This is a genomic window from Mycobacterium paraffinicum, from assembly GCF_001907675.1.
Classification (GTDB): domain Bacteria; phylum Actinomycetota; class Actinomycetes; order Mycobacteriales; family Mycobacteriaceae; genus Mycobacterium; species Mycobacterium paraffinicum_A.
The window spans coordinates 55,736-112,642 of sequence record NZ_MPNT01000017.1 but is presented as its reverse complement, the minus strand read 5'-3'; the positions used below and the strand labels follow the sequence as shown (position 1 = coordinate 112,642).

Below are 56,907 nucleotides of genomic sequence, written 5' to 3'. Positions count from 1 at the left end.
GGAGCGCCGCAGAACAGGCTGCAGATCCCGCTGATGGAGTCGGGGCTCATGGGTTGGCTGGTACGAACGCGGGTCGGCGGGGTGCTTTTCGGTGCCGCGCAATGCGGGAAAAACCCCTCGCCGGCAACCCCGACCTGCGGGCCGGTGAAGACGTCGAACAGTTGCAGGTCTTCCAGCAGGTCGCCGGCGCCCTCCCGGACGGCGTCGGCCACCGCCTGGGCCGGCACGTGCGCGGGCACCACCAGGCTGACGTCCTGGAAGACGGCCGGGAACGGCGACACCCTGGGTGCGGGCAACGCCTCGACGATCGGGATCGCGTCGAGGTTGAGCTCGACCGCACAGGTGCCCTTCGGCAGCCCGGAGCGCTCGATCACCGCCGGATGCAGCTGGCCGGCGTGGCCGACGACGGTCTCCCCCACGAGCACCTCGGCGCAGCGGCCCGGGTGCCACGGCAGGCGCTGGGCCGCCCGCAGGCTCACCTCGACCCCGCCGGCGCGGGCGATGATGCGGGCCGCCTCGAATGCGTCGGCGGCCTCGACCCGGCGGCCGGGCCCCCACGGGCCGCGGCGTTCGCGCAGCCCCGCCAGCACCGCCGCGACGTGCTGCGGCTGCCGGGGCAGCGAGGCGTCCAGCATCGCGATCTCGTCGTCGGTGGGCCGCCGGTGCACCGGGATCGGCTGCACGCCGCGGGTCTCCTCGGTCGGCTGCACCACCTGCGCCAGCGCGTACAACGCGACGTCCACCAGACCACGGGACACGTTGCGCACCAACGCTTCCAGCAGCGCGGGCAGCAGCGTGGTGGCCAGGTGCGGGCGGTCGGCCTCCAGCGGGTTGAGCACCCGGGTGGTCGAGCGCCGCGGATCGTCGGCCGGCAGGCCCCACAGGTCGAACACGCCCGCGGGCAGGAACGGCGTCGGCAGGATTTCGACGTAGCCGGACTGGGCGAGCGACCTGCCGATGGCGCGTCGACGCTTCTGGCTCGCGGTGAGACCCCGGCCGGCCGGAGCCGCGGGCAGCACCGACGGGATGGCCTCCAGGCCCTCCAGCCGCAGCACCTCCTCGACGAGGTCGGCGGGCTGCAGCAGGTCTGGGCGCCAGCTCGGCGGGGTCACGATCAGTGTCTCGCCGTCGCCGCCCACCGAAGCCCCGACCTGCGCCAGGCGCCGCGCGGTGGTGCCCGGCGGATAGGCGATCCCGGCGACGCGGTCAGGCAGGTCGGCGGGCATCCGGATCGGGGGCAGCGACCAGTCGTCGCTCGGCGGATCGCCGCGCCAATCCGTCAGCTCGTCCGACACCGCTCCCCCGGCGATGTCGACGAGCAGCGCGGCGCAGCGGTCCAGCGCGGCGACCGAGATCGCCGGGTCCACCCCGCGCTCGTAACGCCGGGCGGCCTCGCTGGGCAGGTGCAAACGCCGCTGGGTGCGGGAGACGGCGGCCGGGTCCCACACGGCGGCCTCCAGCAGCACGTCGGTGGAGTCGGCGCGAACCTCGGTGCTCGCCGCGCCCATCACGCCGCCGATCGCCGCGGTCGCCCGGTCGTCGACAATGAGGACGTCGGCCGGGTCGAGCCGGCGCTCGACGTCGTCGAGCGTGACGACCGTCTCGCCCGCCCGGGCGAACCGCACGCGCAGGCCCCCGGAGATCCGGTTGCAGTCGTGCGCGTGCATGGGATGGCCGAGCTCGAGCATCACGTAGTTGGTGACGTCCACCGCCGGGGAAGACGCGCGGATGCCGGCCAACAGCAGCCGGCGCTGCAACCACCACGGCGACACGGCGGCCGGGTCGATGCCGGTCACCGGGCGCAGGGCGAACCGGCGGACGCCGGTTTCGGGCTGTACGGTCAACGGCCAGGCCTCCCCCACGGCCGGCAAGGGTTTGACGTCCGCCGGGTCGACGAAGTCGAGGTCATAGGCGCAGGCGATCTCGCGGGCCAGGCCCCGCACCGACATGCCGTAGCCCCGGTCGGGGGTGATCGCCAGGTGGAAGACCACGTCGTCCAACCCCAGCACCGCGGCGCCGGCGGCGCCCGGTTCGGCGGTACCTGCCGGCAACACCAGGATGCCGGAATGGTCGGCGCCCAAACCCAATTCGGCCGCCGAGCAGATCATGCCGTCGGAGTCGCGGCCGTAGGTCTTGCGCGCCGTGATGGCGAACCCGCCGGGCAGCGTGGTGCCGGGCAGCGCCACGACCACCAGGTCGCCGACGACGAAGTTCGTTGCGCCGCAGACGATGTCGCGTGGCTCAGACTCGCCGACGTCCACCCGGCAGGCCCGGATCGGCTTCTTGAAACCGGTGAGCTCCTCGATGCCGGTCACCCGTCCCACGGTCAGCGGCCCGTCGACCGGGCCGAGCGTGACGACCTCCTCGACCTCGTGGCCGATGCGCACCAGCGTCTGCTCGAGATCGGCGGGGGTGACGTCCCAGTCCGGGGCGCCGGCCGCCACGACCTCCCGCAACCAGCTGTAGGGGATGCGCATCAGGCACCCACCCCGAAGGGCAACGAGAACCGGACGTCGCCCTCGACCATGTCGCGCATGTCGGGGATGCCGTTGCGGAACTGCAGGGTGCGTTCCAGGCCCATCCCGAACGCGAACCCGGAGTACTCCTCGGGGTCGATTCCCGCGGCCCGCAACACGTTCGGGTGCACCATGCCGCAGCCGCCCCACTCGACCCAGCCGGCCCCGCCCTTCTTGCCGACGAACCAGACGTCGACCTCGGCCGAGGGTTCGGTGAACGGGAAGAAGTGCGGCCGGATCCGGGTGCGGGCCTCGGGGCCGAACTCGGCGCGGGCGAACGCGTCGAGGGTGCCCCGCAGATGCGCCATGGACAGCCCGCGGTCCACCGCCAACCCCTCGACCTGATGGAAGACTGGCGTGTGGGTGGCGTCGAGCTCGTCGGTGCGGAAGGTGCGCCCGATCGAGATGATGTACACCGGCAGCTCGTGGGCCAGTAGGGTGCGCACCTGCACGGGCGAGGTGTGGGTGCGCAGCAACTGCCGGGAATCGTCGGGCGCGATGTAGAACGTGTCCTGTTCGCTGCGCGCCGGGTGGTCCGCCGGGAAGTTGAGCGCGTCGAAGTTGAACTGCTCGGTCTCGACTTCAGGCCCCTCCGCCAATTCCCAGCCCATCGCGACGAACGTGTCGGCGATGTGCTCGGCCAGCTGGGTGATCGGGTGCCGGGCGCCGGGCGGCTGCCGCGTCGACGGCAACGTGACGTCGATGCCCTCGGCGGCCAGCACCGCCGCGTCGCGCTCGGCGCGCAGCGTGGCCAGGCGTTCGTCGTAGAAGCGCTGGGCCTCGGCCCGTGCGGAGTTGACGCGCTTGCCGGCGTCGGCGCGCTCGTCCTTGGGGACGCCGCCGAGCGCCTGCCGGGCCAGCGCCAGCGGCGAACGGTCACCGAGGTGGTCGATCTTCACGCGGGCCAGCGCGTCGAGATCGCCGGCGCGCGCGATCGCCTCCCGGGCGGTGTGCACCGCGTTGGCCAAGGCGTCCGGTGACAGGTCGACGGGCTGAGCACCCACGCGGCGACACTCTCCTTGTGATGGGGGCTGGGGAGGAAATCGCCCAGCGGCAAGTGCCGATCATAAGTGATCTGAGCACGACGCTTCGCGCGTGCGTAAGGCGACGACCGACGGGCCGGCTAGCCCACCGTAACCGGCTGCGGGCCGGCCAGCGCCTCGTCGTTCAGCGCCCCGCCGCGCGCGGTCGCGAACTGCACGATCTTGTGGGCCGCCAGGGCGCCCAGGAGGCCGAACGCCGGCGCCCCGGCCATGGTCCCCCAGTGGTGGGCCAGCAGCAGGAAGCCGAAGCCCGACGAGGCGGCCAGCATCAGGATGCGCACCGGCGTCCAATGGATGGGCTGGCGGAGCCGGGCGGACACCAGCACGCCCAGGACCACGGCGACGGTGTGACCGGCGTCGGTGAAATCGCCGCCGATGATCGCCGAGGCGATGCCGGCCGACACCCACCAGCCGACCCAGGCGGGCCGCCAGCGCTGGGGAATCACCGCCGTCATCGCCCCGAGCACCGCCAGGGCGCCGTAGCTCATCCCGACATCGCTGGCCCGGGTGATGGACACCGGCATCCACTCGAACTCGACCGCCGCCGCCAGGGCGGCGGCCACCAGCAGCGTCGCGCCGATGTGCCCGATCAGGAACGCGACCGCCAGCCGGATGCTGCGCAGGTGCAGCTCACCCAGCGCGAGCAGGCAGGTCAGGAAGGGCAACCAGAAGTAGAGCGGGCCCGCGTCGACCACCAGCGCGCTGCCCAGCAGCGTGCCCACGTGGCCATGGGCCAGGTTGTGCAGGTTGGTGCTGGCCCGCTCGACCAGCACGTCGTGCGCATGCGGGCCAAGCGCCAAGATGGCACCGCTGACGGCAAGCAGCGCCGCCACGTACCCCACCGTGAATTGGACCCGGGCGAGCCGGGAGAAGATGCCCCCAAACATTGCATCCAGTATGTCGGCTAATTTGTTTCGGAAGTGTGATCCGGCGCTGTCAACTCCCTATGAGTCCGCAGACGATATATCGCCAAGTCGGCCGGGACGCCAGGCGTCTTCCCCGCAAACACCGGTTTACGTGCGCGTTTGGCGACGACACCCATCGCGTCCAGTTCGCTCTGGGCGATCAGGTCGAGTGTCGAACCTGACACCATCACCCCGCCCTTGGTGGCCCGTTCCATCACCCGCGCGGCGATGTTGACGTCGACCCCGAGCCAGTCGGAGGCCATCCGCTGGGGCCGGCCGGTGTGGATCCCGACGCGCATCCGCGGCGTGTAGCCCGCCACCTCGACCGACCTCAACGCCTCTTTGGCGGCCAGCACCGCGCGCACGGCGACCGTCGGATCGCCGAACACGGCCATCAGGCCGTCGCCCATCCGTTTGACGATGTGGCCGCCGGCGTCCAGCAGCGGCGGCTCGACGGCGCGCGCTACGTGTCGCAGCAGGGTGAGCGCCGCCTCGTCGCCGGCTTGCAAGGACCACGACGAGAAGCCAACGAGGTCGGTGAAGACCAGGGTGACCTCCGGGTTGGCCGGCCGTCGGGACACCGACTCGGTCAGCGCCTGCCACACCTGCAAGAGCCCGAGGCCGACCTCACGGGACACCGCGTCGCGGTCCCCCAGCAGCCGGTCGGCGGCGCGCGCCGCGGCGCGCGGCCCACCGTCGCCGGCCGTGGAGAGTGGGTCGCCGAACTCGGGATCGCCGGGCAACAGTCGTCGTGCCCGGCGGATGAAGGCGACCGCGCCCGGGCTGCGGTTCCGGTTGTGCAGCCACTGCGTCGCGTTGTGCACCGAGACCGAAGAACCCCGCGGCGGATCGGATGCCGTCACGGTCGGTTCTTCGGGCCCGCCCGAATCCGAATCGCGACGCGCGAGTTCCACCTGGCCAGGTTATTTCCTTCCACGGGACGCGGGCAATTAAGGGTCGCGCGAGCGTGGCACAGCCCGCAACGTATCGCCTGATCACGACGGTGGCACGCCGCTGTCGACGGTCGATAACACCCGCGGGCACGCGCGGCCGAAATCGTAGACAACGTCCGTTGTCAAAGTTATCGTGAGCGCAGGAGGCCGAGATGACTGCCATTCCAACGACATCCGACGATCCTCTGGGACCGGATTCGCTCACCTGGAAGTACTTCGGCGATCTCCGCACGGGAATGATGGGCGTGTGGATCGGCGCGATCCAGAACATGTATCCGGAGCTGGGCGCCGGCGTCGAGGAGCACTCGATCCTGCTGCGCGAGCCCCTGCAGCGGGTGGCCCGCTCGGTGTACCCCATCATGGGCGTCGTCTACGACGGTGAGCGCGCCGCCGCGACCGGGCGGCAGATCACGAGCTACCACCACACCATCAAGGGCGTCGACGCGTCCGGGCGCCGGTATCACGCGCTGAACCCCGAAACGTTCTACTGGGCGCACGCGACCTTCTTCATGCTGGTGATCAAGGTGGCCGAATACTTCTGCGGCGGCCTGACGGAGGCCGAGAAAAGGCAGCTGTTCGACGAGCATGTGCGGTGGTACCGGATGTACGGGGTGAGCATGCGCCCCGTGCCCGGCTCCTGGGAGGAATTCTGCGAGTACTGGGATCGGGTCTGCCGCGAGGAACTCGAGATCAACCGGGCGACGCTGGACATCTTCCAAATCCGGATCCCGAAGCCGAAGTTCGTGCTGATGCCCACGCCGATCTGGGACCAGATGTTCAAGCCGCTGGTGGCCGGCCAGCGCTGGATCGCGGCCGGCCTGTTCGAGCCGGCCGTTCGCGAGAAGGCGGGCATGCGCTGGACCCCGGGCGACGAGGTGCTGTTGCGCCTGTTCGGCAAGCTGGTCGAGCTGGCCTTCCTGGCGGTGCCAGACGAGATCCGGCTGCACCCGCGCGCGCTGGCCGCCTACCGCCGGGCGGAGGGCCGGCTGCCCAGCAACGCGCCGTTGGTGGAGGCGCCGACGTTCATGGCGCCGCCCCGCGACCGCCGCGGGCTGCCGATGCACTACTTCCCCCCGAAGCCCCGCTCGCCCCTCGACCCGGCCAAGGCGCTGATGGAGCGCGCCGGCTCGCTGGTGCACGGGACGCTGTCGCTGGCGGGTCTGCGGCCCGCCCGAGGGCGCGTCAGGGCCGCCTGAAGACGCCCAGCGCCTGCGCGCTCTGGTAGAGGCAGATCGCCGCGGCGGAGGCCACGTTCAGGCTCTCCGCCCCGCCTGCCATCGGGATGCGCATGCGGTGATCGGCCGCCGCCGCGACTTCGCTTGGCAGGCCCTGTGATTCGGGGCCGAACAGCCACGCCGTGGGCCGGCCGAGCAGGTCGGCGGCCTCGTCGAGCCGCGTCTCGCCGTCGACCGTGGTGGCCAGCACCTGCAGCCCCGCCCCGCGCAGGGCGCCCAGCGCCGCGGGGGCGTCGGGCGCCACGACGACCGGGATCGAGAAGATGCTGCCGGCCGAGGCGCGCAGGCACTTGCCGTTGTACGGGTCGACGCTGTGCCCGCCGAGGATCACGCCGTCGGCGCCCATGGCGTCGGCGATGCGGATGACCGTGCCGGCATTGCCGGGCTCGCCGATCTCGACGGCGACCGCGACCAGCCGGGGCGATCCGGCCAGCACGTCCGCCAGCCGGGTGGACGGCATGTCGCACACCGCCACCAGCCCGGTGGGGGTGACGGTGTCCGACAGCGCCTTTGCGGCCCGCTCGGTGACCAGGTGGACCGAATCACGCTGCACGGCAAGCAAAGACGCATACCGTTGTGCGGCGGCTTCGGTGGCGAAGACATCACGGACCAGGCCGCGGGCGGCCGCGGCCTCGACCAGGTTGGGGCCCTCGGCCAGGAATCGGCCCGCCCGCCGCCGGCCGACGTGCCGATGCAGTTTGACCGCCGCGGCGACGCGGGCCGAACGTTCGGTCAGCAGGGGCTAGGCGGCCTCTCCGGAATCCGACGGGGCGTTGACGTCCTCGGGCAGCGCAGCCCGGGCGACGTCGACCAGCGCGGTGAACGCCGCGGGGTCGGTGATCGCGATGTCGGCGAGGTTCTTGCGGTCCACTTCCACACCGGCGGCCTTCAGACCCTGGATCAGCCGGTTGTAGGTGATGTCGTTGGCGCGCGCCGCCGCATTGATCCTCGAGATCCACAGTTTCCGGAACTCGCCCTTGCGCGCGCGGCGGTCGCGGTAGGCGTAGTTCAGCGAATGCAGTTGCTGCTCTTTGGCTTTGCGGTAGAGCCGCGAGCGCTGGCCGCGATAGCCCTTCGAGGCCTTGAGAATGCTGCGCCTCTTCTTTTGGGCGTTGACCGCCCGCTTCACGCGTGCCATGGGTGTTCCTACTCTCTAAGTAAATGGTCGGGTGCCGGCAGCGGCGCCGGCGCTCGGCTAGTTGACGGTCAGCCGTTCAGCAGCTTGTTGACCCGCTTGGTGTCGTTGGCCGACACGGTGGTGCGGCCTTCCAGACGACGAGTACGGGTGGACGGCTTGTGCTCGAACAGGTGCCGGCGGTTCGCTTTCTCGCGCAGGATCTTGCCGGTTCCGGTGCGCCGGAACCGCTTCGAAGCCCCGCTGTGGGTCTTGGCCTTGGGCATTTTTCCTCTGATTCTTCGTTTCGTGCCGGGTCAGTTGGGTGAAGGGTTGGTGTCGGCGCCCGCATCGGCGTCCGATGCCGCGCCTTCCCCGGGTACTTCGGGGTGCCGCGCCCTGGCGCGGGTTTTCGCGCCGCGGTGCGGGGCCAGCACCATCGTCATGTTGCGGCCGTCCTGCTTGGCGGAGGTCTCGACGAAGCCGTATTCGGCGACGTCCGCGCCCAGCCGCTGCAGCAAGCGGTAGCCCAGTTCAGGCCGCGACTGCTCACGTCCGCGGAACATGATGGTGACCTTCACCTTCGAACCCGCCTCCAGAAAGCGGATCACGTGACCCTTTTTGGTCTCGTAATCGTGATCGTCGATCTTGGGTCGGAGCTTCTGCTCTTTGACGACGGTCTGCTGCTGGTTCCGGCGGGATTCGCGCGCCTTTTGCGCCGCCTCGTATTTGAACTTGCCGTAGTCCATGATCTTGCAGACCGGGGGCCTGGCGTTGGGGGCGACTTCGACGAGGTCGAGATCGGCGTCCGCAGCGACGCGCAGTGCGTCTTCGATGCGCACTATGCCTACCTGCTCTCCCCCGGGGCCGATCAATCTGACTTCAGGTACGCGGATGCGCTCGTTGACGCGGGTCTCAGTGCTGATGGGGCCTCCCTTGTTGGGCTTATAGGTGTCCTGCGATCCACGGCCAGGCCTGGTCCGGATCCAGCGGCGGAAACACCACACCACCAGCAGAAAAGCCCTGCAATAGCAGGGCCCAATGCCGACCGATCGAGGCTTGCCGATGGGCAAGCCGCCCGCGTCGCTCGCGGAACAGACATGCGCGATGCCTGTGACCGGACCGCCAAGCCTTGAAGAAATCTCGTGGCTCGCGGTGGGAGTGGGACTCCACTTACTGTTTCCTGGCCTTCGCCGGGATGGTCGCGATCGCCAGTTTAGCAGCCACGGGGCGGCTTTCCGCACTTCGCCCCCGACCCCCGTCCGGCGGCCTTCGGCACCCGGACTAACTATTGCCGGCCACTCTTAGCGCTTCGCCAAGCTTTTCACGGATTGAGGGCATATCCTCGCGGTCTGTGACACTCGCTTCATCTCGTTCGGGGCGCCGTTCGGGGCCCCGCGGTCGGTCGCAGTCCCGGTATCGCTGGGTGCCGGCGGCGGCCGGGTGGATCGTGGGCGTCATCGCCACCGTGTCGTTGCTGGCCAGCGTGTCCCCGGCGCTCCGGTGGGTGATCAAAGTCCCGCGCGAGTTCATCAACGACTACCTGTTCAACTTCCCCGACACCAGCATCGCGTGGTCGTTCGTGCTGGCGCTGCTGGCGGCGGCCCTGACCGCGCGGAAACGGATCGCCTGGCTGGTGCTGCTCGGCCAGATGATCCTCGCCGCCGCGCTGAACGCCGCCGACATCGCCGCGGGCGACAACACTCCCGCCGAAACCTTCGGGGAGAACCTCGGGTTCGCGGTGCACATCGTCGCGATCGTCCTGCTGGTGCTGGCCTACCGAGAGTTCTGGGCCAAGGTCAGAAAGGGCGCGCTGGTCAAGGCCGCCGCGGTGCTCGTCGCCGGGGACGTGATCGGGATCCTGGTGTCCTGGGGCCTGGTCGAGTTGTGGCCCGGAACGCTGGCGCGCCAAGACCGCCTGCCCTACGTCGCCAACCGGGTGGTCGGCTTCGCCCTGGCCGACCCGGACCTGTTCACCGGCAAGCCGCACGTGTTCCTCAACGCCATCTTCGGACTGTTCGGCGCGCTGGCGCTGATCATGGCGACCATCGTGCTGTTCCAGTCCCAGCGGGCCGACAACGCGCTGACGGGTGAGGACGAGTCGGCCATCCGCGGGCTCCTCGAGCTGTACGGCAAGAACGACTCGCTGGGCTACTTCGCGACCCGCCGCGACAAGTCGGTGGTATTCGCGCCCAGCGGCCGCGCCGCCATCACCTACCGCGTCGAGGTCGGCGTGTGCCTGGCCAGCGGCGACCCGATCGGCGAACCCCGGGCCTGGCCGCAGGCCATCGACGCCTGGCTGGGGCTGTGCCAGGCCTACGGCTGGGCGCCGGGCGTCATGGGCGCCAGCACGCAGGGGGCCCGGGTGTACCGGGAGGCCGGGCTGAACGCGCTCGAGTTGGGCGACGAGGCGATTCTGCGGACCGCCGACTTCCGGCTGTCGGGCCCCGACATGCGCGGGGTGCGCCAGGCCGTGACGCGGGCCCGCCGGGCCGGGCTGACCGTGCGCATCCGGCGGCACCGGGACATCTCGGCCGAGGAGATGGCCCAGACCATCACCCGCGCCGACGCCTGGCGTGACACCCAGACCGAGCGCGGCTTCTCCATGGCGCTGGGCCGGCTCGGCGATCCGGCCGACGGGGATTGCCTCCTGGTCGAGGCCCTGGACCGGGACGGCGCCGTCGTGGCGATGCTGTCACTGGTCCCGTGGGGAACCACGGGTGTCTCCCTGGACCTGATGCGCCGTTCCCCGCAATCGCCCAACGGCACCATCGAGCTGATGGTCAGCGAGCTCGCCCTGACCGCCGAAACCCTTGGTATCAGCCGGATTTCGCTGAACTTCGCAATGTTCCGCTCGGCGTTCGAGCAAGGCGCCCAACTCGGCGCCGGCCCGGTCGCCCGGTTGTGGCGGGGGTTGCTGCTGTTCTTCTCGCGGTGGTGGCAGCTGGAGACGCTGTATCGCTCGAACATGAAGTACCAACCCGACTGGGTTCCGCGCTACGCCTGCTACGAGGACGCGCGGCTGATCCCCCGGGTGGGCGTCGCCTCGGTGATCGCGGAGGGCTTCCTGGTGTTGCCGTTTACCCGGCGCGACAGGGTGCACACCGGCCATCACCCCGCGGTGCCCGCCCGGCTGGCGGAGTCGGGCCTGTTGCATCACGACGGCTCGGCGCCCGACGTGAGCGAGCTGCAGCAGCGACGCGACGACGCGGAACTCGAAGAGTCAAGAGCCCGCCTGCCCGAGCAGGTCCGGGTTCGGCTGGCCAAGCTGAAAGTCCTGCGACGCAAGGGCATTGACGCCTATCCGGTCGGCTCCCCGCCCAGCCACACCGTTTCCCGGGCGCTGGACGCCGACGACCAGGAGGCCGTCTCGGTGTCGGGCCGGATCTTGCGGATTCGCGACTACGGCGGCGTGCTGTTCGCCCAGCTGCGGGACTGGTCGGGCGAATTGCAAGTCCTGCTGGACAATTCGCGCCTGGAGCAGGGCCGCACGGCGGATTTCACCGCGGCCATCGATCTCGGCGACCTGGTCGAGATGACCGGTCACATGGGCTTCTCCAAGAACGGAACCCGCTCCCTGATCGTGCGCGACTGGCGGATGATCGGGAAGTGCCTGCGGCCGCTGCCGAACAAGTGGAACGGGCTGACCGACCCGGAGGCGCGGGTGCGGACCCGCTACGTCGACCTGGCGGTCAACCCCGAATCCCGCGAGCTGATCACGGCCCGCAGCGGCGTCCTGCGCTCCGTGCGGGAAACGTTGTTCGCCAAGGGTTTCGTCGAGGTCGAGACGCCGATCCTGCAGCAGATCCACGGCGGTGCGACCGCCCGGCCGTTCGTCACCCACATCAACACCTACGACATGGACCTGTTCCTGCGCATCGCGCCGGAGCTGTACCTGAAGCGGTTGTGCGTCGGCGGCGTGGAGCGGGTGTTCGAGCTGGGCCGGGCCTTCCGCAACGAGGGCGTCGACTTCAGCCACAACCCGGAGTTCACCCTGCTGGAGGCCTACCAGGCGCACGCCGACTACACCGTCTGGATCGACGGCTGCCGCGAGCTCATCCAGAACGCCGCGCAGGCGGCCCACGGGGAGCAGACCGTGCTGCGGCCCCGCTGTGACGGCGGGCTGCACCCGGTCGACATCTCCGGGAACTGGCCGGTCAAGACGGTGCACGACGCGGTGTCCGAGGCGCTCGGGGAGCACATCGATCCCGACACACCCCTGCCCGTGCTGCGCAAACTTTCCGACGCCGCCCACATCCCGTATCGCGCGCACTGGGACGCCGGCGCCGTGGTGCTCGAGCTCTACGAGCACCTGGTCGAGGACCGCACCGAGGGACCCACCTTCTACATCGACTTCCCGACCTCCGTCTCGCCGTTGACCCGGCCGCATCGCAGCCGGCACGGCGTCGCCGAACGGTGGGACCTGGTGGCGTGGGGGGTCGAGCTGGGGACCGCCTACAGCGAGCTCACCGATCCGGTGGAGCAGCGGCGCCGCCTGCAGGAACAGTCGCTGCTGGCCGCCGGCGGCGACCCCGAGGCGATGGAGCTCGACGAGGACTTCCTGCAAGCCATGGAGTACGCGATGCCGCCCACCGGCGGGCTCGGCATGGGCATCGATCGGCTCGTCATGCTCATAACGGGCCGCAGCATCCGCGAGACGCTGCCGTTTCCGCTGGCCAAGCCGCACTGAGCCGCCCCGCGAGCGCGGGCGGCCGACGGCGAACATTCGGTGAATATGTTCCAGGCCGGTTAACAATCGATCACAATGAATGCCGTGACCGCGTCCACGACCAACGCCACGACGCAGTTGCTGGCAAGTAGTCACACGTCCCTGATGCACGGCTGGGTGCCCATCACAACCCAGGTGGTGACCGCCGCGGTGCTGACGATGGCCGTGGGCTGGCGATCGCGCCGGTGGCGGACGGTCTGGCTGCCGGCGGCTGCCTTGGGCGGCGCTGCCGCCGCCTACCTGACGCACTGGTACATCGTGGACCGCGGCCTGTCCGACGAGCCCGCGCCGGTCGCGCTGTGGCTCTGGATCGCGCTGACCGGCACGGCGGTGGCGGTGCTGATCCTCGGCTGGCGCAGCGCGCGCGGCTGGCGGCGCGGCGCCGGGCTGATCGCCATCCCGCTGTGCGCCCTGTGCGCGGCCCTGGTGCTCAACCTGTGGGTCGGCTACTTCCCCACCGTGCAGGCCGCGTGGAACCAGCTCACCTCCGGCCCGCTGCCCGACCAGACCGACCCGGCCACCGTCACCGCCATGGCCGCCAAGCGGGCGCGGCCGCCGCACGGCAGCGTGATCCCGGTGGTGATCCCCTCCGACGCATCGCATTTCAAGCACCGCGGTGAGCTGGTTTACCTGCCGCCCGCATGGTTCACCAGCAGCCCGCCGCCAGCGCTGCCGACGGTCATGATGATCGGGGGCCAGTTCAACACCCCCGCGGACTGGACCAGAGCGGGCAACGCGGTCAAGACGATCGACGACTTCGCGGCCGCCCACGACGGAAAGGCTCCGGTGCTGGTGTTCGTCGACTCCGGCGGGGCCTTCAACAACGACACCGAATGCGTCAACGGCGTCCGCGGTAACGCCGCCGACCACCTGGCCAAAGACGTTGTGCCATACATGGTTTCGAAATTCGGCGTCAGCCGGGACCGGTCCAACTGGGGCATCGCCGGGTGGTCGATGGGCGGGACCTGCGCGGTGGACCTGACCGTGATGCACCCCGACATGTTCAGCGCGTTCGTCGACGTGGCCGGCGACTTCTTCCCTAACGCCGGAAACAAGGCACAAACCATCGCCCGGCTCTTCGGCGGAAACGCCGACGCGTGGGCCGCGTTCGACCCGACGACGGTGATCAGCCGGCACGGGCCGTACAGCGACGTGGCCGGCTGGTTTGCGATCTCCTCCGCGGGTCCGCCCGCTGGGCGGCACGACCCGCTGATGACCGACAGCGGCGCGATTCGGCTCGCCGGTCGGGAGGCCGCGGCCGATCCCGGCAACCAGACCGCGGCCGCCTATTCGCTGTGCGCGCTCGGGCGCGCCAACGGCATCGACTGCGCGGTTGTGGCGCAGCCCGGCAGGCACGACTGGCCGTTCGCCGACCGGGTCTTCGCGGCCGCGCTGCCGTGGCTGGCAGGCCGGCTGGGCACTCCGGGGATTCCGCGGACCCCGTTGCCCGGCGCCACCCCGCCCGCGCCCGCCACTCCGGTCGTCGTCCCGGCCGACCGTTCCAACCCGGCCACGCGGTAGCCGCGGGTGCCTTCCATTGCGCGGGTTCGGCGTGCGATCTTTGCGCGGCACTGCAATCCGTGGAGCGCCTGGACCCGCTGGGCGAGCACGCCGCTGATCCTGGTGGCGCCATGGACGCGGCGCTTCAGCCACGCGGCGTGGATTGCGCTGTGGCTGGCCGTGAACCCGTTCGTGTTCGGCGCGCCGGCTCACCAGCGGGCGTGGTCGACGCGCGCCATGCTCGGCGAGGAGCTGTGGATCAGCCGGCGCCCGCGCGATGGGGCCATGGCGGTCAGCGCGCTGACGTCGGTGGCCGCGCTGGGCGCGGTGGTCGCCGCCTGGCGCCGCCAACCGCGGCCGGCGGCGATCGCCATTGCGGTGCAGATGGCGTTGACGCTGGTGTACTGGCAGCAAATGGTGCGGTATTGGGAGCGCGAGCGGCGGGACCGGGCCGGGCTTTTAGTAGCGTAACGACCATGCCCGACGAACCCACCCCGCCTGATCCCGGGTACGACAGCGCCGGTGTGCCCACCTTCGAGTCCGTGCGCGAGAAGATCGAAGGTCGGTACGCGACATCCTTGGGCGGCGCGGAACTGGACGCCGAGTCCCCCGAGGGCCGTTCCGTCGCCGAGCAATACGACGAGCGCGAGCGCGCCGCCGCCGAGCGGTTGGCCCAGATCCGCGAGTCGATGCGCGCGGACGAGGGCTAGGGAAGTCGGCTGAGCGCCCGGGGGGACGTCGATGAGTGAAGCGCAGCCCAGCTCGCGGATTGGCAGCCGGTTCGGGCCCTACCAACTGCGGCGACTACTGGGTCGCGGCGGGATGGGCGAGGTCTACGAGGCCTACGACACCGTCAAGGACCGCGTGGTGGCGCTCAAGCTGATGTCCGAGCAGGTGAGCTCGGATGACTCGTTTCGGCAGCGCATGCAACGCGAGGCCAGGACCGCGGGCCGGCTGCAGGAACCGCACATCGTGCCGATTCACGATTTCGGCGAGGTTGACGGCCAAGTGTTCATCGACATGCGCCTCATCGAGGGGCGCGACGTCGGGACGGTGCTGAGCCGCTCCGGGCCGCTACCGCCACCGCGCGCGGTCGCGATCGTCGAACAGGTCGCCGCCGCCCTTGATGCCGCGCACCGCGCCGGGGTCATCCATCGCGACATCAAACCCGAGAACATCCTGCTCGCCGAGGGCGACTTCGCCTATCTGGTCGACTTCGGGATCGCCGCGGCGGCCACCGACGAGCGCGTGACCAAAACCGGCGCCGCCATCGGCAGCTGGAACTACATGGCGCCCGAGCGCTTCGGCAACGACGACCCCACCTACCGCGTCGACATTTACGCCCTCGCCTGTCTCCTTTTCGAATGCCTCACGGGCACAAGGCCTTTCCAGACCACCAGCCTCAGCAGCCTGATGGCCGCCCACCTGGTGGAGCCGGCGCCGCGCCCCAGCCGGCGCAACCCCGCCGTCCCGGCGGCGTTCGACGAGGTCGTCGCCCGCGGGATGGCCAAGGAGCCAGGCGACCGCTACCTCACCGCGGGCGACCTGGCGAAGGCCGCCCTGCACGCGCTGAGCACGCCGGACCAACGCGAAGCGACCGAGCTGATCCAGCACAGCCAGCATTTCGCGCCGCCGCCGGGCCCGGAGCAATTCCCGTCCCAGCCCGCACCGCCGCACCCGGCGTGGTTCGCTACTCCGCCGCCGTGGGCGCCGCCGCCCGCACCGCCCCGGCGCAGGCTGGGGCTGGTCATCGGGGCCCTCGCGCTCGTCGTCGCGGTCATCGCCGGCACCGGGGTGTGGGTGGCGGTCGACAAGTCCGGGTCCGCACAGCCCGAGAGCCCCACCACCAGCGCAACCGCCGCGCCGTCGACCACGACCACGGTGACGACCAGCACCGCCCCCACAGTGACTCCGGCCCAACTGAATTCGCTCCTGCTTCCGATCGACCAGATCAACACCCTCGTCGGTACCACCGGCATCATCGTCGACCACAACGTGACGGAGATGACGGACCCCGGCCCCGGCAACACGCTGTCGGACGACAAGTGCCTGGGAGCGCTGATCGGTTTCCAAACCCGGACGTACAAGAGCAGCGGCTACACGGCGATGCTCGCCCAGCTGATGAAGAAGCCGCAAAGCGACCCGGCCTACGCCGTGGTCCAGGGCGCGGTGATCTTCGCGTCCGCCGACCAGGCCCGGGGATTCGTCAACGACCAGTGGCCCCAATGGCGCGACTGCGGGGGGAAGACCGTGACCCAGCCCAGCAGCAAGGCTCCACTCGAATGGACCTTCGGGCAGATCAGCGGCAATCCGCCCAACATCGCGCTGCAGCACACGTTGGCCAGCAGCCCGGTGGTGTGCCAGCACGTGCTCGAGGCGGTGTCGAATGTGGTCCTCGACGTCAACGTCTGCGGGCCCGGAACGATCAACCAGGCCAGGCTGATCGCCAACCAGATGGCGACCAAGATCCCGGGCTGAGGGGCGGTCAGGCGGTGACTTTGCGTCGCCGCTTCGACCGTTGCGGCGGAGCGGCGCGGCCGATCACCTCGGCGAGGAATTTGCCGGTGTAGCTTTCGGGCACGGCGGCGATGTCCTCCGGGGTGCCCTCGGCCACCACGGTTCCGCCCTCGGCGCCACCCTCGGGCCCCATGTCGACGATCCAGTCCGACGTCTTGATGACGTCGAGGTTGTGCTCGATGACGATGACGGTGTTGCCCTTGTCCACCAGCCCGTTGATCACGGTGAGCAGCTTGCGGATGTCGTCGAAATGCAGCCCGGTGGTGGGCTCGTCGAGGATGTAGATGGTCCGCCCCGTCGAGCGCTTCTGCAGCTCGGCGGCCAGCTTGACGCGCTGCGCCTCACCGCCGGACAGCGTCGGGGCGGGCTGGCCCAGCCGGACGTAGCCCAGGCCGACGTCGACCAGCGTGCGCAGGTAGCGGTGGATGCCGGTGATCGGCTCGAAGAACTCCGCCGCCTCCTCGATCGACATGTCCAGCACCTCGGAGATGGTCTTGCCCTTGTAGTGCACTTCCAGGGTTTCCCGGTTGTAGCGCGCGCCGTGGCAGACCTCGCATGGCACGTACACGTCCGGCAGGAAGTTCATCTCGATCTTGATGGTGCCGTCGCCCGTGCACGCCTCGCAGCGGCCGCCCTTCACGTTGAACGAGAACCGGCCCGGTTGGTAGCCACGGACTTTGGCCTCGGTGGTGGCCGCGAACAGCGTGCGGATCTTGTCGAACACGCCGGTGTAGGTGGCCGGGTTGGACCGCGGTGTGCGACCGATCGGCGACTGGTCGACCCGCACCAGCTTGTCCAGGTGGTCCAGGCCCGTCACCCGGGTGTGCCGACCCGGCACCAGCCGGGCGCCGTTGAGCCGGTTGGCCAGCACGGTGGCCAGGATGTCGTTGACCAGCGTCGACTTGCCGGACCCGGACACCCCGGTCACCGAGGTGAGCACCCCGAGCGGGAACGAGACGTCGATGCCGCGCAGGTTGTGCTCGCGCGCGCCGACGACGGTGAGCTGACGCTTGCGGTCTACGGGGCGCCGGATCGCCGGCATCTCGATGGCTTCGTTGCCCGATAGGAAGGCGCCGGTGATCGAGTCCTTGTTGGCCAGCAGCTCGGCGTAGGTCCCGCTGTGCACGATCTGGCCGCCGTGCTCACCGGCCCGGGGGCCGATGTCGACGATCCAGTCGGCGTGGGCGATGGTGTCCTCGTCGTGTTCGACGACGATCAGCGTGTTGCCCAAATCCCTTAGCCGCGTGAGGGTTTCGATGAGCCGACGATTGTCGCGCTGGTGCAGCCCGATCGACGGCTCGTCGAGCACGTAGAGCACCCCCACGAGGCCGGACCCGATCTGCGTGGCCAGCCGGATGCGTTGCGCCTCACCGCCGGACAGCGTGGCCGCGGCGCGCGACAGCGACAGGTAGTCCAGGCCGACGTCGAGCAGAAAGCCCAGCCGGGACTGGATCTCCTTGAGCACCTGCCCGGCGATCGCCTGCTCGCGGGGCCCCAGGGTGAGCGCGTTCAGGAAGTCCGAGCAGTCCGAGATCGACAGCTCGGACACCTCGGCGATGGACTTTTTACCGCGACCACCCGCGGACAGCGTCACCGCCAGGATCTCCGGCTTGAGCCGGGTGCCCTCGCACTCCGGGCAGGGCACGTCCCGCATGAAGCCCTCGTAGCGCTCCTTCATCTGCTCGGATTCGGTCTGCGCCATCTTGCGCTGCAGGAACGCCAGCACGCCCTCGAAATCGGCGTAGTAGGAACGGGTTCGGCCGTACCGGTTGCGGTAGCGCACGTGCACCTGGTGGTCGGAGCCCTCGAGAATCGCCTTGCGCGCCTTGGCCGGCAGCTTGCGCCAGGGTGTGTCGACGTCGAAGCCCAGCTCCTCGCCGAGGCCGGCCATCATCCGGGTGAAGTACTCCGCGGTGTGGCCCGTCGACCACGGCGCCACCGCGCCCTCGGCCAGCGTGCGCTCGGGGTCGGGAACCACCAGGTCGGGGTCGACCTCCTTGCGGATGCCCAGGCCGGTGCACTCGGGGCAGGCGCCGTACGGCGAGTTGAACGAGAACGACCGGGGCTCCAGGTCGTCGACCGCGAGCGCGTGCCCGTTGGGGCAGGCCAGCTTCTCGGAGAACCGCTGTTCGCGGTTGTGTGCGTCGTGCTCGTGGTCGACAAATTCGAGCACCACGATCCCGTCGGCCAGGTTCAGCGCGGTCTCCACCGAATCGGTGAGCCGCTGCTTGGCGCTGGCCTTGACGGTGAGGCGGTCGACCACCACCTCGATGTCGTGCTTCTCCTGCTTCTTCAGCTTCGGCGGATCCGTCAGCGAATGCACCACGCCGTCGACCCGCACCCGGCTGTAGCCCTGCGCGTTGAGCTTCTCGAACAGGTCCGCGAACTCGCCCTTGCGGGTGCGCACCACCGGGGCGAGCACCAGGAACCGGGTGCCCTCCGGCATCACCAGCACCTGGTCGACGATTTGCTGGGGCGTCTGCCGGGCGATCCGCTCGCCGCAGACCGGGCAGTGCGGCGTGCCGGCGCGGGCGTAGAGCAGCCGCAGGTAGTCGTAGACCTCGGTGATCGTCCCGACCGTCGACCGGGGGTTGCGGTTGGTGGACTTCTGGTCGATCGACACCGCCGGGGACAGGCCCTCGATGAAGTCGACGTCCGGCTTGTCCATCTGCCCCAGGAACTGGCGGGCATACGCCGACAGCGACTCCACGTACCGGCGCTGGCCCTCCGCGAAAATCGTGTCGAACGCCAGCGACGACTTGCCCGACCCCGACAGCCCGGTGAAGACGATCAACGCGTCACGCGGTAGGTCGAGGTCGACGCCCCGCAGGTTGTGTTCGCGGGCGCCCTTGACGATCAGGCGGTCAGCCACGCTGCCCTCTCTCAGTGAATCTTTGACGTGCGGTAGCCGTCGATGCGCACGGCGCATTCCATGCTATGTGCCCATACCGACAAGCAACGTCTGACCAGTAACGTGGCCGCTATGACTGCCCCTGACAAGGTAAGCGACAACTACACCGGACACGTCGACCCTGGTACCGCGGCCCGCCGGACCCTACCCGGCGCCACGATCCTAAAGGCGTCGGTGGGCCCCATGGACAACAACGCCTATTTGGTGACTTGTTCCGCCACCGGCGAAACGTTGTTGATCGACGCCGCCAACGACGCGGACGTCCTGATCGACCTGATCCGGCGGAACGCGCCCAAGGTGTCGCTGATCGTGACCAGCCATCAGCACTTCGACCACTGGCAGGCGCTGGAGGCCGTGGCCGCGGCTACCGGCGCGCCGACCGCCGCCCACGAGATCGACGCCGAGCCACTACCGGTCAAACCGGACCGTTTGCTGGCCGACGGCGACACCGTTCAGATCGGCGAGCTGCAGTTCACGGTCATCCACCTGCGCGGCCACACGCCCGGCTCGGTCGCGCTCGCCCTCGACGGGCCCGCGACGGGCGGGGTCACCCAGCTCTTCACCGGCGACTGCCTGTTCCCGGGTGGCGTCGGCAAGACCTGGCAGCCGGGAGATTTCACCCAGCTACTCGACGACGTCACCACCCGGGTGTTCGACGTCTACGTCGATTCCACCGTCATCTACCCCGGCCACGGCGACGACACGGTGCTCGGCGCCGAGCGGCCGCACCTGGCCGAATGGCGGGCGCGGGGCTGGTGAGGCGGGTCGCCACCAAGCCCCGTGGCGATCGCGCTAGGACGTGGTGTGCACGATCAGCACGTCGACCTTGGCCCGCCGTGAGACGTTGGCCGGCACCGATCCCAGCAACCGGCCTGCGATCGTGCTCAGGCCGACGTTTCCGACGACCAGCAGGTCGGCCTTCTCGTCCTCGGCGAGCTTGACCAGCGCGTCGACCGGGGCGCCCTCGATCGGGCGCTCCTCGACGTTCTTGGCGCCCGCCTTGTGCGCACGCTCCTTGGCGTCCTGCAGGATCGCGTAAATCGGCGCGGTGCCGGACACCTTGTAGCTCTCGTCGCGCAGTGCGTCGGCGGCCCGGGTGTCCTCGTGCTGGGGCAGGTATGCCGACGCGACGATCAGCTTGGCGTCCGAGCCCGCGATCTGCGCCGCCTTGTCTACCGCACGCATTGACGAGTCCGAGCCGTCGGTTCCCACCACCACAGTCCGATAGGCGCCCATTTACCCTCCCTGATTCGGTTGGTCAGCCAACCCAAGACACTATCGCGTTTGCCCGTTGCGCAGGGAAGAGATTAGCGACACCCCGTGGCTCGGCGTGTCGACAATTTGCCCCGCCGCGCTTCGCCAACACACAATATCGCCGATGACAAAACAATCAAATGCTCTGGCCCGGGGCGGAAAGCGTTGCATAACGCCGCTTTTCGTGGAATGTGCACGCCGGGGCCGAATAGGCGGAGCCGTTTTGTGACCCCTCCCCCCGATTCAGCTTTACAGTGACAAGCATCATGTCCATCGTCGAGCAGCGCGTCGCGGATGAAGTCGAGGAGCCCGCGCCCGCGCGCCCGCCCGGCCGATTCGTCGACCCGTGGGCCGTCGCCGCCTTCGCGGCCGTCGTCAGCGGCGCCTGGGCCTGCCGGCCCTCCCTGTGGTTCGACGAGGGGGCGACCATATCGGCCGCGGCGAGCCGCACGCTGGCCGAGCTGTGGCGGCTGCTGAGCCACATCGACGCCGTGCACGGCCTGTATTACCTGCTGATGCACGGCTGGTTCGCCGTTTTTCCGCCGACCGAGTTCTGGTCGCGGGCGCCCAGCGCCCTGGCGGTCGGCGCCGCCGCCGCGGGCGTCACGGTGTTCACCAGACGGTTCTCGACCCGGCCGGTCGCGGTGTGCGCGGGCGTCGTTTTCGCCATTCTGCCGCGCACCACCTGGGCGGGCATGGAGGCGCGACCCTACGCTTTCGTGGCCGCCGCGGCGGCCTGGCTCACCGTATTGCTCGTCGCCGCCGTGGGGCGCAACAGACCACGATTGTGGATTTGCTATGCGCTGGCGTTAATGCTGTCGATTCTGCTGAATCTGAACATGGTGCTGTTGGTGCCGGTTTATGCGGTAATGGTGCCGCTGTTGGCGCCGAAGAAAGCGCGCAAATCCGCGGTCATTCGGTGGGCGATCAGCTCGGTGGCCGCGGTCGCGGCCATGACGCCGTTCATGTTGTTCGCCCACAACCAGGTTTGGCAGGTCAACTGGATTTACCCGGTCAGCTGGCATTACGCGTTCGACATCGTCCTGCGCCAGTATTTCGACCACAGCGTCCCGTTCGCCATCCTGTCGGCAGTCCTCATCGTCGCGGCGATCGTGGCCCGGCTGGCGGGGGTCCGCCCCCCGGCCGGCGACCTGCGCCGCCTGTTGATCGCCTGCTCGGGGTGGCTGGTCATTCCCACCGCGCTGGTGGTCATCTATTCGGCCCTCAGCGAACCGATCTATTACCCGCGCTACCTGATCTTCACCGCGCCCGCGATGGCCGTCGTGCTGGCGGTGTGCATCGTGACGCTCGCCCGCACACCGTGGGCCATCGCCGGTGTGGTGCTGGCCTGTGCCGTGGCCGCGGTGCCCAACTACCTGTTCGTCCAGCGCTGGCCGTACGCCAAGGAAGGCTGGGACTACAGCCAGGTCGCCGACTTGATCAGCTCGCACGCGGCCCCGGGCGACTGCCTGTTGGTGGACAACACCGTGCCGTGGCGGCCCGGGCCGATCCGCGCCCTGCTGGCCACCCGGCCGGCGGCTTTCAGGTCCCTGATCGACGTCGAACGGGGGGCCTACGGGCCCAAGGTCGGGTCATTGTGGGACGGCCACGTTGCCGTGTGGCTGACCACGGCCAAAATCAACAAATGCCCCGCGATCTGGACCATTACCAATAAAGAAACGTCGCTGCCCGACCACCAATCCGGGGAATCATTGCCACCCGGGCCGGCGTTCGGCCGAGCCCCGGCCTATCGATTCCCCGGTTACCTCGGGTTCCGCATTGTCGAACGCTGGCAGTTCCATTACTCGCAGGTGGTGAAGTCCACGCGCTGAATGGCGCTTTGCCGGCGGCGTGAACCGGCATTAATCGGGTAGTTGATGGGGTATGCAGAGCTGGCTGGCCGCCTCGCTGCTGGGCGGCAACGTGCAGGGAATCCGACACCTGGTCGAGCTGTTCGCCGCGTTCGGGTTGACCGCGCTCATCGGCCTCGAACGGACGATCCAGGGCAAGAGCGCCGGGCTGCGGACGCAGACGATCGTCGGGACGTCGTCGGCGTTGATCATGCTGGTCAGTAAGTACGGCTTCGGCGATGTGTTGGCGCCCGGCACGGTCGTGCTGGACCCGTCCCGCGTCGCGGCCCAAATCGTTTCCGGCATAGGGTTTTTGGGCGCCGGCATCATCATCACCCGGCGCGGCGCCGTGCACGGGCTCACGACGGCGGCCGCGGTTTGGGAATCGGCCGGGGTCGGCATGGCGGTGGGCGCCGGCCTGCTGCTGCTCGCCAGCGCCGTCGTGGCCCTGCACTTCGTCAGCGCGCTGCTCTTCAAGGCCGTCGAGGGGCGCCTGACGGCCCAGCTGCGCGGCACCGTCCGGGTGCAGATCATCTACGAGAACGGCCGCGGCATGCTGCGGGAGGTACTGCGGATCTGCGGGCAGCAAAACTGGCAGCTCACCGAGCTCGACGCGGACGCGCACGACATCGACGACGGCGAGGTGCGGGTGGCGATGACGCTGTCCGGCAGCAGGATCGCGAGCGCGCGACAGGTGCTGGGCGACGTCGACGGGGTGGTGGCGGTCTTCCAGGCCGACGACGACCCGGACTGAGGCCGTCGCGGGTCAGCCGACCGGCTGCGCCCGGCGCGCGCGGATCGCGCCGTAGGACACCGCGACCCCGGCCGCGCAGAGCGCGGTGAACACCGTGAACAGCCAGTGCGCGGCCATCCCGTCGCCGCCCTTGGCGGTGTTGACCACCACCCCGGCCAGACCCGCCGCGATGGCCGCGGAGATCAGCTGGACGGTGTTGATCGCCGCCGAGGCGGCACCGCCCTCGGTGGGGTCGTCGACCGACGACATCGCGCGCGCCGACAGATGCGGCCAGGCCATCCCGATCCCGGTGCCCGCCACCAGCAGCGCCACCGCCCACAGCGCGGCCGTCCACGCAGATGTGTCCGCGCGGCGGGCGACCGCGGCCAGGGCCAGGCCGGAAGCGGCCACGATCGGGGCCGCCACGATGACCCGCGCGATCGTGCGGGGGCTTTCCAGGGATGCGCTGACGATCTCGCTGACCGTCCAGCCCAGCGCCAGCGCCGCCCCCAGGAATCCGGCCGCTATCGGGGTCAGGTGCGCCAGCCGCTGGCCGAACAGCGGCACGTAGGTGTTCACCATCGCGGCGCCCATCAACGCGCCCATGGTCAGATAGATCCACTTCAACGGCCCGGGGCCGAAGACGCTGGGCGGCAAGATCGCCGCGTGCGTTCGCCAGTCGACGAGCACGAACAGTCCCACCAGGGCGACGCCGACGGCGAGCAAAGCGAAGGTCGCCAGCGTGTTGCTCGGAATCTGCGCGACGCTGACGGCCAGCGCGGCCGCGCCGATCAGCAGCAGCGACCGCAGCGGCACCTTCATCGGCGCCAGGACGGGCGTGCGTTCGACGCGGGCCAGCGCGACGGGCACCAGCATCGCCATCAGGGCGGTCAGCAGCGCCATCGTCACGAACGCCCATCGCCACAGACCCAGCTGGGCGAACAGGCCGCCCGTCGTCGGGCCGACCACCGTCGCCACGCCCCACATCGCCGACACCAGCGCCGAACCGCGCGTCCACAGCAGGCGCGGAAGAGCGGTATTGATCAGCGCGTAGCCCAGGCCGGCGAGCAGGCCCCCGGCGACGCCCTGCAGGGCGCGCCCAGCTATCAGAACCTCCATGTTCGGCGCCGCCGCGCAAACCAGGCTGGAGACGCCGAAGACCGCCAGACCGGTCAGGTAGCACGAGCGCGCCCCGACGCGCAGCAGCATCGGATTGACCATCGCGGCCGCCACCACCGACCCGACGAGGTACAGGGTCGTGACCCAGGCGTAGAGCCGGCTGCCGCCGATTTCGGCGATGGTGTTCGGCAACAAGCTGGTGGTCAGGAACTCGTTGGTGGCATACAGACCCACCCCGCCGGCCAGCAGGATGGAGGTCCGCAGATACCTGGCGCCCAGCAGCTGGCGCCAGCCGCCAGTCACGGTCGCGGTGTCGGTCACCCTTCTACCGTATGGGGTGTCTCGACGGTGAAAATCGCAGATGCGCTGCCAGCAAACTCATTTCAGGCCGGCGGCGTCCATCCCCCGCAGCTCCTTCTTCAGGTCGGCGATCTCGTCGCGGAAGCGCGCGGCCAGCTCGAACTGCAGGTCCCGCGCGGCGGCCATCATCTGCTCGGTGAGGTCCTTGATCAGGTCGGCCAATTCGGCGCGCGGCATGCTGGTCGTGTCGCGGCCCTCGAAGACTCCGGCGCTGACGGCGCGGCCCGGTTCGCCCTGGGCGCGCCGGCCCCGGGAGGAGTTGCGGCCCGAGCCGCCGACTCCCACCGTTTCTGTGTCGTCGGCCTCGCGGTAGACCTGGTCGAGGATGTCGGCGATCTTCTTGCGCAGCGGCTGTGGGTCGATGCCGTGGGCCTCGTTGTAGGCGATCTGCTTGGCCCGCCGCCGCTCGGTCTCGTCGATCGCCTCTTTCATCGAGTCGGTCATCGAGTCCGCGTACATGTGCACTTCGCCCGAGACGTTGCGGGCGGCGCGGCCGATGGTCTGGATCAGGCTGCGTGAGGACCGCAGGAAGCCCTCCTTGTCGGCGTCCAGGATCGCCACCAGCGAGACCTCGGGGAGGTCCAGGCCCTCGCGGAGCAGGTTGATGCCCACCAGCACGTCGTACTCGCCCAGCCGCAGCTGGCGCAGCAGTTCCACCCGGCGCAGCGTGTCGACCTCGGAGTGCAGGTAGCGGACCCGGATGCCCATCTCGAGCAGGTAATCGGTGAGGTCCTCGGCCATCTTCTTGGTCAGCGTGGTGACCAGGACCCGCTCGTCGGCGTCGGTGCGCTTGCGGATCTCGCCGATCAGGTCGTCGATCTGGCCCTTGGTGGGCTTGACCACCACCTTCGGGTCCACCAGGCCGGTCGGCCGGATCACCTGCTCGACGAACTCCCCGCCCGCCTGGCTGAGCTCGTAGGGGCCCGGGGTGGCCGACAGGTACACCGTCTGCCCGATCCGGTCGGCGAACTCCTCCCAGGTCAGCGGGCGGTTGTCGCACGCCGACGGCAGCCGGAACCCGTACTCGACCAGGTTGCGTTTGCGGGACATGTCACCCTCGTACATGCCGCCGATCTGCGGCACGGTGACGTGCGACTCGTCGATGACGAGCAGGAAGTCCTCCGGGAAGTAGTCGAGCAGGGTCGCGGGCGGCGAGCCCGGGCCGCGGCCGTCGATGTGGCGCGAGTAGTTCTCGATGCCCGAGCAGAAGCCGACCTGGCGCATCATCTCGATGTCGTAGTTGGTGCGCATCCGCAGCCGCTGCGCCTCCAGCAGCTTGCCCTGGCCCTCCAGCTCGGCCAGCCGCGCCGCCAGCTCCTCTTCGATCGTCGAGATCGCGTGGGCCATCCGCTCCGGGCCGGCGACGTAGTGGGTGGCCGGGAAGATCCGCAGCGAGTCGACCTGGCGGATGACGTCACCGGTCAGCGGGTGCAGGTAGTACAGCGCCTCCACCTCGTCGCCGAAGAACTCGATGCGCACCGCCAGCTCCTCGTAGGACGGGATGATCTCGACGGTGTCGCCGCGCACCCGGAACGAGCCGCGGGTGAAGGACAGGTCGTTGCGGGTGTACTGCACGTCGACCAGCAGCCGCAGCAGGGCGTCGCGGGGCACCTCGGTGCCCACGGTGAGTTCCACGGAGCGGTCCAGGTAGGACTGCGGCGTGCCGAGGCCGTAGATGCACGACACCGACGCCACCACGACCACGTCGCGCCGGGAGAGCAGCGACGACGTCGCGGAGTGCCGCAGTCGCTCCACGTCGTCGTTGATCGAGCTGTCCTTCTCGATGTAGGTGTCGGTCTGGGCGATGTACGCCTCCGGCTGGTAGTAGTCGTAGTACGACACGAAGTACTCAACGGCGTTGTGCGGCAACATTTCTCGTAGCTCGTTGGCAAGCTGGGCGGCCAGCGTCTTGTTCGGCGCCATGACCAGCGTGGGCCGCTGTAGCCGCTCGATGAGCCAGGCGGTGGTGGCCGACTTCCCGGTGCCGGTGGCGCCCAGCAGCACCACGTCGCGCTCCCCCGCCTTGATGCGGCGTTCCAGCTCGTCGATGGCGGCCGGCTGGTCGCCGGCGGGCGCGTGCGGGCTGACGACCTCGAAGTGGCCGCCGACGCGCACGACCTCGTCGACCGCGCGGTATTCCGAATGTGCGAGTACGGGATGTTCCGTGGCGAAAGCCATGCCACCAGGGTAGAGCGGTGTACCGACAAGTGTTGTTCCGCGAGCGTGCGCAGAATGACACCCTGTGTAGCGGGTCGGCGTACGGACACGCACGCGCGCGGCCGAAGGCGCTACCCCGCCGGGCGCGTCCACGTCCGCGTGACGGGGTCACACTGCAGCAGGTAGCCGTCGTTGGAGGTGGTCATGGCGAACACCGACGTGCCCGGGCGGTCGCACGAGCTGCCCGAGGCGTGCACGCCCATCGTGATCGGGGCCTTGGCCCAGCTGTTGCCCTCGCAGACGATCTGCTCGCTGTTGGTCGGGTCGTAGGCCAGCTTGCCGACGTCGCCGCACGCCGAGCCGAGCACGGGCGGCGCCGGGGCGGCCGCGGCGGTCGACGTGGCAACGGCCTGGGCGGGATCGCCCAGGTTCACCCCGGCGGGCACGTCGCCGACCCGGGTGGCCACCACCGGCACCCGCACCACCGCGCCTTGCGCGCCGCACTCGTTGCTCAGCACGGTCTCGGTCACGGTGCCGCGCAGGGTGCCGTCGGCCTGCGGGGCCAGCGACCACGCCAGCGTCTCCTGCTGAGTCGCGTTGGCCTGGCCGTTGGGGGGCGTGCAATCCATCCGCTCCTGCTGCGGCGCGCCCTGCCAATAGCCGCCGACGAAGCGCAGCGTGTCCGTCGGGCCGTTCGCCGTCTGGTGGGTCGCGTTGTCCAACTGGGCGCCGGTGGCCGCGCAGCCGTTCGTGGTGCACACGGAACGGAAGGCCCACCAGCCGGCGGCGGGCCCGTCGTGGCGGATCGCGACGCCGTTGGTGGTCCGCTTGCCCTGGTCGTAGTCCAGCCGGTAGCTGCCGGAGAGCGTCGGTCCCCCGGACCTCGTGGGCGCCGGGACGGACGGCTTCGACGCGAGCGCCGGGGCGGCTGGCGGGGCGTCCGGTTCGAAGGAGTACAGGACCGACCAGGTGGCGGCCACCGCGATGAGCATTGCGCACACCAACCCGACCGCCCATCGGGTCCGCCCCGAGAACCGGTGGCTCGACGCGGTGCGGGCCGGGGCGCGCGGGCCGGCTTCCGCGGCGGTGTCGCACCGTTCGCCCACGGCGGCGGCGAAGGCGCGGCACCGCTCGAAGCGGTCCTGGGGTTGTTTCGCCAGCGCCTTGCGGAACGCCTCGTCGAGATGAGCCAGCTCCGGGCGGTAGTCGCTGAGTCGGGGCGGCTCCTCGTGCAGGTGCTGGCTGATCACCGCGATGGGATTCGAGTGCTGAAACGGCGGCGTTCCGGTCAGGAGATGGAAAGCCGTTGCGGCCAAGGCATATTGGTCGGCCCGCCCGTCGATGTTGGATCCCGTCAACTGTTCCGGCGCGGCATAGGCCACCGTTCCCACCGCGACGTTGGTCTCGGTGATCCCGCTGATGTCGCCCAGATGACGCGCGACACCGAAGTCCGCCAACAGGATTCGGCGTTCGCCGTCGTCCGGATGGGTGAGCAGGATGTTCGCCGGTTTCACGTCGCGGTGCAGCAACCCGCGGTCGTGGGCGTAGTCGAGGGCCCCCGCGACAGCTTGGACGATCGCGCACACCTCACCGACCGGCATGCCGTCGGGGTAGCGCTCCTTCACCAGCCGAGAGGCGTCGGTGCCCTCGACGTAGTCCATGGAAATCCAGAGGTGACCGTTGAATTCGCCGCGGTCGTGGACGCCGACGATGTGGGGATGCCATAACGTCGCGGCGAGATCGGCCTCGCGGTTGAACCGCTCGCGAAACTCGGGATCGGCCGTGACCGCTTCGGCCAGGACTTTGATGACGTCGCGGCGCGGCAACCGCGGATGCAGGGCCAGGTACACCTCGGCCATGCCCCCGGCGCCCAGCTGACGCAGGACCGTGTAGCCGGCGAACGGCGCCCCGCTGGATATCGACAGGCGGGCGCCGTCGGCCTCCACGGGGGCGGGCTCGGCGTTCGGGGTCGAGCTGACCGGCGGGATGCGACGGAACAGATGGGCGATGGTGACCGCGGGCAACGACTGAAATCCCGCGCGCAGCGCCGCCCGGGCCTCGCGCGGGTTACTCAGCAGCCGCCGCCCGGCGCCGATGCGCCGGGTAGCCCCCTTGTCCTCGTCCATCTACCGCCTCGCCCCCTCATCGGTTGAGCCCCGGCTTGCCGCAACCTGACCCGGTGCGCACTGCCTCGGGCACGTGCATCGACCCTCGCTTCGCCTCGGCGCTCCAGCCGGCACGACGACGTGCCGGGCGCGCAACGCAAACAGGCCTCCCCTTCCGTTCAGATCATGCCGGATCCCGGTAGGGGCTTGTTCTCAGCGAGCTATGAAGGGGCTATGAGTGGCCGAATCGAAACATAGGGAAATCACAGGCGATCCCAATAGAGACCACTCACCGCGCGCACCGATACTTGAGTGGTGACCCGACCCGCTCCGCCCATCCTGACGATTCGGCACGACGGGTCCCAACGATCCTTCGCGGCCGGCCACGAGGTGGTCGTCGGCCGCGACGCCCAGGCCGACGTGCGCATCCCCGATCCCCGCATCTCCCGCGCCCACCTGATCCTGCGTTTCGACCAGGGCCGGTGGCTGGCAATCGACAACGGCTCGCTGAACGGGACCTATCTGAACGGCTACCGGATGCCGGTCATCGACGTCCACGACGGTCAGAGCATTCACGTCGGGAATCCGCGCGGGCCGCGGCTGACCTTCGCCGTCGGGCCACAGCAGGGCTACACCGACCGCCCCGGGCGGACCCGGTCCGGGGCGGAGGCCGGACCGCCGACGCTGGCCTGGTCCGCACTGCCCGAGCAAACGAATCCGACCCGGCCGCCGCGACCCGCGCCACCCAGGCCGCCGGCCCGCACACCGAATTCCCCGAGCCGCCAGCCCATTCCGCCGCCCCGGCAGGCGCCACCACCGCCGCCGAACCGGCCCGTGCCGACATCCGGCGGCCCGCTGCGCGGCACACCACCCGAGGAGCGGACCGACGTGCACGCCGGGGCACCGCCGCGGGGGTCGACACCGCCGGCCGAACTCACCGTGGTCGACGCGAAGTCGGCCGACGTGTCGAACCTCGCGACGCGCTTTGTGAAGTTGCTCTCGCCGCGCTCGTCGGCGGCCGCGGGCACCCGCAGCATGACGATCGGACGCGCCGCGGAGAACGACATCGTGGTCTCCGACGTGCTGGCCTCACGGCAGCACGCAGCCTTGGTGCAGACGCCGCTGGGCACCGAGATCCGGGACAACAGCATCAACGGGACCTTCGTCAACGGCACCCGGGTCGGGTCGGCGATCCTGTCCGACGACGACGTGGTCACCATCGGCAACGTCGACCTCGTGTTTCGCGACGGCACCCTGACCACACGCAGCGAGGCCGAGACCCGCACGGGCGGGTTGGAGGTGCGCAACGTCCGCTACGTCGTCGACAACGGCAAACAACTGCTGGACGACATCTCGCTGATCGCGCGGCCCGGAACGCTGACCGCCGTGATCGGCGGCTCGGGCGCCGGGAAGAGCACGCTGGCCCGGCTGATCGCCGGCTACACGACTCCCAGCTCGGGCTCGGTGACGTTCGAGGGGCACGACATTCACGCCGAATACGCGTCGTTGCGGAGCCGCATCGGGATGGTCCCGCAGGACGACGTGGTGCATCGGCAGCTGACCATCAACGAGGCACTCGGCTACGCCGCCGAACTGCGGCTGCCGCCCGACACCAGCAAATCCGACCGGGCGAAGGTCGTCGCCCAGGTCCTCGAAGAACTCGACCTGACCAAACACGCCGACACCCGGGTGGACAAGCTGTCCGGCGGTCAACGCAAGCGCGCTTCGGTGGCGCTCGAGCTGCTCACCGGCCCGTCCCTGCTGATCCTCGACGAGCCGACGTCCGGCCTGGACCCGGCGCTCGACCACCAGGTCATGATGATGCTGCGGCAGCTGGCCGACGCCGGTCGCGTGGTGATCGTGGTGACACACATGCTGTCCTACCTCGACACCTGCGACCAGCTGCTGTTGGTGGCCCCGGGCGGCAAGACGGCCTACTGCGGGCCGCCCGAGGGGATCGGCGCGGCGATGGGCACCACCAACTGGGCGAAGATCTTCACCAAGGTGGGCGCCGATCCCGAGGAGGCCAACCGGCGCTTCCTCGAGCAGCGCGACGCCGAGAAGCGGCCGCACAAACTCGTGCCGGACCAGGCGGACGAGCCGGGCGCCCTGGGCGAACCGGTGCACACCAGCGTGCGGCGACAGATCTCGACGGTCGCGCGCCGGCAGATCCGGCTGGTCGTCGCCGACCGCGCCTACTTCATCTTCCTGGCGCTGTTGCCGTTCATCCTGGGTTCGCTGTCGCTGACCGTCCCGGGCAGCAACGGATTCCACCTGCCCGGCCCGAACGCCGGGACGCCGGACGAGGCGGCGCAGATCCTCGCCCTGCTGATGCCCGCCGCGGCGTTCATGGGCACCGCGCTGACGATCCGCGACCTGGTCGGCGAACGCACGATCTTCCAGCGCGAGCAGGCGGTCGGGCTGTCGACGACGGCCTACCTGCTCGCGAAAACCGCGGTGTTCTGCGGATTTGCCATCCTGCAGTCGGCCATCATCACCGCGATCGTGGTGATCGGCAAGAGCGCGCCGACGCGCGGCGGCGTCCTGCTCGGCCACTCGACCGTCGGGGCGACCGTCGAATTGTTCGCCACCGTCGCGGCGACCTGTGTCGCCTCGGCGATTCTCGGCCTGGCGATCTCGTCGCTGGTCCGTTCCAGCGAGCAGATCATGCCGCTGTTCGTGGTCACGGTGATGGCCCAGCTGGTGCTCTGCGGCGGCATGGTCCCCGTGACCGGCCGGCTGGGCCTGGACCAGCTCTCCTTCGCGATGCCCGCGCGCTGGGGCTATGCCGCGGCGGCGTCGACGGTGGATCTGCGCCACCTGGTGCCCGATTCGCTGCTGTCCCAGGACCGGTTCTGGCAGCACACGTCGGGGGTCTGGCTGCTGGACATGGGCATGCTGGCGGCGTTGTCGCTGTTCTACGCCGGCTTCGTGCGCTGGCGGATCCGGTTGCGCCGCTAGATCTGTTCCGCGCCGCCGTCGACGAACATCTCGCTGCCGGTCATGAAGCTGCTCTCGTCCGACGCGAGGAAAAGCACCGCCGCGGCGACCTCCTCGGGCCTGCCCAGGCGACCCATCGGGACCTTGGCCGCCTCGCCTTCGCGCAGCTCCTGCTCCCGCCCGGCCGGCGCCAGCCCCAGCAGTCCCGGCGTCTCCACCGGTCCGGGAACGATCGTGTTGACCCGGATCCCGCGGCCCACGAGTTCGGCGGCCCAGGTCCGCCCGAACGATCGGATCGCCGCCTTGGTCGCGGCATACACGCTGAACGCGGGGGTGCCGTTGTAGGCGGCGGTCGAGCCGGTCAGCACGATCGACGAGCCGCGGTTGAGCAACGGCAGCATGGCCTGGACGGTGAACAACGTGCCGCCCACATTGGTCATGAACGTCGACGTGAAGTGTTCGACCGAAATGTCGCCCAGCGCCGCGAATTCGCCACCGCCGGCGTTGGCGAAGAGCACGTCGAGGCCTTTCCCGCGGCCCGCGACAACGTCGGCGACCGCCGCCACGTCGTCAAGGTTGGCCACGTCGGCGCGGACGCCCGTCGCGCGTTCACCGATCGAGGCCACGGCGGCGTCGATGGTCTGCTGATTGCGACCGGTCAGGATGACGTGGGCGCCCGCCTCGGCCAGCCGCTGGGCGGCCGCCAACCCGATGCCCGAGTTGCCGCCGGTGACGAGGGCTGTCTTTCCGCTGAGGTCGCTCACTGTGACTAGAGTAGGTGCATTCATCCGCCCAAGCACGAAACGTTCGACCTGCTCGCCCGCACCAACACCGATCCCAAGGGCATTGTGCGGGACGTGGACGACTATGCGATCCACCCGTGGGGGCTCTACGTGGCCCGGCCCACCCCCGGGCGCGCCCAATTCCATTACCTCGAGTCGTGGCTGCTGCCCTCACTCGGCTTGCGCGCCACGGTGTTTCACTTCAATCCGGGCCACGAACGCGACCATGACTACTACCTGGACGTGGGCGAATACACGCCCGGACCCGAGGTGTGGCGTTCGGAGGACCACTACCTCGACATCGAGGTCCGCACCGGCGCCGGCGCGGACCTGGCCGACGTCGACGAGTTGCTTGATGCCGTCCGGCACGGCCTGCTGACCCCGGAGGTCGCCGAGCGGGCGGTACGGCGCGCCGTGGACGCCGTTGCGGGGTTGGCCCGCAACGGCTATGACCTGTCACGCTGGCTGGCCGGCCACGGGATGGAGCTGACGTGGCGCGAGACGTAGCCGCGGGTCTGCCCGATGAACCGGTGCCCGAATGGCGATCGCCCACGTTGGCGACCCTGACCGACAAGCGATTCTCCGATCCGAACTGGATCTTCGAGCGCAAGTTCGACGGGATGCGCTGCCTGGCCTTCCGCGACGGCGACCGGGTGCGGCTGTTGTCACGAAACCGCCAGCCGCTCAACGGAACCTACCCGGAACTGGTCGACGCGCTCGCCGCGCAGGGCACGACCCGGTTCGTGGTCGACGGCGAGGTGGTGGCCTTCGAGGGGCGCCGCACCAGCTTCGCCCGGCTGCAGGGCCGGCTGGGCATCACCGACCCGGCGGTCGCCCGCGCATCGCCGGTTCGGGTCTTCTATTACCTCTTCGACCTGTTGCACCTGGACGGCAAGTCGACGCTCGACGCGCCGCTGCTGTGGCGTAAGAGGCTGCTGCGCAACGCGATCGAGTTCGGCGACCCGCTGCGGTACACGCCGCACCGGGTCGAGGACGGCCTGGCCGCCTACCGCGCGGCCTGCGAGCGCGGCGACGAGGGGGTGATCGCGAAGCTGGCCGACTCGCGATACGACGGTGGCCGGTCGAAGAATTGGCTGAAGTTCAAGTGCGTGCGGGACCAGGAGTTCGTGGTCGGCGGCTACACCAGCCCCAAGGGCAGCCGCGTCGAGCTTGGCGCCTTACTGCTCGGTTATTACGACGGCCGCGACCTCGTCTACGCCGGCAAGGTCGGTACGGGTTTCGACGAGGCCACGCTGCGCCGGCTACACGAGCGGCTGTCCGCGATCGCCCGGGACACCCCGCCCTTCACCCGCGGCCTGGTCCGGGAGGCCGGCGCCCAGTGGGCGCGGCCCGAGCTCGTCGTCCAGATCGGTTTCACCGAGTGGACGCGCGACGGGAAGCTGCGCCATCCGCGTTATCTCGGCATCCGCACCGACAAGGACGCGGGCGAGGTGGTGCGGGAAAGCGGTGGCTGAGCGGCTTGGTCCCCCGATCGCGCCGGGCGTAATGTCAGCGACTATGAGCTGCACCGACCGCAGGCTCCTGCCGATCACCGCGGTGACCCTCATCGCCGTTGGCTCCCAGCTGAGTCCGGCGACCGCGCGGGCGGACCTGCACAACATCACCTACCGCGCCCGGATCGATGCGCTGACGACCGGGAGCCAGGCCACCTTCGTCATCAACGGCGGCCAGACCAACACCACCAACCTGCCGTCCATGCCCGGCAACGTATTCGAGGCGAACACGGTGCTGCCCGATCCCGAGCAGGCCGGGATGCGGATCGTGCTGCATTTCCCGTACGCGGCGAACGTGCACTGCGAGATCGACGTCGACGACGCCGTTTTCACCCAGGCCGACCAATTCGTCAAACCGGCACCCGGAAACGGCGACCCCAACAGCGGGACGCTGCTGTGCGGCGCACCGCTACCCGCCTGAGTTCGATCGCCCGACTCCTCACCGTCGGCGCGTGAGCGCCGCGCGCGTCCCGCGGCCAGGCTACGAATGACCGGCCTGCTCACCGGCCAGCTATCAGGGCCTGAAGATCGGCGATCGAGCGCAACGTGTCGTTGAGGTGGGTGCAGGTGCTGGTGCCGACGAATTCGCCGCGGACGCGGTCGCGCAACTCGGCCAGAGTCATACCGCGGATGCGGGACGCGCTACCGATCGCTCCGGGGCATTCCTGCCACGGCAAGACCCGCACCTCGGCGTTCACCGCGGTGATGACGCGCGTCGAGGTGTCGATCGTGCCGGCGACCGTGTACTCGTGCACGATCGTCTCCACCAAGTCGTCGTCCACGTGAGAGTCGCGGAAGTGGGAATGGAAGCGCGCCGACCCGGAGTCGATGTCCGCCAGATCCAGCCGCCGGTACCTGCGCATCCCGCGCGCTCGCAGCGGCTCCACTTCGTGTAGTCCGCTCAGCGGCGGCGCCACCGGGCCGCGGCCCGTCGGGATGACGTCGTGCCGCCGGGTGAATGCGATCAGCGACGCGTCCGGTGCGAAACCCGCGCAGATCCCGGCCATTCGGTCGGCGATGCCCAGCGGCATCTTCTCTTCGACTCCCTCGACGATCGCCGCGTATTGGGCGGCGTATCCGGACACTAGAGCCGCACCGACCCAGTCGTCGAGCAGCAGGTTCAGCAGGCTGGCCCGCGCCACTTCATCGGGGAACAGCCGGCCGACCGTCGCCCGAAACCCGGCGCCGACACGACAGCCCAGCAGCGCGTCCAGACCGGCGGGCGACGTGATGTCGTCGACGACTTGATCGGTGAGGTGTGCACCCACGCGGAGCTCGTCGAGTACCTCGACACGTCCGTCCTCGGCGCCGACCACGTCGCGCGCCCGCAGGTCCGCCACGGAGCCGCGCGCCCCATCCGGATGGGTGTCGATCGTGCTGGTGCGTCGCCGTACGCCCGCCAGCGACTGCGGCCCGTCGTCCACGAAGGGCCGCCGCGGGCCCAGGATGTCGTCGACGAACGGCATGGTGGCTCAGGGCTTCCAGTCGGTGGCGTCGGCCCATTGCCAGGCCTGCCGGTAGGCGTCGCGAAACCACGGTTCTTTGGCGGTGATGTAGCGCACGATGTCGCCATCGGCGCTCGCGTCGGCTTCCTGTTTGACCCGCGAATACTGCTCGCGCGCATCGGCGTTGGCGTTGAGCCAGTCGACGAAGAGCAAAGCGAATTGCTGATTGGGCCAGCCCGCCACGCGGATGTGTACGTTGGTCGGCCGCCCCGGATCCGCCGATGCATGAATCCGCTTGTGCCACAACGCGGCGTCGTCACTGTGGTCGAATTCCGGCACGGTGCTGCGGGCATCGTTCTTGGCGGCGTCTTGGGTGATGTGCTCCAGGCGCGGATAACCCACCGACAACAACGGTTCGGCGAGTTCGTCTGCCATGTCCAACGACTCGACGGTCACCTGGATGTCGATGACGTCCTTGGCGGGCAGCTCCGGCACGGCGGTCGAACCGATGTGGTCCACCCGGATCGCCCGGTGGCCGCTTGCCGTCTTCAGCCGGTTCACGATCCGGCGGGCCTGATCCGGCCAACTGGGGTCGGGCGGCACCAACCGCACCACCGCCCGCGCGGCCTGGCGCTGGCTCAGGTTCTGCGCGAACGGCAGTATCCGGTCGTTCCACACGTCATGGGCGCGCCGCACCAGGTCGTCGGGGGTGCCGGAGTTGTCCACCCAGATGTCGGCGACGGCGCGGCGCTGCTCGTCGCTGGCCTGCGCGGCGATCCGGGCGCGGGCGTCGGATTCGGGCATGCCGCGCTGATCGACCAGCCGTCGCAGCCGCACCTCGACGTCGGCGTACACGATGACGACGAGCGGAAACAGCGGCGCCATCCCGGATTCCACCAGCAGCGGAATGTCCTCCACGACAACGGAATCCGCGGGCACCGAGGCGATGATCTCGGCGCGTCGCTTGCCGACCAGCGGGTGGACGATGCCGTTCAGCTTCTGCCGCGCCTCGTCGTCGGCGAAGGCCTTGGCGGCCAACGCCGGACGATCCAGCGATCCGTCGGGCAGCAGGATGTCGTCACCGAACGCCTCGACCAGCGCCGCCAGGCCCTCGGTGCCCGGCTGGACCACCTCGCGCGCGATGACGTCGCCGTCGACGACGACCGCACCGCATTTCGCGAAGGTGGCCGACAGCGCCGACTTGCCGGCGCCGATGCCACCGGTCAACCCGATACGCAGCATGCCCGAACGCTCTTAGGCGTTGCCGGCGAGCTTCTCCCGCAGCGCGGCCAATTGGGCGTCGCTGGCCAGCGAGCCGCCGGCCGCCTTCTCCGAAGGCGCGCCGTTGCCCGACGACTGCTCGGCGCCGTGCCCGGCCGCCTCGGCAGCGGCGAATTTCTCCATCTGCGCGGTGTGCATCTTGTGCCGGCGCTCGGCCTCGGCGTAGCGGGCCTCCCACTCGGCGCGCTGCTTCTCGAAGCCCTCGAGCCATTCGTTGGTCTCGGCGTCGAAGCCCTCGGGGAAGATGTAGTTGCCCTGCTCGTCGTAGCTGTCGGCCATGCCGTACTTCGCCGGGTCGAACTCGTCGGTGTAGTCCTCGTTGGCCTGCTTGAGCGACAACGAGATCCGCCGGCGCTCCAGGTCGATGTCGATGACCTTGACCATGGCGTCGTCGCCGACGGCGACCACCTGGTCGGGCACCTCGACGTGGCGCTCGGCCAGCTCGGATATGTGCACCAGGCCCTCGATGCCCTCCTCGACGCGGACGAACGCGCCGAACGGAACCAGCTTGGTGACCTTGCCGGGCACGATCTGGCCGATGGCGTGCGTGCGGGCGAAGTGCCGCCACGGGTCTTCCTGAGTGGCCTTGAGCGACAAGGAAACCCGCTCGCGGTCCATGTCGACGTCGAGCACCTCGACGGTGACCTCGTCGCCGACCTGGACGACCTCGGACGGGTGGTCGATGTGCTTCCAGGACAGCTCGGAGACGTGCACCAGGCCGTCCACACCGCCGAGGTCGACGAAGGCGCCGAAGTTGACGATGGAGGAGACGACACCCTTGCGGATGGCGCCCTTCTGCAGCTGGTTGAGGAACTCGCTGCGCACCTCGGACTGGGTCTGCTCCAGCCAGGCCCGCCGCGAGAGCACCACGTTGTTGCGGTTCTTGTCCAGCTCGATGATCTTGGCCTCGATCTCCTTGCCGATGTACGGCTGCAGATCGCGCACCCGACGCATCTCGACCAGCGACGCGGGCAGGAAGCCACGCAGCCCGATGTCGAGGATCAGGCCACCCTTGACCACCTCGATGACGGTGCCCTTGACGGCCTCGTCCTTCTCCTTGAGCGCCTCGATGGTGCCCCAGGCGCGCTCGTACTGCGCGCGCTTCTTGGACAGGATCAGGCGGCCCTCTTTGTCCTCCTTGGTGAGAACCAGGGCCTCGACCTCATCGCCGACGGAAACGACCTCACTGGGGTCGACGTCGTGCTTGATGGAGAGCTCGCGGGCGGGGATGACGCCCTCGGTCTTGTAGCCGATGTCGAGGAGCACCTCGTCCCGGTCCACTTTGACGATCGTCCCCTCGACGATGTCGCCATCGTTGAAGTACTTGATCGTTTTGTCTATTGCGGCAAGAAAGTCCTCGCTGGAGCCAATGTCGTTGACGGCTACTTGGGGCGAGGTGACGGTGGGACTCGGCATGTGGTGGGTTGCTCCGGACAGGTTGGGTCGTAGGGACAAATCTGGGATTTACCTATTGAGGCTACTCGACTGCGTACACGCTGGCCAAACTCGGGCGCCCCGGCCTGCGCGTTTCTGACGAGAACATGACTCGTGGGCAAAATTCCGGGGGCGAAGTTTCGCTAATGCGCGGCCGCGTCCCATGACCGGCCGTAACCCACCGAAACCTCCAGCGGGACGTCGAGCGGATAGGCGCCGCCCATCTTCTCCCGCGCCAGGGCCTCGACCCGGTCCCGCTCGCCGGGCGCGATTTCGAACAGGAGTTCGTCGTGCACCTGCAGCAGCATGCGGGACTTCAGCCCGGCCTCTTTGATCGCCGTGTCGACCTCGATCATCGCCACCTTGATGATGTCGGCGGCGCTGCCCTGAATGGGGGCGTTGAGCGCCGCCCGCTCGGCGGCCTCACGCACCTGGCGGTTGCTGCTGTCCAGCTCGGGCAGGTACCGGCGGCGGCCCAGCACCGTCGAGGTGTAGCCGTCCTTGCGGGCCTGCTCCACGACGTTCATCAGATAGTCGCGCACGCCGCCGAACCGGGCGAAGTAGGCGTCCATCTGCTCCTTGGCCTCCTCGGTGGAGATCTTCAGCTGCTGCGACAGCCCGTACGCGCTCAACCCGTAGGCCAGCCCGTACGACATCGCCTTGACCCGGCGGCGCAGCTCGGGGGTGACCTCCTCGATCGGCACGCCGAACGCTCGCGACGCGACGAACGAATGCAGGTCCTCGCCCGTGTTGAAGGCCTCGATGAGGCCCTCGTCGCGCGACAGGTGCGCCATGATCCGCATCTCGATCTGGCTGTAGTCGGCGGTCATCAGCTCGCTGTAGCCGTCCCCCACCACGAACGCGTCCCGGATCCGCCGGCCGGCCTCGGTGCGGATCGGAATGTTCTGCAGGTTCGGCTCGGTCGACGACAGCCGGCCCGTCGCCGCGATGGTCTGGTTGAACGTGGTGTGGATGCGCCCGTCGGAGGCCACCGAATTCAACAACCCGTCCACCGTCACCTTGAGCCGGGTGGCGTCGCGGTGCGTCAGAAGGTGTTGCAGGAACGGATGTCCCGTCTTGTCGAACAGCGACTGCAGGGCGTCGGCGTCGGTGGTGTAGCCGGTCTTGGTGCGCTTGGTCTTCGGCATCTGAAGCTCGTCGAAGAGCACGGCCTGCAGCTGCTTGGGCGAACCCAGGTTGATCTGCTTGCCGATCACCGCGTAGGCCGCTTCGGCGGCGTCGCGGATCTGGTGGGCGAAATCGCTCTGCAGCTCGCCGAGCAGATCCAAATCGACTGCGATGCCGGTGTGTTCCATCCCGGCCAGCACCCGCTGCACCGGCAGCTCCATGCCGCCCAACAGCGACGTGGAGTTGATGCGGGCCAGCTCCTCGTCGAGCGCGTCGGCCAGGTCCAGCACCGCCACGGCCCGCAGGATCAGGGTCTGCACCGCTTGGTCGTCCGTGCCCTCGGAGTCGTCGAGCAGCGAAAGCTGTTGCTGCTCAGGAGTTTCCGCGCGCAGCTCCCTGCGTAGGTAGCGCAGCGACAGGTCCTCCAGGGAGAAGCTGCGCTGACCGGGACGCACCAGGTACGCGGCCAGCGCGGTATCCGAGGTCACGCCGGCCAGCGTCCAGCCCCGGCCGGCGAGGTCGTGCATCGCCAGCTTGGCCTCGTGCAGCGCCTTGGGCGGACCCGGGTCGGCGAGCCAGGACGCCAGCGCCGCCTCGTCGTCGGGATCCAGCGCCGAGGTGTCGATGTAGCGGCCCTCCCCGTCGGCGGAGACGATGGCCAGTGCGGTGGCGTCGGCGTCGTAGGCCAAGTGGGTGCCGACGACGGCGAGGCCGAACCGCTTGCCCGAGCTGTGTTCGGCCAGCCCCACGGCCAGCTCACCGGCCTGCAGCGCCCCGCCGCGCACGTCGAAGCCCGCGTCCACCTCGGGCTCCACCGCGGCCAGGGTGTCGAACAGCCGGTCCCGCAAGACGCGGAATTCCAGGTCGTCGAAGAGGCGGTGAATCTGGTCGCGGTCCCACGGCAGCATGCGCAGCGTGTCCGGGGTCTGCGCCAGCGGCACGTCCTTGACCAGGTCGGTGAGCTCGCGGTTGCGGATCACGCCGGCGAGGTTGGCCCGCAGCGCGTCGCCGACCTTGCCGCGCACCGAGTCGACGTTGTCCACCAGGCCCTGCAGCGACCCGTATTCGGCGATCCACTTGGACGCGGTCTTCTCCCCCACGCCCGGGATGCCGGGCAGGTTGTCGCTGGGATCGCCGCGCAGGGCGGCGAAGTCGGGGTACTGCGTGGGGGTCAGCCCGTACTTCTCGACCACGGCCTCCGGCGTGAACCGGGTGAGCTCGCTGACGCCCTTGCGCGGGTAGAGGACGGTGACGTCGTCGCTGACCAGCTGCAGGGAGTCCCGGTCGCCGGTGACCACCAGGACGCGGAAGCCCTCGTTCTCGGCCTGGGTGGCCAGCGTCGCGATCAGGTCGTCGGCCTCGAAGCCGGGCTCGGCCAGCACCGTGATGCCCAACGCGTTCAGCACTTCCTTGGTGATGTCGATCTGGCCGTGAAACTCGTCGGGCGTCGACGAGCGGTTCGCCTTGTACTCGGGGTAGCGCTCGGAGCGGAACGTCTGCCGCGACACGTCGAATGCCGCGGCGACGTGGGTGGGGGCCTCGTCACGCAGCAGGTTGATCAGCATCGCCGTGAAGCCGTAGACCGCGTTGGTGGTCAGGCCCCCGCGGGTCTTGAAGTTCTCGGCGGGCAGCGCGTAGAAGGCCCGAAATGCCAGCGAATTGCCGTCGAGCAACATCAGTGTCGGCTTGGGGTGTTCCTCGGTCTTCTGAGCGGGCGGGGCGGGCACGGCTATCACTCTAGGCACCCCGACCGACGAGCCAGGCGCTGCCGCAGAACTGCAACACGTTTCAGTTTTATCTGCGGCCTGGGTAGTCTGGCCGAGTGCCAAAGGTCACCAGCCAAGAACCCGCGATCGACGGGTGGTTCGCCACCGACGAAGCCGGCCAGCCGCACCTGATCGGCAGCAAATGCCCGGAGTGCGGCACCTACGTGTTCCCGCCGCGGGATAACAACTGCCCCAACCCCGGCTGCGCCAGCGACACACTGAAGCCCGTCGCGCTGTCGACCCGGGGCAAGCTGTGGAGCTACACCGAGAACCGGTATCCGCCGCCACCGCCCTACCCCGCCCCGGATCCCTTCGAGCCCTTCGCCATCGCCGCGGTCGAGCTGGCCGACGAGGGACTCATCGTGCTTGGCAAGGTGGTCGAGGGCACGCTAGCCGCCGACTTGAAGGTCGGCATGGAGATGGAGCTGACCACCATGCCGCTGTTCACCGACGACGACGGCGTGCAGCGGATCGTCTACGCGTGGAAGGTGGCGCCATGACTCCGGAACCGCTCTACATCCTCGGCGCCGGCATGCACCCCTGGGGCAAGTGGGGCCGCGACTTCACCGAATACGGGGTGGTCGCCGCGCGCGCCGCGCTGGGCGAGGCCGGCCTGGACTGGCGGCAGATCCAGTTGGTCGCCGGCGCCGACACCATCCGCAACGGCTACCCGGGTTTCATCGCGGGGTCGACGTTCGCGCAGAAGCTGGGCTGGAACGGGGTTCCGGTCAGCTCCAGCTACGCCGCCTGCGCCAGCGGTTCGCAGGCGCTGCAGAGCGCCCGGGCGCACATCCTGGCCGGCTTCTGCGACGTCGCGCTGGTGATCGGCGCCGACACCACCCCGAAGGGCGCATTCGCCCCCGTCGGCGGCGAACGCAAGAACGACCCCGACTGGCAGCGGTTCCACCTGATCGGGGCGATGAATCCGGTGTACTTCGCGCTGCTGGCGCGCCGGCGGATGGACCTCTACGGCGCGACGTCCGAGGACTTCGCCCAGGTGAAGGTGAAGAACTCCCGGCACGGCCTGCAGAACCCGAACGCCCGCTACCGCAAGGAAGCCTCGGCCGACGACGTGTTCGCCAGCCCGGTGGTCGCCGACCCGTTGCGGCAGCTCGACATCTGCGCCACCTCCGACGGCGCCGCGGCCTTGATCGTGGCCAGCGCCGACTTCGCCCGCAAGCACCTCGGCTCGCTCGACGGCGTCCCCTCGGTGCGCGCCGTCAGCACCGTCACCCCGCGCTACCCCCAGCACCTACCCGAATTGCCCGACATCGCAACGGATTCCACCGCGGCGGTGCCCGCGCCGGACCGGGTGTTCAAGGATCAGATCCTGGATGCGGCCTACGCCGAGGCGGGCATCGGGCCCGAGGACGTCAGCCTGGCCGAGGTCTACGACCTGTCCACGGCGCTCGAGCTCGACTGGTACGAGCACCTCGGACTGTGCCCCAAGGGCGAGGCCGAGCAGTTGCTGCGCAGCGGAGCGACCACCATCGGCGGCAGGGTGCCGGTCAACCCGTCGGGCGGGCTGGCCTGCTTCGGCGAGGCGATCCCCGCGCAGGCCATCGCCCAGGTCTGCGAGCTGACCTGGCAGCTGCGCGGTCAGGCGACGGGCCGGCAGGTGGAGAACGCCACGGTCGGCGTCACCGCCAACCAGGGGCTGTTCGGCCACGGCTCAGCGGTGATCGTCGCGCGCTAGCGGGACTCGCTTGGAGCGAACGTGCGCGGTGGTACGCGCTCGACGGCGAGTCGCCGTCCAGACACGCACGCTCGCGGGGCTATTCGGGCCCTCGCGGGACTATTCGGCGTCCTTGGGTTCGTCGCCGAGGGTCTCCAGCACCACCTCGGCGACCCGCTTCATCGTGGTCCGCCGGTCCATCGCGGCGCGTTGAATCCACTTGAACGCCTCGGGCTCGGTCATGCCCTGCTTGGTCTGCAGCAACCCCTTGGCGCGTTCGACGATCTTGCGGGTCTCCAGCCGCTCGGACAGCGTCTCCACTTCGCGCTCCAGCTCCCTGATCTCGGCGAAGCGGCTCACGGCCAACTCGATGGCCGGAATCAGGTCGCTGATCGTGAAGGGCTTCACCAGGTAGGCCATCGCGCCGGCGTCGCGGGCGCGTTCGACCAAGTCCCGCTGACTGAATGCGGTCAACACCACGATCGGAGCGATGCGCTTGCTGGCGATCTCCGAAGCCGCGTCGATCCCGTCGCGCCGCGGCATCTTCACGTCCATGATCACCAGGTCGGGCCGATGGCGCTCGGCCAACTCGACGGCTTCCTGGCCGTCGCCGGCCTCCCCGACGATCTCGTAACCCTCCTCTCGCAGCATCTCGGCGAGGTCCAGTCGGATGAGCGCCTCGTCCTCGGCGATCAGGACCCGGCGCGGCACGGCGGCGTCGGTGTCGGTCGTGGGGCCTGTCATGACGGACATTGTGTCGTGAACGCCTCGACCCAGCGACCTCGGGGGCGGTGAGATGGGGGCCGGCACCGAATCCTTTATGGTGGGAGGCTGCCTCTAAGGTATGAGGCCGAGCAAGCCCTCGTATCCCAACTGGCAGAGGAAACGGACTCAAAACCCGTCCAGTGTGGGTTCGAATCCCACCGAGGGCACCGAAGACACCATGAGGGCCAGGGCGCACCGGCGGCGGCGCGGGTCCCCGTCCGCAATAGCACTCCTCGAGTCGACTCCGCTCGGGCGACACTTCCCGAACCCCGGCGGGGGCGATTGCGGCAAACCGGTCGCGGCGGATTCGCGCTTCTCCGATACCGATGTCGCCGCTATGCGGGTGAGGCCAAGCCTCCGGATTGGGAAACACGCAAAATGCGTGCCAAAGGTATGAAATGCCGCGAATTAAATACCCGGCACAATTTAGCGCTGGGGTTGTATTCAACAGGAACGCGACCGGTCGCGATGAATTCATATAATTCCGGCAACCGGCAACTCACGCCGCCGAAACATAATTAACAACGGCTCCCGCCGACCCCTCACGACGGGTGCCGTTCAGCGACCAATCGCGGGCTCTAAGCCGGGATGGTGTGGCCGCCGCGTCAGTGGCTTATGCACACCTGTTCCTCCGAGTGCACCACGTTGACCTGCATCGGATCGTTCTGCAACGAGTCGGTGGCCACCCGCAACAGCGAGCCCGCGCCGCCGCACCCCACCCCGCAGGCGGGCGTTGCCGCCGCGGTGCACGCCAACATTAGCGCGATCCCAATCCTGCTGCGCAGACTTGCCATCTCGCACCCCCGCATTAGAGGAACACATGACCCACATCACAGCCCGACATATGTTTAATAACATGCCGGAAAATTTTGTAAAAGCCTTCCAGCGAGAAATTTCTTTTTACATTTTTTTCCGGCCTCGCCGACACCACCTCGGTGATGGGCATCCGGTGCGGCGACCGGACTCCAATCCGCCCGCTCAGGGGCCGACAAACCCGAGCTCAGCGGGTTACGCTTTGAGCGTGGCGGCTAAGAAGTGCGGTGCCCCACCCGTGTCGGACGGCGAGTCGAGACGCCCGGACTGCGTAGCCGCGGTGCGGGCGCAGACCCGCGACCGCAATCAGCACTACGTCGCCAGCGCCGCGCGCCGCGCCCGGATCTTGACCATCACCGCGTGGCTGGCCGTCCTGGTGAGCGTGAGCTTCGTCCTGGTGCAGATCCTGGGCGGATCCTGGTTGTGGCAAGTCAGCTCGATCAACGTCCTCGGCGCCATGGTCTTCGCGATGGTCCCGTGGTTGCAGCGATTCGGCGAACTCGTCGCCCCGCTCACGTTTCTGGGCGCGGCCTACGTGTCGGTCTTCGCCAGCTGCGTCGACGTCGGCACCGGGTCGGGCGCTCAGTTCTTCTTCCTGGTGGGCGCCTGCATCGTGGTGCTCCTGCTGGGGATCGAGCACATCGTCCTCGCGTCGGCACTCGCGGCCGTCGCCGCCGGCCTGATGATCGCGGTCGAGTTCCTGATCCCCCGCGACACCGGCTTGCAGCCGGCGTGGGCCCAGTCGGCGGGTTTCGTCATCACCGCGATTTCCAGCGTCGTGATGGTCGTCGTGACGGTGTGGTTCGCCCTGCGCGACACCGCGCGCGCCGAGGCCGTGATGGAGGCGCAGTACGAGCGCTCCGAAGCGCTGCTGGCCAACATGTTGCCGGCCAGCATCGCCGAGCGGCTCAAGGAACCGGACCGCAGCGTCATCGCCGACAAGTACGACGTCGCCTCCGTTCTCTTCGCCGACATCGTCGGATTCACCGAACGCGCCAGCAGCACGGCTCCGGCCGACCTGGTGCGCTTCCTCGACCGCCTCTACGGCGCCTTCGATGCGCTCGTGGACAAGCACGGACTCGAGAAGATCAAAGTCAGCGGGGACTCCTACATGGTGGTCAGCGGGGTGCCGCGCGCCCGCCCCGATCACGCGCAGGCACTCGCGGACTTCGCCCTCGACATGGCCAATGCCGCGGCCGGATTGCAGGATCCGCACGGCAACGCGGTCCCGCTGCGGGTGGGCATGGCGTGCGGGCCGGTGGTCGCCGGCGTCGTGGGTTCCCGCCGCTTCTTCTATGACGTCTGGGGGGATGCGGTCAACGTCGCGTCCCGGATGGAAACCACCGACTCGGTCGGCCGAATTCAGGTGCCCGAAGCCATGTACGAGCGTCTCAAGGATGAGTTCGTGTTGCAGGAGCGCGGCCACATCGACGTCAAAGGTAAAGGCCTCATGCGCACCTGGTATCTGATCGGGCGCAAGGCCCCCGAGCAAACCACCGACCTGTTGGCCGAGGATTCACGCACGGCCCACGTATAGACAAAGTGCCCTATACCGGGGACGGCGTTTGTGTCAGACTTCGGCCATGCAAAGCACACCGGGATCTCTCCCAGCTCCAAGTCTGTTGCCGCATCTGTGGAAATCGGCCCTGTTATCGGGAATTCTGTCGCTGGCCCTCGGCGTGGTGGTGCTCGCGTGGCCCGGAATATCCATCGTGGTCGCCGCGACCGCCTTCGGCGTCTATCTCCTGATCACCGGCGCCGCTCAGGTGTTCTTCGCGTTCAGCCTGCACGTCTCGGCGGGCAGCCGGATCCTGTTGTTCATCAGCGGGGCCGCTTCACTCATCCTGGCGCTGTTGGCTTTTCGCCATTTTGGTCAGGGTTACGCAATCCTGTTGCTGGCCATCTGGATTGGCATCGGATTCATCTTCCGCGGCGTCGGTACTACCGTCTCGGCCATTCAGGACCCGCTCCTGCCCGGCCGGGGATGGTCGATCTTCATCGGCGTCATCAGCCTGCTCGCGGGCATCGTCGTCCTGGCGTCCCCGCTCGAATCGATTGTCACGCTGGCGCTCGTGGTCGGGGTCTGGTTCGTGGTCCTCGGCATCTTCGAAATCGTCTCGTCCTTCGGCATCCGTAAGGCTTCGAAGACACTGACCGGCTGAGCGGCTCGAGAAGTAGCGCCGCCCCCGACCCTCTACTACACTCGGTAGTAGCCGTGCCCACGGCTCCGCTGTTTCGGGAGATGACAGATGAATGTCGTCGATATCTCGCGGTGGCAGTTCGGTATCACCACCGTCTACCACTTCATCTTCGTGCCGCTGACGATCGGCCTGGCGGTCCTGCTCGCCGTGATGCAGACGGTTTGGGTGGCCACGGACAACGTCGCGTGGTACCGCCTCACCAAGTTCTTCGGCAAGTTGTTCCTGATCAACTTCGCAATCGGCGTGGCGACCGGGATCGTCCAGGAGTTCCAATTCGGGATGAACTGGTCGGAGTATTCGCGGTTCGTCGGCGACATCTTCGGCGCGCCGCTGGCCATGGAGGGGTTGTTCGCGTTCTTCTTCGAATCCACCTTCATCGGGTTGTGGATCTTCGGCTGGGGACGGCTGCCGAAGCTGATCCACCTGGCCTGCATCTGGATCGTCGCGATCGCCGTCAACGTGTCCGCGTTCTTCATCATCGTGGCGAACTCGTTCATGCAACATCCGGTCGGCGCGCACTACAACCCGGCGACACACCGGGCCGAGCTCGACAGCATCACCGCGCTGCTGGGCAATAACACTGCGCGGTGGGCGTTTACCCACACAGTGGCCGGCGCGTTGCTCACGTCCGCGACGTTCGTCGCCGCCGTCGGCGCGTGGTTCCTGGTCCGGTCCCGCCGCCCGGAAACCGCCACCCCCGCCGGCGAATCGAACGCACGCACCATGTTTCGGCCCGCGGTCGTCCTGGGCTGCTGGGTGGTCCTGCTCGCCGCCGTCGGCCTGTTCTTCACCGGCGACCGCCAGGGCAAGCTGATGTTCGTCCAGCAACCGATGAAGATGGCGTCGGCGGAATCGTTGTGCGGCACCGAAACCGACCCGGACTTCTCGATCCTCACCGTCGGCACGCACAACAACTGCGACAGCATCACCCGGGTGATCGAGGTCCCCTACGTGCTGCCGTTCCTCGCCGAGGGCAAGACCAGCGGCGTGACGTTGCAGGGGGTCCGCAATATCCAGCAGGACTTCGAGCAGCGTTTCGGCCCGAACGACTACCGGCCCAACCTGTTCGTCACGTACTGGTCGTTCCGTGCGATGATCGGTTTCCTGGCGGTACCCATTCTGTTCGCACTCGCGGCGCTGTGGCTCACCCGCGGCGGCCGGGTGCCCAACCAACGCTGGTTTTCCTGGCTGGCGCTACTGACCATCCCGACGCCGTTCCTGGCGAACATCTCCGGGTGGGTGTTCACCGAAATGGGCCGGCAACCCTGGATCGTCGCCCCGAATCCGACCGGCGACCAACAGGTTCGGTTCACCGTCCATGAGGCCGTGTCGAACCATGTGCCCGGCATGGTCATCACGTCGCTGGTGACCTTCACGCTGGTCTACGCCTTACTTGCGGTGATCTGGTTCCTCCTGCTCAAGCGCTACATCACCGAAGGACCGCGGGAACACGACGCCGAACCGGCTCCCCCGCCGGCGCCCGGCGACGACGAGGTGGCGCCGCTTTCGTTCGCCTACTAGGCCCACGCACTGAAGGAAGGGAGCTGACCGATGGGACTGCAGCAAGTGTGGTTCGGCATCATCGGATTGCTGTTCGTCGGCTTCTTCGTCTTGGAGGGCTTCGACTTCGGCGTTGGCATGCTGATGGAACCGCTCGCGCGCGTCGGCATCGGTGAGCCCGAACCGATTCGACGCACGGCGCTCAACACCATCGGCCCGATCTGGGACGGCAACGAGGTCTGGCTGATCGTCGGCGGGGCCGCGATGTTCGCCGCCTTCCCGGGGTGGTACGCCACGGTGTTCTCGACGCTGTACCTGCCGCTGCTGGCCATCCTGTTCGGCATGATCGTGCGGGCCGTGGCGATCGAATGGCGCGGCAAGATCGACGACACGAGGTGGCGTGGCTGGGCCGATTTCGGCATCGCGGCGGGGTCCTGGCTGCCCGCCATTCTGTGGGGGGTGGCCTTCGCCATCCTGGTCCGCGGTCTGCCGGTGGACGCCGACGGCCAGGTCCACCTGTCGATCACCGACGTGCTGAACGCCTACACCCTGCTGGGCGGCGTGGCCACGGCCGGACTGTTCCTCTTCTACGGCGCGGTGTTCATCTCCCTGAAGACCTCCGGCGCCATCCGCGACGACGCTCACCGACTGGCGGTGTGGCTGTCGCTACCGGTGACCGGACTGGTTGCGGGATTCGGGATTTGGACTCAACTGGCCCACGGCAAGGACTGGACCTGGCTGGTGCTCGGGGTCGCGGTGGTGGCACAGCTGGCGGCGGTGCTGTTGGTATGGCGGCGCCTGTCCGACGGCTGGGCGTTCGCCTGCACGGCGATCGTCGTCCTGTCGGTGGTGGTCCTGTTGTTCGGTTCGTTATACCCGAACCTGGTGCCCTCGACGCTCAACCCGCAGTGGAGCCTGACGATCTACAACGCCTCGTCGACGCCCTACACCCTCAAGGTCATGACGTGGGTGACGGCGTTCATGGCTCCGCTGACGGTGGTGTACCAGGCATGGACGTATTGGGTTTTCCGGCAACGGATCTCGGCGGATCGGATCCCGCCGTCGACCGGTCTGGCGAGGCGGGTGTCCTGAGCGCGACGGACTCGCCGCCCGGCTCGAAAGCACGGGGCCCGCTGGACCCGCGCCTGTGGCGGGCATCGATCGCCCTGCGCCGCTACCTGACCGCGACGGTCTGCTGCGGCGTGGTGATCTCCGGGTGTGCGATCGGCTCGGCGATCGTGCTGGCCGATGTCGTCGCCCGCGCCGTCAGCGATCACTCGGTGCACGGCCTGGACCCCTGGCTGGGACCGCTGTCGATTCTCCTGCTGCTGTGGACCATTCGCACGCTGGCGCAGTGGCTGCAGGCCCGGTTGGGTCAACGCGGCGCCAGCGCGGTGATCGCCGACCTGTCCGGTCAGGTGCTGACGGCGGTGACCGCCAGGCAGCCGGGTGAACTCGCCGCCCAACGGGAGGCCGCCGCCGTGGTGGTCACCCGGGGCCTCGACGGCCTGCGTCCCTACTTCACCGGGTATCTGCCCACGCTGGTGCTCGCCGGGATACTGACCCCGGCGACCGTCGCCGTCGTCGCGCTCTACGACTTGAAATCGGCGGCGATCGTGGCGATCACCCTGCCGCTGATACCCGTATTCATGGTGCTGATCGGCCTGGCCACCGCCGACCGGTCCGCGGCCGCCCTGGCCGCCATGACGACGCTGCAGGGGCGGCTGCTCGATCTCATCGCCGGCATCCCCACGCTGCGGGCGCTGGGCCGCGCCCGCGGCCCCGAGCGGCGCATCGCCGAACTCGCTGCCGCACATCGCCGCTCGGCGATGGCCACGCTGCGGATCGCCTTCCTGTCGGCGCTGGTGCTGGAATTGCTGGCGACGCTGGGCGTCGCGCTGATCGCCGTGGGGATCGGACTGCGCCTGGTGTTCGGCGAGATGACGCTGGCGACCGGCCTCACGGTGCTGTTGCTGGCGCCCGACGTGTACTGGCCGCTGCGCCGGATCGGCGTCGAATTCCACGCCGCGCAGGACGGCAGAACCGCCGCCGACAAGGCCTTCGCCCTCATCGGCGAGCCGACGCCGCCGAAGACCCAGGATCGGACCGTCACCGCCCGCGGGTCGCAGATAAGACTCGAGGGGCTCAGCGTCGCGGGCCGCGACGGTCATGCGCCGCGCGACCTCACCGCGCTCATCGAGCCCGGCTCGGTGACGGTGCTGACCGGACGTAACGGTGCCGGCAAAAGCACCGCCCTGCAGGCGATCACCGGGATCACGGCACCGACGTCGGGCCGCGTGACGGTGGCCGGCATCGACGTCGCCGACCTGGAGCCGGGCGGATGGTGGCGGCAGCTGTCCTGGCTGCCGCAGCGCCCGGCGCTCGTCCCGGCCACGGTCCGGGACAACCTGACACTGTTCGGCGAATTGGACGACCTCGAACGGGCTTGCGCGGCCTCGGGTTTCGACGCGGTGCTGGCCGACCTGCCCGACGGGCTGGATACCGCGCTGGGCCGCGGCGGCGTCGGAATGTCGCTGGGGCAGCGGCAACGGCTCGCCCTGGCCCGGGCGCTCGGGTCGACCGCGCCCGTGCTGCTGCTCGACGAGCCCACCGCGCACCTGGACGCCCGCGCCGAGCAACACGTGCTGCGTGCCATCGTCGAGCGCGCCCGCGCCGGTGCGACCGTCGTCGTCGTCGGGCACCGCGAACCGGTGCTCGCCATCGGTGACCGGGTGGTGCAGGTGACCGCCGACAGCGGAGCGCGTTATGCCCCGGTCTGATCCGCTGCGGGCGGCCGCACCGCTGTTGCTCCCGAGGCTCCCCCGCATCGCGGCGGCGATCGCGCTCGGTGTGCTGTCGCTGGGCAGCGCGCTGGCGCTGGCCGGTGTCTCGGCCTGGCTGATCACGCGGGCCTGGCAGATGCCGCCGGTGCTGGACCTGTCGGTCGCGGCCGTCGCGGTGCGCGCGTTCGCCATCTCGCGGGCCGTGTTGCACTACTGCGAACGACTGGTCACCCACGACGCCGCGCTGCGGGCCGCCGGCACCGCCCGGGCGCGCATCTACGATCGGCTGGCCCGCGGGCCCGCGGCGGCCGCGGTCCGTCTGCACAGCGGTGAGCTGGTGGCACGCGTGGGCTCCGACGTCGACGAACTGGCCAACGTGCTGGTGCGTGCCGTGGTGCCGATCGGGGTCGCGGCGGCGCTGGGGCTGGCGGCGACCGCCGTGGTCGCGGCCATCTCGCCTTCGGCGGCGGCGATCCTGGCGATCTGCCTGTTGCTTGCCGGCGTCGTCGCCCCGAGGTTTGCCGCCGGGGCCGCGGCCAGGCAGGAAAGCGTTGCGCGGCAGCATCATTCCGGCCGAGACACGTCGGCCATGATCGCCCTCGAACACGCGCCCGAGCTTCGTGTCGCCGGCCTGCTCCCCCGGGTCATCGCCGAATCGCAACGCCGGCAACGGGCCTGGGGCGCCGCGCTCGATGCCGCCGCCAGACCGGCCGCCATCGCCGAGGCCGTGCCCACCGCCGCGATAGGGGTCAGCGTGCTCGGCGCGGCGGTGGCCGGCATCGGGTTGGCTCAGTCGATCGCCCCCACCACCCTGGCCGTCTTGATGTTGTTGCCGCTGTCCGCCTTCGAGGCGATGACGCCGTTACCGGCCGCCGCGGTCCAGCTGACGCGGTCGCGCATCGCCGCGCGCCGGCTGCTCGACCTGACGGCGACCGACCACCCGGAACCCGAAACGCCCGCGGCGGCCCCGCCCAAGCCGGCCGCCGTGTTGTCGGCCGACATCCACGCCGGCCACACCGAGGCCACCGGGTCGAACCGCTTCACCCTCGACCTGCCGCCGGGTGACCGGCTGGCCATCACCGGCCCCAGCGGCTCCGGCAAGACGACCCTGTTGATGACGCTCGCGGGGCTGCTCCCCCCGCTGCAGGGACGGGTGACGCTGGATGGCGTCGACCTTGTCGAATTCGACGAGGGGGAATTGCGGCGCGCCGTCGGCTTTTTCGCCGAGGACGCGCACGTCTTCGCCACCACCGTGCGGGACAACTTGCTGGTCGCCCGCGGCGACGCCCGGGACGACGAACTGGCGGGCGCGCTGGAAGCGGTCGGGCTGGGCGCCTGGCTCGCCGGTCTGCCCGACGGCCTGTCGACGGTGCTGACCGGTGGGCCGCAAGCGCTTTCGGGCGGTCAGCGCAGGCGGCTGCTGCTGGCGCGCGCCGTGCTCTCACCCGCGCGGATCGTGTTGCTCGACGAGCCCACCGAACACCTGGACGCGGCCGACGCCGAACCGATCCTGCGCGACCTGCTGGGGCCGAGCCCTCGGCTGATTTCCGCCGACCGGACCGTCGTGGTGGCCACCCATCACCTGCCCAACGGCATTGGCTGCCCCGAACTGGACGTCGACCGGCTCAGAGGTGTCGCCGGCGCGGCATGAACTCCAGCGACAGCAACACGATCAACAGCGTGACGATCTGCGTCATCGAGACCAGCGCGTAGCGCCGGGCGTCGAGCGAGTGGAACTTGCGCACGTACCGGTAGAGCGACTCCAGCGCGATCAACGGGTCGAGGACGTGGATCAGCCGATAGAAGACGCGCTGGGCGCGGCTGCGGTTCTTCTCGTCGAAGATCTCCGGGAACGCCGCGAAGGCGAGCGAAAGCCGCTGCGCGCCATTCTCTTTGCCGGCCATGATCATGTCGATGCTGAGCCGCTCGTCGATGCCGTTGGGGGCCCCGCGGCGGCGCCACGGCACGTCGAGGGTGATGTCGCTGCCGCCGCCGGCCGTCGCGTACCGGTGGAAGCCCTGCACCTTGCCCGAGGCGTCCCTGGCGAGGATCAGCTGGATGCCGGGGAACCGGCCCTCCAGGACACCGTCGAGGTTCATGTGAAATCCGCGTTCGGTGTGGGCCGCTTTGCTCGAGGCCCGCACCACCTCGGTCAGCTCGGCCAGTTGCTCACGGGTGAGCTCCTGCTCCGCGACGATCTCGGTGGTGATGCCGCAGTTGTGCGAGCGCTTCACCGCCTGGCGCAGGTTGCGGAACTTGCGGCCCGCCATGTCGAAACCCGTGACGTCGACGACGACGTCGCGCCCGATCGGCACGGCGCGCAACGACTGTCCGAGCAGCGCGGCGTCGTTCCACAATTCCAGCCGCCGCTCGCTGCACCCCACCACCGCGATTCGCCACCCGTGGGCGTGGCACATGGCGGCGAAGTCGGCGACCAGCTCGGGGAACCGGGTCTCGTCGCCGATCGGGTCGCCGCCGACCACCGCGATGCCCAGGCGCGTCCGGTACGCCAGCGCCGCGCTGCCGTCGGCGGTGAAGTGGTAGCTCTTGCCGGTCTGCATCGCGAACGGCGCCAGCGGGTCGTCCTTGGTGGCCTGGATCAATGTCCAGATCCGGGGCAGGTCCTCGGGGCGCGGGTGCGACGGCGTCGGCCACATCAGGACCAGGCCGGAACCGGCGATCACGAGGTCGCCGACCAGATCGAAAGACAGCACGTGCAGGCCCAGGCCCGCGAGCACGCACCCGGCGGCCGCGGCGGCGTGCATGGCCGTCACGGGGCGCCCCAGGAAGATGCCCCGCGCGATCCACGCGACCGCGATCAGGACGGTCAGCGACCACGCCAGCCGATCGGTGTAGTGCCACGCCGGGTGGTGATGATGGCGAACGAGGATTTCGGCCAACCAGCAGGTGGCGCTCAACAGCGCCAGGGCGCCGATCAACCGGGCTGCCCGCGAATCGACCGAGACGACCACGCGCTCCCGCGCGCGGGACTTCGCTGAGACGTCGACCAAAGGCCCGCTCACACTCACCTCCCGATGCGCTGAAATTTCAGCTGGGCGGCTGTGTGCCGCCTCTGCACCGAATACCCGGCTGCTATGAACTTACGCCCGGTTCCGGCCCTGTCGGGCCGAATTCGCGGCGCTGTCCTGCGGGTATTCCGCCCTGTCTATCGGCGGGCGGGCGGAAAGTATTTCAGCACCCCTTCTTGCACCACCGTCGCGAGGAGCTTCCCGGAGCGGTCGAAGAAGTGGCCGGTGCCGAGCCCGCGCGAGTCCACGGCAACCGGCGACGACGTCGAATACAGCACCCAGTCGTCGAAATCGACCTGCCGGTGAAACCACACCGAATGGTTGGCGGAGGCGGCGAAGATGCGGTCGAACCCCCAGGACAGCCCGTGTGTGGTGATGACCGAGTCCAGCACCGTGGTGTCCGAGGAGTAGATCATGGTCGCGGTGTGCAGGACCGGGTCGTCCGGCAGCTTGCCACCAGCCTTCATCCAAACCCGGTTGTGAGGCAGCCGCTCGCCCTTCTCGCGCATCACCCATGCCGGGTCGTTGGTGTAGCGCCACTCGATCGGCTGCAGGGCGTTGACGAAGTGCGGAACGGTTTCCTCGTAGCCGCGCAGCAGCTCCCCGATCGGCGGCTGGGTTTCGGGCTCGCCGACCTGCGGCGGCTCGACCCCGTGTTCCAGGCCGGGGCCACCGGACATGTACGAGATCATCGCCGTGGACAGCAGCATGCCGTCCTGCACCGCGTCGACGCGCCGATTGGCGAAGCGCCGCTCGTCGCGCAGCCGGGTGACGTGGAACTCGATGTCCTTGGCGGTGTCACCTCCGTTGACGAAGTGCACGGACAGCGCGCTCGGCGGCAGGTCGTCCCGGATGAGGGTGCGGCTGCTCGCGACGAACGACTGCGACATCAGCTGGCCCCCGAACGTCCGCATCGGGTTCTTGGTGGGATGAGACCCGACGAATCGGTCGTCGGCGACCCGGGTGAGGTCGAGGGTCGCTAGCAGTTCCTTGAAATCGGAATCGGTGCCGATCGCGGCCTCTCCTTGGCTCGGTCGCCCGGACGGGCTGGCTTCATTGCCCGACTCCTCCTCGGTCCGCTACGCGGACCGCATCGTCGTCGGGCTAGCTTCATTACCCGACTCCTCCTCGGTCCGCTACGCGGACCGCATCGTCGTCGGGCTAGACGTCGTCCTCCCCGATGCGGTGCACATGGATGAGGTTGGTCGACCCTACTGTGCCAGGTGGCGCGCCGGCCACGATCACCACCAGGTCTCCACGCTTGTAGCGACCGAGTTCCAGCAGCGACTTGTCGACCTGGCGGATCATGCCATCGGTGGACGTCATCATCGGGACGATGAACGTCTCGGTGCCCCAGGTCATGGCGAGTTGGCTGCGCACCTCGGGCCAGGCGGTGAAGGCCAGCAGCGGCAGCGGGGTGTGCAGCCGCGCAAGGCGCTTGACCGTGTCGCCGGACTGGGTGAACGCGACCAACGCCTTGGCGTCCAAGCGCTCGCCGATGTCGCGCGCGGCGTACGAGATCACGCCGCGCTTGGTCCGCGGCACGTGCGTCAGCGGCGGCGCGGCCGTGGAGTTGTCCTCGACCGCGCAGATGATGCGCGCCATGGTCCGGACGGCCGCCAGCGGATACTTCCCCACCGACGTCTCGCCGGACAACATCACCGCGTCGGCGCCGTCCAAGACGGCGTTGGCGACATCGGAGGCCTCGGCGCGCGTCGGCCGCGAATTCTCGATCATCGACTCGAGCATCTGGGTCGCCACGATGACGGGTTTGGCGTTCTCCCGGGCCATCTGGATGGCCCGCTTCTGCACCAGCGGGACCTCTTCGAGCGGAAGCTCGACGCCCAGGTCGCCGCGGGCCACCATGATGGCGTCGAACGCCAGCACGATCGCCTCCAGGTTGTCGACGGCCTCCGGCTTCTCCAGCTTGGCGATCACCGGCACCCGCCGACCGACGCGGTCCATCACCTCGTGGACCAGCTCGACGTCCGACGGCGAACGCACGAACGACAGCGCGACCAGGTCGACCCCGAGGTCGAGCGCGAACGTGAGGTCCTCGATGTCCTTGTCCGACAGGGCGGGGGCGGACACGTTCATGCCGGGCAGCGACATGCCCTTGTTGTTGCTGACCGGACCGCCCTCGACGACGGTGCAGACGACGTCGTCGCCGTCGATGGCATCGACCACCAGACCGACGTTGCCGTCGTCGACCAGCACCCGGTCACCGACGACTGCATCCTCGGCCAGCCTCTTGTAGGTGGTCGACACCCGGTCGTGGGTTCCCTCGCAGTCCGCGACGGTGATGCAGACGGTCTCCCCGTCGGCCCAATACGTGGACCCGGTGGCGAAGCGGCCCAGCCGGATCTTCGGGCCCTGCAGGTCGGCGAGCACCCCGACCGCGCGGCCGGTGGTGTCGGAAGCGGCCCGCACCCGCTCGTAGGCCGCCTTGTGGTCGGAGTAGTCGCCGTGACTGAAGTTCAACCGGGCGACGTCCATTCCCGCCTCGACCAGCGCCAGAATCAGCTCATCCGAATTCGTCGCAGGGCCAAGGGTGCAGACGATCTTCCCGCGTCTACTCACGGCGACCCAGCATAGTCGCGTGGGCCCCTCACGGTCCGACTAAACGGCTTGTCTCCCCGTGAGCGGCTAACCACTCTGAATCGCCGGAAACAGCGGGAAGCCGGGCAGGTTACGCAGCACCGTCCACACGATGACGGCCAGCCCCATCGTCAGCCAGGCCGCCGTCGACGGCGCGGGCTTGCCGCGGCCGCGGCGAACCAGCAGCCATCCGGCCAGCATCGGGATGCCGACCAGCAGGAAAACATTGTCGTTGACGGCGGCCGCCAGGTG

At 69.2% G+C, this 56,907-nt stretch carries 45 protein-coding genes and 1 tRNA gene (1 of these 46 running past the window's edge); 22 read left to right on the top strand and 24 right to left on the bottom strand.

Translation table 11 applies throughout. The annotated features are described in order from the left end of the window. The 4 genes from pheT to BRW65_RS18935 all read right to left on the bottom strand — a co-directional run. On the bottom strand, positions 1-2,477 hold a 2,477-nt coding region (gene pheT, locus BRW65_RS18950), incomplete at its 3' end, for a phenylalanine--tRNA ligase subunit beta (protein WP_244168137.1). Next, a complete protein-coding gene (gene pheS / locus BRW65_RS18945; RefSeq protein WP_073877254.1) occupies positions 2,477-3,520 on the bottom strand; it encodes a phenylalanine--tRNA ligase subunit alpha in 1,044 nt (347 codons plus the stop codon). The genes pheS and pheT, both read right to left, overlap by 1 nt. 119 nt (positions 3,521-3,639) lie before the next feature. Beyond that, positions 3,640-4,446: a rhomboid-like protein gene (locus tag BRW65_RS18940; protein ID WP_073877253.1), complete on the bottom strand. Its 807-nt coding sequence runs from the start codon at positions 4,444-4,446 to the stop codon at positions 3,640-3,642. Between the two features lie 17 nt (positions 4,447-4,463). Next, positions 4,464-5,378 (bottom strand): adenylate/guanylate cyclase domain-containing protein, encoded by a 915-nt coding sequence (locus tag BRW65_RS18935; RefSeq protein ID WP_073877252.1) that lies wholly within the window; start codon positions 5,376-5,378, stop codon positions 4,464-4,466. A gap of 191 nt (positions 5,379-5,569) precedes the next feature. Between BRW65_RS18935 and BRW65_RS18930 the strand changes: the two genes are divergently transcribed. Then, positions 5,570-6,613: an oxygenase MpaB family protein gene (locus BRW65_RS18930; RefSeq protein WP_073877251.1), complete on the top strand. Its 1,044-nt coding sequence runs from the start codon at positions 5,570-5,572 to the stop codon at positions 6,611-6,613. Here the strand turns inward: BRW65_RS18930 and BRW65_RS18925 are convergent. From BRW65_RS18925 to infC, 4 genes are all read right to left on the bottom strand, one after another. Further along, entirely contained in the window at positions 6,600-7,391 is a 792-nt protein-coding gene (locus tag BRW65_RS18925) for a TrmH family RNA methyltransferase (protein ID WP_073877250.1), read from the bottom strand. The genes BRW65_RS18930 and BRW65_RS18925 overlap by 14 nt on opposite strands. A gap of 3 nt (positions 7,392-7,394) precedes the next feature. After that, positions 7,395-7,790 (bottom strand): 50S ribosomal protein L20, encoded by a 396-nt coding sequence (gene rplT / locus BRW65_RS18920; protein WP_067281580.1) that lies wholly within the window; start codon positions 7,788-7,790, stop codon positions 7,395-7,397. A gap of 68 nt (positions 7,791-7,858) precedes the next feature. Continuing rightward, a complete protein-coding gene (rpmI, locus tag BRW65_RS18915) occupies positions 7,859-8,053 on the bottom strand; it encodes a 50S ribosomal protein L35 (RefSeq protein WP_073877249.1) in 195 nt (64 codons plus the stop codon). A gap of 30 nt (positions 8,054-8,083) precedes the next feature. After that, positions 8,084-8,692 (bottom strand): translation initiation factor IF-3, encoded by a 609-nt coding sequence (gene infC / locus BRW65_RS18910; protein ID WP_073877279.1) that lies wholly within the window; start codon positions 8,690-8,692, stop codon positions 8,084-8,086. Between the two features lie 413 nt (positions 8,693-9,105). Between infC and lysX the strand changes: the two genes are divergently transcribed. From lysX to BRW65_RS18885, 5 genes are all read left to right on the top strand, one after another. After that, entirely contained in the window at positions 9,106-12,456 is a 3,351-nt protein-coding gene (lysX, locus tag BRW65_RS18905) for a bifunctional lysylphosphatidylglycerol synthetase/lysine--tRNA ligase LysX (protein ID WP_432206438.1), read from the top strand. A 75-nt stretch (positions 12,457-12,531) separates the two neighbouring features. After that, positions 12,532-14,016 (top strand): alpha/beta hydrolase, encoded by a 1,485-nt coding sequence (locus BRW65_RS18900; protein WP_208611881.1) that lies wholly within the window; start codon positions 12,532-12,534, stop codon positions 14,014-14,016. 6 nt (positions 14,017-14,022) lie between these two features. Then, a complete protein-coding gene (locus BRW65_RS18895) occupies positions 14,023-14,466 on the top strand; it encodes a DUF6653 family protein (protein ID WP_244168135.1) in 444 nt (147 codons plus the stop codon). Positions 14,467-14,471: 5 nt separating this feature from the next. Further along, positions 14,472-14,705 (top strand): hypothetical protein, encoded by a 234-nt coding sequence (locus tag BRW65_RS18890; protein ID WP_073877245.1) that lies wholly within the window; start codon positions 14,472-14,474, stop codon positions 14,703-14,705. A 31-nt stretch (positions 14,706-14,736) separates the two neighbouring features. After that, complete coding sequence (locus BRW65_RS18885; RefSeq protein WP_073877243.1) at positions 14,737-16,473, top strand: serine/threonine-protein kinase PknH/PknJ; 1,737 nt, start codon at positions 14,737-14,739, stop codon at positions 16,471-16,473. Positions 16,474-16,480: 7 nt separating this feature from the next. Here BRW65_RS18885 and uvrA read toward each other — a convergent pair whose 3' ends face one another. Then, a complete protein-coding gene (gene uvrA, locus BRW65_RS18880; RefSeq protein ID WP_073877241.1) occupies positions 16,481-19,384 on the bottom strand; it encodes an excinuclease ABC subunit UvrA in 2,904 nt (967 codons plus the stop codon). 111 nt (positions 19,385-19,495) lie between these two features. Between uvrA and BRW65_RS18875 the strand changes: the two genes are divergently transcribed. Continuing rightward, positions 19,496-20,182: an MBL fold metallo-hydrolase gene (locus BRW65_RS18875; RefSeq protein WP_073877239.1), complete on the top strand. Its 687-nt coding sequence runs from the start codon at positions 19,496-19,498 to the stop codon at positions 20,180-20,182. A gap of 33 nt (positions 20,183-20,215) precedes the next feature. Here BRW65_RS18875 and BRW65_RS18870 read toward each other — a convergent pair whose 3' ends face one another. After that, the gene (locus BRW65_RS18870; RefSeq protein ID WP_073877237.1) at positions 20,216-20,659 is read right to left on the bottom strand and encodes a universal stress protein; all 444 of its coding nucleotides are present in this window, start codon (positions 20,657-20,659) and stop codon (positions 20,216-20,218) included. A gap of 284 nt (positions 20,660-20,943) precedes the next feature. On the opposite strand from BRW65_RS18870, the gene BRW65_RS18860 reads away from it, so the two are divergent. Together BRW65_RS18860 and BRW65_RS18855 are read left to right on the top strand one after the other, a co-directional pair. Next, positions 20,944-22,509 carry a glycosyltransferase family 39 protein gene (locus BRW65_RS18860; protein ID WP_139273173.1) on the top strand — a complete coding sequence of 522 codons (1,566 nt, stop codon included), beginning with the start codon at positions 20,944-20,946 and terminating at the stop codon, positions 22,507-22,509. A gap of 52 nt (positions 22,510-22,561) precedes the next feature. After that, positions 22,562-23,281: an MgtC/SapB family protein gene (locus tag BRW65_RS18855; protein WP_073877233.1), complete on the top strand. Its 720-nt coding sequence runs from the start codon at positions 22,562-22,564 to the stop codon at positions 23,279-23,281. A 12-nt stretch (positions 23,282-23,293) separates the two neighbouring features. Here BRW65_RS18855 and BRW65_RS18850 read toward each other — a convergent pair whose 3' ends face one another. The 3 genes from BRW65_RS18850 to BRW65_RS18840 form a co-directional block, all read right to left on the bottom strand. Next, positions 23,294-24,700, bottom strand: a complete 1,407-nt coding sequence (locus tag BRW65_RS18850; RefSeq protein ID WP_073877231.1) for an MFS transporter — start codon at positions 24,698-24,700, stop codon at positions 23,294-23,296. 57 nt (positions 24,701-24,757) lie between these two features. Further along, positions 24,758-26,917, bottom strand: a complete 2,160-nt coding sequence (gene uvrB, locus BRW65_RS18845; RefSeq protein WP_073877229.1) for an excinuclease ABC subunit UvrB — start codon at positions 26,915-26,917, stop codon at positions 24,758-24,760. A gap of 110 nt (positions 26,918-27,027) precedes the next feature. Next, positions 27,028-29,022, bottom strand: a complete 1,995-nt coding sequence (locus tag BRW65_RS18840) for a serine/threonine-protein kinase (RefSeq protein ID WP_073877227.1) — start codon at positions 29,020-29,022, stop codon at positions 27,028-27,030. Between the two features lie 291 nt (positions 29,023-29,313). Between BRW65_RS18840 and BRW65_RS18835 the strand changes: the two genes are divergently transcribed. Then, positions 29,314-31,962, top strand: a complete 2,649-nt coding sequence (locus BRW65_RS18835) for an FHA domain-containing protein (protein ID WP_208611879.1) — start codon at positions 29,314-29,316, stop codon at positions 31,960-31,962. Here the strand turns inward: BRW65_RS18835 and BRW65_RS18830 are convergent. After that, the gene (locus BRW65_RS18830) at positions 31,959-32,705 is read right to left on the bottom strand and encodes an SDR family oxidoreductase (RefSeq protein ID WP_139273172.1); all 747 of its coding nucleotides are present in this window, start codon (positions 32,703-32,705) and stop codon (positions 31,959-31,961) included. The genes BRW65_RS18835 and BRW65_RS18830 overlap by 4 nt on opposite strands. A gap of 84 nt (positions 32,706-32,789) precedes the next feature. Here BRW65_RS18830 and BRW65_RS18825 point away from each other — a divergent pair, with 84 nt between their 5' ends. The 3 genes from BRW65_RS18825 to BRW65_RS18815 are packed head-to-tail and all read left to right on the top strand — an operon-like array spanning position 32,790 to position 34,658. Further along, positions 32,790-33,230, top strand: a complete 441-nt coding sequence (locus BRW65_RS18825) for a DUF402 domain-containing protein (protein ID WP_084187877.1) — start codon at positions 32,790-32,792, stop codon at positions 33,228-33,230. After that, positions 33,215-34,198: a non-homologous end-joining DNA ligase gene (gene ligD, locus BRW65_RS18820; RefSeq protein WP_073877221.1), complete on the top strand. Its 984-nt coding sequence runs from the start codon at positions 33,215-33,217 to the stop codon at positions 34,196-34,198. Before BRW65_RS18825 ends, ligD begins: the two co-directional genes overlap by 16 nt. Before the next feature lie 43 nt (positions 34,199-34,241). Next, positions 34,242-34,658: a hypothetical protein gene (locus BRW65_RS18815; protein WP_073877217.1), complete on the top strand. Its 417-nt coding sequence runs from the start codon at positions 34,242-34,244 to the stop codon at positions 34,656-34,658. A 79-nt stretch (positions 34,659-34,737) separates the two neighbouring features. On the opposite strand, the gene BRW65_RS18810 is transcribed toward BRW65_RS18815, so the two are convergent. From BRW65_RS18810 to polA, 4 genes are all read right to left on the bottom strand, one after another. After that, on the bottom strand, positions 34,738-35,703 hold the full coding sequence (locus BRW65_RS18810; protein ID WP_073877215.1) for a DUF2889 domain-containing protein: 966 nt from the start codon (positions 35,701-35,703) through the stop codon (positions 34,738-34,740). 6 nt (positions 35,704-35,709) lie between these two features. After that, positions 35,710-36,924 carry a dephospho-CoA kinase gene (gene coaE, locus BRW65_RS18805; protein ID WP_073877213.1) on the bottom strand — a complete coding sequence of 405 codons (1,215 nt, stop codon included), beginning with the start codon at positions 36,922-36,924 and terminating at the stop codon, positions 35,710-35,712. A gap of 12 nt (positions 36,925-36,936) precedes the next feature. Further along, on the bottom strand, positions 36,937-38,379 hold the full coding sequence (gene rpsA / locus BRW65_RS18800; RefSeq protein WP_073877211.1) for a 30S ribosomal protein S1: 1,443 nt from the start codon (positions 38,377-38,379) through the stop codon (positions 36,937-36,939). Positions 38,380-38,540: 161 nt separating this feature from the next. Continuing rightward, positions 38,541-41,201: a DNA polymerase I gene (gene polA / locus BRW65_RS18795; protein WP_167374068.1), complete on the bottom strand. Its 2,661-nt coding sequence runs from the start codon at positions 41,199-41,201 to the stop codon at positions 38,541-38,543. 146 nt (positions 41,202-41,347) lie between these two features. Here polA and BRW65_RS18790 point away from each other — a divergent pair, with 146 nt between their 5' ends. Then, a complete protein-coding gene (locus BRW65_RS18790) occupies positions 41,348-41,791 on the top strand; it encodes a Zn-ribbon domain-containing OB-fold protein (protein WP_073877206.1) in 444 nt (147 codons plus the stop codon). Further along, positions 41,788-42,987, top strand: a complete 1,200-nt coding sequence (locus tag BRW65_RS18785; protein ID WP_073877203.1) for a lipid-transfer protein — start codon at positions 41,788-41,790, stop codon at positions 42,985-42,987. The genes BRW65_RS18790 and BRW65_RS18785 overlap by 4 nt, the downstream gene beginning before the upstream one ends. 99 nt (positions 42,988-43,086) lie before the next feature. Here the strand turns inward: BRW65_RS18785 and BRW65_RS18780 are convergent, their stop codons facing one another. Next, on the bottom strand, positions 43,087-43,710 hold the full coding sequence (locus tag BRW65_RS18780; RefSeq protein ID WP_073877271.1) for an ANTAR domain-containing response regulator: 624 nt from the start codon (positions 43,708-43,710) through the stop codon (positions 43,087-43,089). 114 nt (positions 43,711-43,824) lie between these two features. On the opposite strand from BRW65_RS18780, the gene BRW65_RS18775 reads away from it, so the two are divergent. Continuing rightward, positions 43,825-43,898 (top strand) — tRNA-Leu (locus BRW65_RS18775). Between the two features lie 438 nt (positions 43,899-44,336). Here the strand turns inward: BRW65_RS18775 and BRW65_RS31355 are convergent. Next, positions 44,337-44,489 (bottom strand): hypothetical protein, encoded by a 153-nt coding sequence (locus tag BRW65_RS31355; RefSeq protein ID WP_167374067.1) that lies wholly within the window; start codon positions 44,487-44,489, stop codon positions 44,337-44,339. A gap of 263 nt (positions 44,490-44,752) precedes the next feature. On the opposite strand from BRW65_RS31355, the gene BRW65_RS18770 reads away from it, so the two are divergent. The 6 genes from BRW65_RS18770 to cydC all read left to right on the top strand — a co-directional run bounded on the left by BRW65_RS18770 (position 44,753) and on the right by cydC (position 52,679). Beyond that, positions 44,753-46,081, top strand: a complete 1,329-nt coding sequence (locus tag BRW65_RS18770; RefSeq protein ID WP_073877201.1) for an adenylate/guanylate cyclase domain-containing protein — start codon at positions 44,753-44,755, stop codon at positions 46,079-46,081. Positions 46,082-46,127: 46 nt separating this feature from the next. Next, the gene (locus BRW65_RS18765) at positions 46,128-46,706 is read left to right on the top strand and encodes an HdeD family acid-resistance protein (protein ID WP_432206437.1); all 579 of its coding nucleotides are present in this window, start codon (positions 46,128-46,130) and stop codon (positions 46,704-46,706) included. An 87-nt stretch (positions 46,707-46,793) separates the two neighbouring features. Further along, a complete protein-coding gene (locus tag BRW65_RS18760; RefSeq protein ID WP_073877199.1) occupies positions 46,794-48,266 on the top strand; it encodes a cytochrome ubiquinol oxidase subunit I in 1,473 nt (490 codons plus the stop codon). Between the two features lie 30 nt (positions 48,267-48,296). Beyond that, entirely contained in the window at positions 48,297-49,337 is a 1,041-nt protein-coding gene (gene cydB, locus BRW65_RS18755; RefSeq protein WP_073877197.1) for a cytochrome d ubiquinol oxidase subunit II, read from the top strand. Between the two features lie 74 nt (positions 49,338-49,411). Then, positions 49,412-51,025, top strand: coding sequence for a thiol reductant ABC exporter subunit CydD (gene cydD, locus BRW65_RS18750; RefSeq protein WP_073877265.1), 1,614 nt, complete (start codon positions 49,412-49,414; stop codon positions 51,023-51,025). Next, positions 51,012-52,679 carry a thiol reductant ABC exporter subunit CydC gene (cydC, locus tag BRW65_RS18745; protein ID WP_073877194.1) on the top strand — a complete coding sequence of 556 codons (1,668 nt, stop codon included), beginning with the start codon at positions 51,012-51,014 and terminating at the stop codon, positions 52,677-52,679. The genes cydD and cydC overlap by 14 nt, the downstream gene beginning before the upstream one ends. On the opposite strand, the gene BRW65_RS18740 is transcribed toward cydC, so the two are convergent. The 4 genes from BRW65_RS18740 to BRW65_RS18725 form a co-directional block, all read right to left on the bottom strand. Further along, the gene (locus BRW65_RS18740) at positions 52,654-54,051 is read right to left on the bottom strand and encodes a bifunctional lysylphosphatidylglycerol flippase/synthetase MprF (RefSeq protein WP_073877267.1); all 1,398 of its coding nucleotides are present in this window, start codon (positions 54,049-54,051) and stop codon (positions 52,654-52,656) included. The two genes, cydC and BRW65_RS18740, sit on opposite strands and share 26 nt — an antisense overlap. A gap of 143 nt (positions 54,052-54,194) precedes the next feature. Further along, on the bottom strand, positions 54,195-55,070 hold the full coding sequence (locus BRW65_RS18735; protein ID WP_073877192.1) for an acyl-CoA thioesterase II: 876 nt from the start codon (positions 55,068-55,070) through the stop codon (positions 54,195-54,197). A gap of 148 nt (positions 55,071-55,218) precedes the next feature. Beyond that, a complete protein-coding gene (pyk, locus tag BRW65_RS18730; protein WP_073877189.1) occupies positions 55,219-56,637 on the bottom strand; it encodes a pyruvate kinase in 1,419 nt (472 codons plus the stop codon). Between the two features lie 66 nt (positions 56,638-56,703). Next, on the bottom strand, positions 56,704-56,907 hold the 3' portion of the coding sequence (locus BRW65_RS18725) for a DUF2752 domain-containing protein (RefSeq protein WP_073877187.1). Its footprint extends 198 nt past the window's final position; 204 of the gene's 402 nt are visible here — the last part of the coding sequence; the start codon falls outside the window, past its right edge; it ends in the stop codon at positions 56,704-56,706.

Bases quoted from the DNA above. Each gene is read 5' to 3' on its own strand.
- cydB (WP_073877197.1), top strand. From the start codon at position 48,297: ATGGGACTGCAGCAAGTGTGGTTCGGCATCATCGGATTGCTGTTCGTC.
- rpsA (WP_073877211.1), bottom strand. From the start codon at position 38,379: ATGCCGAGTCCCACCGTCACCTCGCCCCAAGTAGCCGTCAACGACATT.
- BRW65_RS18785 (WP_073877203.1), top strand. From the start codon at position 41,788: ATGACTCCGGAACCGCTCTACATCCTCGGCGCCGGCATGCACCCCTGG.
- BRW65_RS18875 (WP_073877239.1), top strand. From the start codon at position 19,496: ATGACTGCCCCTGACAAGGTAAGCGACAACTACACCGGACACGTCGAC.
- polA (WP_167374068.1), bottom strand. From the start codon at position 41,201: ATGTTGCTCGACGGCAATTCGCTGGCATTTCGGGCCTTCTACGCGCTG.
- BRW65_RS18815 (WP_073877217.1), top strand. From the start codon at position 34,242: ATGAGCTGCACCGACCGCAGGCTCCTGCCGATCACCGCGGTGACCCTC.
- BRW65_RS31355 (WP_167374067.1), bottom strand. From the start codon at position 44,489: ATGTTGGCGTGCACCGCGGCGGCAACGCCCGCCTGCGGGGTGGGGTGC.
- BRW65_RS18930 (WP_073877251.1), top strand. From the start codon at position 5,570: ATGACTGCCATTCCAACGACATCCGACGATCCTCTGGGACCGGATTCG.
- BRW65_RS18840 (WP_073877227.1), bottom strand. From the start codon at position 29,022: ATGGACGAGGACAAGGGGGCTACCCGGCGCATCGGCGCCGGGCGGCGG.
- rpmI (WP_073877249.1), bottom strand. From the start codon at position 8,053: ATGCCCAAGGCCAAGACCCACAGCGGGGCTTCGAAGCGGTTCCGGCGC.
- BRW65_RS18810 (WP_073877215.1), bottom strand. From the start codon at position 35,703: ATGCCGTTCGTCGACGACATCCTGGGCCCGCGGCGGCCCTTCGTGGAC.
- BRW65_RS18860 (WP_139273173.1), top strand. From the start codon at position 20,944: ATGTCCATCGTCGAGCAGCGCGTCGCGGATGAAGTCGAGGAGCCCGCG.
- BRW65_RS18885 (WP_073877243.1), top strand. From the start codon at position 14,737: ATGAGTGAAGCGCAGCCCAGCTCGCGGATTGGCAGCCGGTTCGGGCCC.
- BRW65_RS18890 (WP_073877245.1), top strand. From the start codon at position 14,472: ATGCCCGACGAACCCACCCCGCCTGATCCCGGGTACGACAGCGCCGGT.
- BRW65_RS18870 (WP_073877237.1), bottom strand. From the start codon at position 20,659: ATGGGCGCCTATCGGACTGTGGTGGTGGGAACCGACGGCTCGGACTCG.
- cydC (WP_073877194.1), top strand. From the start codon at position 51,012: ATGCCCCGGTCTGATCCGCTGCGGGCGGCCGCACCGCTGTTGCTCCCG.
- BRW65_RS18765 (WP_432206437.1), top strand. From the start codon at position 46,128: ATGCAAAGCACACCGGGATCTCTCCCAGCTCCAAGTCTGTTGCCGCAT.
- uvrB (WP_073877229.1), bottom strand. From the start codon at position 26,917: ATGGCTTTCGCCACGGAACATCCCGTACTCGCACATTCGGAATACCGC.
- coaE (WP_073877213.1), bottom strand. From the start codon at position 36,924: ATGCTGCGTATCGGGTTGACCGGTGGCATCGGCGCCGGCAAGTCGGCG.
- rplT (WP_067281580.1), bottom strand. From the start codon at position 7,790: ATGGCACGCGTGAAGCGGGCGGTCAACGCCCAAAAGAAGAGGCGCAGC.
- BRW65_RS18900 (WP_208611881.1), top strand. From the start codon at position 12,532: ATGAATGCCGTGACCGCGTCCACGACCAACGCCACGACGCAGTTGCTG.
- BRW65_RS18760 (WP_073877199.1), top strand. From the start codon at position 46,794: ATGAATGTCGTCGATATCTCGCGGTGGCAGTTCGGTATCACCACCGTC.
- BRW65_RS18780 (WP_073877271.1), bottom strand. From the start codon at position 43,710: ATGACAGGCCCCACGACCGACACCGACGCCGCCGTGCCGCGCCGGGTC.
- BRW65_RS18855 (WP_073877233.1), top strand. From the start codon at position 22,562: ATGCAGAGCTGGCTGGCCGCCTCGCTGCTGGGCGGCAACGTGCAGGGA.
- BRW65_RS18940 (WP_073877253.1), bottom strand. From the start codon at position 4,446: ATGTTTGGGGGCATCTTCTCCCGGCTCGCCCGGGTCCAATTCACGGTG.